Annotated in this window: 54 protein-coding genes (2 of these 54 running past the window's edge); 30 read left to right on the top strand and 24 right to left on the bottom strand. The window is 72.7% G+C overall.

Features of this window, described 5'->3' with window-relative positions:
- The 5 genes from mptB (AB0K03_RS16795) to AB0K03_RS16775 form a co-directional block, all read left to right on the top strand.
- Window positions 1–161, top strand: the final stretch of a protein-coding gene (mptB, locus tag AB0K03_RS16795; RefSeq protein ID WP_364685173.1) for a polyprenol phosphomannose-dependent alpha 1,6 mannosyltransferase MptB. 1,327 nt of this gene lie to the left of the window's left edge; 161 of the gene's 1,488 nt are visible here — the last part of the coding sequence; the start codon falls outside the window, past its left edge; the stop codon is at window positions 159–161.
- Window positions 152–1,588: a polyprenol phosphomannose-dependent alpha 1,6 mannosyltransferase MptB gene (mptB, locus tag AB0K03_RS16790; protein ID WP_364685171.1), complete on the top strand. Its 1,437-nt coding sequence runs from the start codon at window positions 152–154 to the stop codon at window positions 1,586–1,588. The genes mptB (AB0K03_RS16795) and mptB (AB0K03_RS16790) overlap by 10 nt, the downstream gene beginning before the upstream one ends.
- Window positions 1,585–2,766 carry a glycosyltransferase 87 family protein gene (locus AB0K03_RS16785; protein WP_364685169.1) on the top strand — a complete coding sequence of 394 codons (1,182 nt, stop codon included), beginning with the start codon at window positions 1,585–1,587 and terminating at the stop codon, window positions 2,764–2,766. Before mptB (AB0K03_RS16790) ends, AB0K03_RS16785 begins: the two co-directional genes overlap by 4 nt.
- A gap of 120 nt (window positions 2,767–2,886) precedes the next feature.
- Window positions 2,887–3,201 carry a hypothetical protein gene (locus AB0K03_RS16780; RefSeq protein WP_364685167.1) on the top strand — a complete coding sequence of 105 codons (315 nt, stop codon included), beginning with the start codon at window positions 2,887–2,889 and terminating at the stop codon, window positions 3,199–3,201.
- Window positions 3,198–3,632 carry an esterase-like activity of phytase family protein gene (locus tag AB0K03_RS16775; RefSeq protein WP_364685165.1) on the top strand — a complete coding sequence of 145 codons (435 nt, stop codon included), beginning with the start codon at window positions 3,198–3,200 and terminating at the stop codon, window positions 3,630–3,632. The genes AB0K03_RS16780 and AB0K03_RS16775 overlap by 4 nt, the downstream gene beginning before the upstream one ends.
- Here AB0K03_RS16775 and AB0K03_RS16770 read toward each other — a convergent pair whose 3' ends face one another.
- Window positions 3,633–4,028, bottom strand: a complete 396-nt coding sequence (locus AB0K03_RS16770; RefSeq protein ID WP_364685163.1) for an RDD family protein — start codon at window positions 4,026–4,028, stop codon at window positions 3,633–3,635.
- Window positions 4,029–4,282: 254 nt separating this feature from the next.
- Between AB0K03_RS16770 and glnA the strand changes: the two genes are divergently transcribed.
- The 3 genes from glnA to AB0K03_RS16755 all read left to right on the top strand — a co-directional run bounded on the left by glnA (window position 4,283) and on the right by AB0K03_RS16755 (window position 6,983).
- Window positions 4,283–5,707, top strand: coding sequence for a type I glutamate--ammonia ligase (glnA, locus tag AB0K03_RS16765; protein ID WP_364685161.1), 1,425 nt, complete (start codon window positions 4,283–4,285; stop codon window positions 5,705–5,707).
- Window positions 5,708–5,862: 155 nt separating this feature from the next.
- A complete protein-coding gene (locus tag AB0K03_RS16760) occupies window positions 5,863–6,384 on the top strand; it encodes a hypothetical protein (RefSeq protein WP_364685159.1) in 522 nt (173 codons plus the stop codon).
- Window positions 6,385–6,434: 50 nt separating this feature from the next.
- Window positions 6,435–6,983: a hypothetical protein gene (locus AB0K03_RS16755; protein ID WP_364685157.1), complete on the top strand. Its 549-nt coding sequence runs from the start codon at window positions 6,435–6,437 to the stop codon at window positions 6,981–6,983.
- Window positions 6,984–7,003: 20 nt separating this feature from the next.
- On the opposite strand, the gene AB0K03_RS16750 is transcribed toward AB0K03_RS16755, so the two are convergent.
- Window positions 7,004–7,321 carry a MerR family transcriptional regulator gene (locus AB0K03_RS16750; protein WP_364685155.1) on the bottom strand — a complete coding sequence of 106 codons (318 nt, stop codon included), beginning with the start codon at window positions 7,319–7,321 and terminating at the stop codon, window positions 7,004–7,006.
- Window positions 7,322–7,832: 511 nt separating this feature from the next.
- On the opposite strand from AB0K03_RS16750, the gene AB0K03_RS16745 reads away from it, so the two are divergent.
- The 3 genes from AB0K03_RS16745 (at window position 7,833) to AB0K03_RS16735 (ending at window position 10,063) form a co-directional block, all read left to right on the top strand.
- A complete protein-coding gene (locus AB0K03_RS16745) occupies window positions 7,833–8,180 on the top strand; it encodes a metalloregulator ArsR/SmtB family transcription factor (protein WP_364685153.1) in 348 nt (115 codons plus the stop codon).
- Window positions 8,177–8,659 carry an SRPBCC family protein gene (locus AB0K03_RS16740; RefSeq protein ID WP_364685151.1) on the top strand — a complete coding sequence of 161 codons (483 nt, stop codon included), beginning with the start codon at window positions 8,177–8,179 and terminating at the stop codon, window positions 8,657–8,659. The genes AB0K03_RS16745 and AB0K03_RS16740 overlap by 4 nt, the downstream gene beginning before the upstream one ends.
- Window positions 8,660–8,737: 78 nt before the next feature.
- Complete coding sequence (locus tag AB0K03_RS16735; protein WP_364685149.1) at window positions 8,738–10,063, top strand: FAD-binding monooxygenase; 1,326 nt, start codon at window positions 8,738–8,740, stop codon at window positions 10,061–10,063.
- Here the strand turns inward: AB0K03_RS16735 and AB0K03_RS16730 are convergent.
- On the bottom strand, window positions 10,053–10,904 hold the full coding sequence (locus AB0K03_RS16730; protein ID WP_364685147.1) for a helix-turn-helix transcriptional regulator: 852 nt from the start codon (window positions 10,902–10,904) through the stop codon (window positions 10,053–10,055). The genes AB0K03_RS16735 and AB0K03_RS16730 overlap by 11 nt on opposite strands.
- Before the next feature lie 87 nt (window positions 10,905–10,991).
- On the opposite strand from AB0K03_RS16730, the gene AB0K03_RS16725 reads away from it, so the two are divergent.
- Window positions 10,992–11,768 (top strand): glucose 1-dehydrogenase, encoded by a 777-nt coding sequence (locus AB0K03_RS16725; protein ID WP_364685145.1) that lies wholly within the window; start codon window positions 10,992–10,994, stop codon window positions 11,766–11,768.
- 38 nt (window positions 11,769–11,806) lie between these two features.
- Window positions 11,807–12,085 carry a hypothetical protein gene (locus AB0K03_RS16720; RefSeq protein ID WP_364685143.1) on the top strand — a complete coding sequence of 93 codons (279 nt, stop codon included), beginning with the start codon at window positions 11,807–11,809 and terminating at the stop codon, window positions 12,083–12,085.
- A 75-nt stretch (window positions 12,086–12,160) separates the two neighbouring features.
- On the opposite strand, the gene AB0K03_RS16715 is transcribed toward AB0K03_RS16720, so the two are convergent.
- Window positions 12,161–12,853 carry a DUF4191 domain-containing protein gene (locus tag AB0K03_RS16715; RefSeq protein ID WP_364685141.1) on the bottom strand — a complete coding sequence of 231 codons (693 nt, stop codon included), beginning with the start codon at window positions 12,851–12,853 and terminating at the stop codon, window positions 12,161–12,163.
- A 156-nt stretch (window positions 12,854–13,009) separates the two neighbouring features.
- Between AB0K03_RS16715 and AB0K03_RS16710 the strand changes: the two genes are divergently transcribed.
- Together AB0K03_RS16710 and AB0K03_RS16705 are read left to right on the top strand one after the other, a co-directional pair.
- Complete coding sequence (locus tag AB0K03_RS16710) at window positions 13,010–13,189, top strand: hypothetical protein (RefSeq protein WP_364685139.1); 180 nt, start codon at window positions 13,010–13,012, stop codon at window positions 13,187–13,189.
- 174 nt (window positions 13,190–13,363) lie between these two features.
- The gene (locus AB0K03_RS16705) at window positions 13,364–16,201 is read left to right on the top strand and encodes an AAA family ATPase (protein WP_364685137.1); all 2,838 of its coding nucleotides are present in this window, start codon (window positions 13,364–13,366) and stop codon (window positions 16,199–16,201) included.
- A 1,046-nt stretch (window positions 16,202–17,247) separates the two neighbouring features.
- Here the strand turns inward: AB0K03_RS16705 and lipA are convergent.
- The gene (lipA, locus tag AB0K03_RS16700) at window positions 17,248–18,144 is read right to left on the bottom strand and encodes a lipoyl synthase (protein WP_364685476.1); all 897 of its coding nucleotides are present in this window, start codon (window positions 18,142–18,144) and stop codon (window positions 17,248–17,250) included.
- Window positions 18,145–18,948: 804 nt separating this feature from the next.
- Between lipA and aspS the strand changes: the two genes are divergently transcribed.
- On the top strand, window positions 18,949–20,205 hold the full coding sequence (gene aspS / locus AB0K03_RS16695) for an aspartate--tRNA(Asn) ligase (protein ID WP_364685135.1): 1,257 nt from the start codon (window positions 18,949–18,951) through the stop codon (window positions 20,203–20,205).
- 424 nt (window positions 20,206–20,629) lie between these two features.
- Here aspS and AB0K03_RS16690 read toward each other — a convergent pair whose 3' ends face one another.
- The 7 genes from AB0K03_RS16690 to lpdA all read right to left on the bottom strand — a co-directional run bounded on the left by AB0K03_RS16690 (window position 20,630) and on the right by lpdA (window position 29,887).
- Window positions 20,630–20,797 carry a peptide ABC transporter substrate-binding protein gene (locus AB0K03_RS16690; protein ID WP_364685133.1) on the bottom strand — a complete coding sequence of 56 codons (168 nt, stop codon included), beginning with the start codon at window positions 20,795–20,797 and terminating at the stop codon, window positions 20,630–20,632.
- Window positions 20,794–21,423: a lipoyl(octanoyl) transferase LipB gene (gene lipB / locus AB0K03_RS16685; RefSeq protein ID WP_364685131.1), complete on the bottom strand. Its 630-nt coding sequence runs from the start codon at window positions 21,421–21,423 to the stop codon at window positions 20,794–20,796. Before lipB ends, AB0K03_RS16690 begins: the two co-directional genes overlap by 4 nt.
- A 214-nt stretch (window positions 21,424–21,637) precedes the next feature.
- Entirely contained in the window at window positions 21,638–23,416 is a 1,779-nt protein-coding gene (locus tag AB0K03_RS16680; protein WP_364685473.1) for a DUF2079 domain-containing protein, read from the bottom strand.
- A gap of 215 nt (window positions 23,417–23,631) precedes the next feature.
- Entirely contained in the window at window positions 23,632–25,410 is a 1,779-nt protein-coding gene (locus tag AB0K03_RS16675) for a DUF2079 domain-containing protein (protein WP_364685470.1), read from the bottom strand.
- A gap of 120 nt (window positions 25,411–25,530) precedes the next feature.
- Window positions 25,531–26,448, bottom strand: a complete 918-nt coding sequence (locus AB0K03_RS16670) for a TIGR01777 family oxidoreductase (RefSeq protein ID WP_364685129.1) — start codon at window positions 26,446–26,448, stop codon at window positions 25,531–25,533.
- Window positions 26,449–26,529: 81 nt separating this feature from the next.
- Window positions 26,530–28,458 carry a 2-oxoglutarate dehydrogenase, E2 component, dihydrolipoamide succinyltransferase gene (sucB, locus tag AB0K03_RS16665; RefSeq protein WP_364685127.1) on the bottom strand — a complete coding sequence of 643 codons (1,929 nt, stop codon included), beginning with the start codon at window positions 28,456–28,458 and terminating at the stop codon, window positions 26,530–26,532.
- A 43-nt stretch (window positions 28,459–28,501) separates the two neighbouring features.
- On the bottom strand, window positions 28,502–29,887 hold the full coding sequence (gene lpdA / locus AB0K03_RS16660; protein ID WP_364685125.1) for a dihydrolipoyl dehydrogenase: 1,386 nt from the start codon (window positions 29,885–29,887) through the stop codon (window positions 28,502–28,504).
- Window positions 29,888–30,064: 177 nt separating this feature from the next.
- Between lpdA and AB0K03_RS16655 the strand changes: the two genes are divergently transcribed.
- Complete coding sequence (locus AB0K03_RS16655; protein ID WP_364685123.1) at window positions 30,065–30,385, top strand: hypothetical protein; 321 nt, start codon at window positions 30,065–30,067, stop codon at window positions 30,383–30,385.
- A 95-nt stretch (window positions 30,386–30,480) separates the two neighbouring features.
- Here the strand turns inward: AB0K03_RS16655 and AB0K03_RS16650 are convergent, their stop codons facing one another.
- Window positions 30,481–32,031 carry a leucyl aminopeptidase gene (locus AB0K03_RS16650; RefSeq protein WP_364685121.1) on the bottom strand — a complete coding sequence of 517 codons (1,551 nt, stop codon included), beginning with the start codon at window positions 32,029–32,031 and terminating at the stop codon, window positions 30,481–30,483.
- Between the two features lie 138 nt (window positions 32,032–32,169).
- Here AB0K03_RS16650 and gcvT point away from each other — a divergent pair, with 138 nt between their 5' ends.
- The gene (gene gcvT, locus AB0K03_RS16645) at window positions 32,170–33,273 is read left to right on the top strand and encodes a glycine cleavage system aminomethyltransferase GcvT (RefSeq protein ID WP_364685119.1); all 1,104 of its coding nucleotides are present in this window, start codon (window positions 32,170–32,172) and stop codon (window positions 33,271–33,273) included.
- Between the two features lie 9 nt (window positions 33,274–33,282).
- Here the strand turns inward: gcvT and AB0K03_RS16640 are convergent, their stop codons facing one another.
- Window positions 33,283–34,005, bottom strand: coding sequence for an adenosylcobinamide-GDP ribazoletransferase (locus AB0K03_RS16640; RefSeq protein WP_364685117.1), 723 nt, complete (start codon window positions 34,003–34,005; stop codon window positions 33,283–33,285).
- Window positions 33,998–35,800 carry a bifunctional adenosylcobinamide kinase/adenosylcobinamide-phosphate guanylyltransferase gene (locus tag AB0K03_RS16635; RefSeq protein WP_364685115.1) on the bottom strand — a complete coding sequence of 601 codons (1,803 nt, stop codon included), beginning with the start codon at window positions 35,798–35,800 and terminating at the stop codon, window positions 33,998–34,000. Before AB0K03_RS16635 ends, AB0K03_RS16640 begins: the two co-directional genes overlap by 8 nt.
- Before the next feature lie 249 nt (window positions 35,801–36,049).
- Between AB0K03_RS16635 and AB0K03_RS16630 the strand changes: the two genes are divergently transcribed.
- From AB0K03_RS16630 to AB0K03_RS16610, 5 genes are all read left to right on the top strand, one after another.
- Window positions 36,050–36,247, top strand: coding sequence for a hypothetical protein (locus tag AB0K03_RS16630; RefSeq protein ID WP_364685113.1), 198 nt, complete (start codon window positions 36,050–36,052; stop codon window positions 36,245–36,247).
- Window positions 36,244–37,074 carry a site-2 protease family protein gene (locus tag AB0K03_RS16625; RefSeq protein ID WP_364685111.1) on the top strand — a complete coding sequence of 277 codons (831 nt, stop codon included), beginning with the start codon at window positions 36,244–36,246 and terminating at the stop codon, window positions 37,072–37,074. Before AB0K03_RS16630 ends, AB0K03_RS16625 begins: the two co-directional genes overlap by 4 nt.
- A 70-nt stretch (window positions 37,075–37,144) precedes the next feature.
- Window positions 37,145–37,822 (top strand): response regulator transcription factor, encoded by a 678-nt coding sequence (locus AB0K03_RS16620; protein WP_364685109.1) that lies wholly within the window; start codon window positions 37,145–37,147, stop codon window positions 37,820–37,822.
- A complete protein-coding gene (locus tag AB0K03_RS16615; RefSeq protein ID WP_364685107.1) occupies window positions 37,815–39,161 on the top strand; it encodes an ATP-binding protein in 1,347 nt (448 codons plus the stop codon). The genes AB0K03_RS16620 and AB0K03_RS16615 overlap by 8 nt, the downstream gene beginning before the upstream one ends.
- Window positions 39,162–39,470: 309 nt before the next feature.
- A complete protein-coding gene (locus AB0K03_RS16610; protein ID WP_364685105.1) occupies window positions 39,471–39,998 on the top strand; it encodes a PepSY domain-containing protein in 528 nt (175 codons plus the stop codon).
- 168 nt (window positions 39,999–40,166) lie between these two features.
- Here AB0K03_RS16610 and AB0K03_RS16605 read toward each other — a convergent pair whose 3' ends face one another.
- Complete coding sequence (locus AB0K03_RS16605) at window positions 40,167–41,165, bottom strand: aldo/keto reductase family protein (protein ID WP_364685103.1); 999 nt, start codon at window positions 41,163–41,165, stop codon at window positions 40,167–40,169.
- 22 nt (window positions 41,166–41,187) lie between these two features.
- Window positions 41,188–44,124: a WG repeat-containing protein gene (locus tag AB0K03_RS16600; RefSeq protein ID WP_364685101.1), complete on the bottom strand. Its 2,937-nt coding sequence runs from the start codon at window positions 44,122–44,124 to the stop codon at window positions 41,188–41,190.
- Between the two features lie 445 nt (window positions 44,125–44,569).
- On the opposite strand from AB0K03_RS16600, the gene AB0K03_RS16595 reads away from it, so the two are divergent.
- Window positions 44,570–44,863, top strand: coding sequence for a hypothetical protein (locus AB0K03_RS16595; protein ID WP_364685100.1), 294 nt, complete (start codon window positions 44,570–44,572; stop codon window positions 44,861–44,863).
- 2,118 nt (window positions 44,864–46,981) lie between these two features.
- On the opposite strand, the gene AB0K03_RS16590 is transcribed toward AB0K03_RS16595, so the two are convergent.
- A complete protein-coding gene (locus tag AB0K03_RS16590; RefSeq protein ID WP_364685098.1) occupies window positions 46,982–47,539 on the bottom strand; it encodes an XRE family transcriptional regulator in 558 nt (185 codons plus the stop codon).
- A gap of 65 nt (window positions 47,540–47,604) precedes the next feature.
- On the opposite strand from AB0K03_RS16590, the gene AB0K03_RS16585 reads away from it, so the two are divergent.
- Together AB0K03_RS16585 and AB0K03_RS16580 are read left to right on the top strand one after the other, a co-directional pair.
- On the top strand, window positions 47,605–48,363 hold the full coding sequence (locus AB0K03_RS16585) for an AzlC family ABC transporter permease (protein ID WP_364685096.1): 759 nt from the start codon (window positions 47,605–47,607) through the stop codon (window positions 48,361–48,363).
- Window positions 48,357–48,665, top strand: coding sequence for an AzlD domain-containing protein (locus tag AB0K03_RS16580; protein WP_364685094.1), 309 nt, complete (start codon window positions 48,357–48,359; stop codon window positions 48,663–48,665). The genes AB0K03_RS16585 and AB0K03_RS16580 overlap by 7 nt, the downstream gene beginning before the upstream one ends.
- A 23-nt stretch (window positions 48,666–48,688) precedes the next feature.
- Here AB0K03_RS16580 and AB0K03_RS16575 read toward each other — a convergent pair whose 3' ends face one another.
- From AB0K03_RS16575 to AB0K03_RS16560, 4 genes are all read right to left on the bottom strand, one after another.
- Window positions 48,689–49,318: a DUF3043 domain-containing protein gene (locus tag AB0K03_RS16575; RefSeq protein ID WP_364685092.1), complete on the bottom strand. Its 630-nt coding sequence runs from the start codon at window positions 49,316–49,318 to the stop codon at window positions 48,689–48,691.
- Between the two features lie 239 nt (window positions 49,319–49,557).
- The gene (gene murA / locus AB0K03_RS16570; RefSeq protein WP_364685090.1) at window positions 49,558–50,913 is read right to left on the bottom strand and encodes a UDP-N-acetylglucosamine 1-carboxyvinyltransferase; all 1,356 of its coding nucleotides are present in this window, start codon (window positions 50,911–50,913) and stop codon (window positions 49,558–49,560) included.
- Between the two features lie 215 nt (window positions 50,914–51,128).
- On the bottom strand, window positions 51,129–52,307 hold the full coding sequence (gene nadA, locus AB0K03_RS16565) for a quinolinate synthase NadA (RefSeq protein WP_364685088.1): 1,179 nt from the start codon (window positions 52,305–52,307) through the stop codon (window positions 51,129–51,131).
- Between the two features lie 52 nt (window positions 52,308–52,359).
- Window positions 52,360–52,509: a hypothetical protein gene (locus AB0K03_RS16560; RefSeq protein ID WP_364685086.1), complete on the bottom strand. Its 150-nt coding sequence runs from the start codon at window positions 52,507–52,509 to the stop codon at window positions 52,360–52,362.
- A 49-nt stretch (window positions 52,510–52,558) separates the two neighbouring features.
- Here AB0K03_RS16560 and AB0K03_RS16555 point away from each other — a divergent pair, with 49 nt between their 5' ends.
- The 4 genes from AB0K03_RS16555 (at window position 52,559) to AB0K03_RS16540 (ending at window position 55,851) form a co-directional block, all read left to right on the top strand.
- A complete protein-coding gene (locus AB0K03_RS16555) occupies window positions 52,559–53,671 on the top strand; it encodes a glycerate kinase (RefSeq protein WP_364685084.1) in 1,113 nt (370 codons plus the stop codon).
- Window positions 53,672–53,773: 102 nt separating this feature from the next.
- Window positions 53,774–54,148, top strand: coding sequence for an iron-sulfur cluster insertion protein ErpA (erpA, locus tag AB0K03_RS16550; protein WP_364685082.1), 375 nt, complete (start codon window positions 53,774–53,776; stop codon window positions 54,146–54,148).
- Window positions 54,149–54,367: 219 nt separating this feature from the next.
- Entirely contained in the window at window positions 54,368–55,348 is a 981-nt protein-coding gene (locus AB0K03_RS16545) for a carbohydrate kinase family protein (RefSeq protein ID WP_364685080.1), read from the top strand.
- Between the two features lie 5 nt (window positions 55,349–55,353).
- A complete protein-coding gene (locus tag AB0K03_RS16540) occupies window positions 55,354–55,851 on the top strand; it encodes an ATP-binding protein (RefSeq protein ID WP_364685079.1) in 498 nt (165 codons plus the stop codon).
- Here the strand turns inward: AB0K03_RS16540 and AB0K03_RS16535 are convergent.
- Window positions 55,844–56,056, bottom strand: coding sequence for a sulfurtransferase TusA family protein (locus tag AB0K03_RS16535; RefSeq protein WP_364685077.1), 213 nt, complete (start codon window positions 56,054–56,056; stop codon window positions 55,844–55,846). The genes AB0K03_RS16540 and AB0K03_RS16535 overlap by 8 nt on opposite strands.
- Window positions 56,053–56,254: the end of an aminotransferase class V-fold PLP-dependent enzyme gene (locus AB0K03_RS16530; protein WP_364685076.1), read on the bottom strand. Its footprint extends 947 nt past the window's final position; only the last 202 of its 1,149 coding nucleotides appear in the window; the start codon falls outside the window, past its right edge; its stop codon occupies window positions 56,053–56,055. The genes AB0K03_RS16535 and AB0K03_RS16530 overlap by 4 nt, the downstream gene beginning before the upstream one ends.

The following is a 56,254-nucleotide window of genomic DNA, read 5'->3' as shown; positions in this document are numbered from 1 at the left end:
CCTCGATGTTCCTGATCCTGCCGGACGGCGACGGCGCCTGGAAACCGCTGCAGGTCCCGTTCGCGTTCCTGGTCACGGCGGGAGTCGTCTGGGTGGCCCGGCACTCGTGGCGGTGGCTGCGCTCACCCGTGCCCGCCGCGGAGGTGCCCGCGTGCGACTGACCCCTCGGCTCGTCCGCTGGGGTGGTCTGGCGGGCAGCGCCGCCACGGCGGGCACGGCCTGGCTGGGCGGCTCCGGCTTCGCACGGGTGCCCAGCATCAACCCGCTGACCCTGCTCAGCGGCCAGCGCGGCGTCGCGCTGCCGATCCTGTGGGTGCTCGGCACGGCGGTGCTGATCACGGCGTGGTGGTTCGGCCGGCACGTGGTGCCCTCGACGCGGTGGGCGCTGGTCACGGCGGGGCTGTGGTTCCTGCCGGTGCTGCCGTTCCTGCCGCTGGGCAGCGCGGACGTCTACTCGTACGCGTGCCAGGGCTACGTCCAGTACGCCGGGGGAGACCCGTACGCCACCGGGGTCGCCGAGTTCGGCTGCCCCTGGGTGAGCTCGGTCGCGTCGTCGTGGCTGGACTCGCCGGCCCCGTACGGCCCGCTCTTCCTGCTGATCGCCGCCCGGGTGGTCGCGCTCGCCGGCGACTCGCTCGCCGGGGTGATCGCCGGGCTCCGGGTCGTGGCCGTGGCCGGGGTGGCGCTGATCGCGGTGGGGGTGCCCGCGCTGGCCCGCCGTTGCGGCATCGACCCCGCCCGCGCGACGTGGATGGTGCTGGCCTGCCCGATCGTGCTGGTCCACCTGGTGTCCGGCACGCACAACGACGCCCTGATGGTGGGGCTCATCGTCTGCGGTCTCGCGCTGGCGGTCACCGGCGCCTCCCCGGTGCGCCTGGCCGCCGCGGGAGCGGTCCTGGGCCTCGCGGTCGGCGTCAAGGCCACCGCGATCGTCGTGGTCCCGTTCGCCGTTCTCGCCGCGCTGCCGCTCACCCGCCGGGCGACCCAGCCGGCTCCCGCGTCGCGCCTTCTTCCCGCCGACCGCCGCGCGCTGCGGGACCTGTGGCGTCCGGCCGCGGCGATCGGCGGCGGGTTGCTGCTGTCCACGGCCGCTCTGGCGATCGCCTCCGGGCGCGGCGCCGGCTGGGTCGCCGGGCTGCTGCGCAGCGGTGACAGCGTGACGTGGGGGTCACCGTCGACGGCGGTCGGGCTCGCGATCGAGTTCGGTACGGGGCTGCACGCCGTACCCGTGACGCGGTTTCTCGGGGTGTTGTTCCTGGCCGTCCTGCTCGTGGCGCTGTGGTGGCGGGCGTGGCGGCACGGTGCCGCCCTCGACCATGCCGGCCTTGCGCTGGCGGCCACCGTCCTCTGCGCCCCGGTCTTCCATCCCTGGTACGCGACCTGGCCGCTCGCCGTGCTCGCCGCCACCCGCGTGGAGAACCGATGGCTGCTCGGCCTGTGCGCGTTCGCCGCGACGCTGACCACGCCGGCCGGGTACAACTGGGCGCTCTACACGCGCATCCCGGGCGCCCTCGTCGTCACGGCCGCCCTCGTGACGCTGCTCGTCGTGACTGTGCGCAGGCATCGCGCCCGTAGGGTGGTCGCGTGAACCGCCGGATCATGACCCTCGCCGCGCTGGGGGCCGTCGCCGCCGGCGCGCTCGTGTGGGCGGCGATCCTGCACTACTACTTCGACTCCGCCGTCTACGCCGGGGCAGTGCGCTACTGGTTCCGTGACGGCGGCATGGTGTACGACTACCTCAAGCGCGGCTCGCCGTACGGGTTCACGTACCCGCCGTTCGCCGCCCTCCTGATGGCGCCGATGGCATACCTGCCGCTCTGGGCCATCGCCACGCTGGCGTCGATCGCGACCGTGATCGTCACGGTCGTGGTGACCCGGTGGCTGATCGCGCCGATGATCCGCCGCGAGGGCTGGACCCCCTGGTACGCGGTCGCCGTCGCGTCCTGCCTGGCGCTGATCTTCGAACCGGTCCGCGAGACGTTCGGCTTCGGCCAGGTCAACCTGCTGCTGCTCGCCCTCGTCGCCGGCGACGTCCTGTTCGGCGTGGCCCGCGGACGGCGCTGGGCCGGCATCGGCATCGGCGTGGCCACCGCGATCAAGCTGACACCCGGCGTCTTCATCCTCTACCTGCTGGTGACCCGCCGCTGGCGCGCCGCCGGTGCCGCGGCCGGGGCGGTCGCGGCGACCACCCTGGCGGCCGCCGCGCTCTGGCCCGACGCCTCGCGTGAGTTCTGGACCGCCGCGCTGTGGGACACCAACCGGGTCGGCAACCTCGAGTACGTCTCCAACCAGTCGCTGCGCGGCATGCTGGCCCGGCTGCCGGTGGACGCGTGGGAGTCGAAGGTGTGGGTGCTGTGCGTGCTGGCCGCTCTCGCGCTCTGGGCGTGGCGCGTGCGGCGGGCGGACGCGCTCGGCGGGCTGGCACTCACCGGGATGGTCGGTTGCCTGATCAGCCCGGTGACCTGGGTGCACCACTGGGTCTGGCTGCTGCCCGCCCTGGTCCGCTGCGTGGAGGTCGCCCGGACCAACCGGCGGGTGCTCTACCTCGGCGTCGCCACGTACACGCTGCTCAGCGCCCACATCACCTTCCTGTACGAACGCGGCCCCAAACCGCCGCTCGCCGTGATCGGCGCGAACCTCTACGTGCTGTTCGGCATCGCGTTGCTGGTGTGGCTGCCCGCCGTACGGGAGGTTGCGCCGCCGGCACCCCGGGAGCAGGGGATCGGCAAGGTCGAGAAACCGGGTGTTTCCCCGGTGTCCACCTGAGCGACCGCGGAGCCCCGTAGGCAGGGACCATGCACACAGCACTCCGCGGCCCGGCAGCGCTCATCGTCCTGGCGGCCGCCGCCATCCCCGCCACCCCGGCGGCCGTGGACGGTCGGCCGGGTGGCGCTGACCGGGCTCGCCCAGATCGCGCCCGGCGACCCCGAGCCGGAGTACGTCAGCATCAACTCCCGCGACGAGGCGGTGGTCAGCCTCCAGGAGAACAACCACCTCGCCGTCGTGTCGCTGCGTGACCGCCGGGTGGTCCGGCACTTCAGCGCCGGTACGGTCACCGTCACCGGCGTGGACACCGAGGACGACGACCGCATCGACCCCTCCGGTTCGCTCACCGTCAAGCGGGAGCCCGACGGTGTCACGTGGATCTCCGACGACCTCTTCGCCACCGCCAACGGCACCCGACCCGGCTGGTGTCGGTGACCGACAGCGCGTACACCCCGACCCGGCTCCTGACCGTCGAGACCGCGACCCGGCCGGCCACCATCACCCGTGAGCTGACGGTGACCAGGGACGGCGAGCCGGTCGGCTACGACGCGGAGGGCGTCGCGGCGCTGCGGAACGGCGGATACTGGCCGGCGGTCGAGCCCTCTCTGCTCGTCCGTCTCGACGCCGCCGGCCGGGTCCGGGAGGAGGTCCCGCTGCCCGGCGACATCCGGGCGACGATCACCAGCAACGGCCTGGAAGGCATCGCCGTGTCCGGCGACGCGGTGTGGGTCGCGGTCCAGCGGCCGCTCAAGGGCGAGACCACGACCAGGATCGGACGGTACGCGCACGGCACGTGGTCCTGGCTCGCGTACCCGCTCGACGCGGCGCCGACCGGCTGGACGGGGGCTCCCGGCCGCTCTTTCTGATCAGCTCCCGGCCGCCGGCCGGGGCTGCTTGACGACGATGGAGCCGGCCGCGCGGTCGTGCAGACCGCGGCGGTCGGCGTCCATGATGACCGCCGGTACGAGTAACGCCAGCAGCACGCCGCGCAGCAGGCCCTTCGGGATGCCGATCGCGCCGCCGTCCGCCACCGACACGCAACGCAGGCGCGCGAGGGCCATGCCGGGCGTCTGTCCGAACAGACCGATGAAGAACGCGTTGACGAAGACCAGCACGACGACCGGCGGCCAGGCCACCACCCGCGGATCCGCGTAGAAGCTCGACACCAGCAGGCACAGCGCCCAGTCGATGATGAGCGCGGCGAAGCGCCGGCCGAAGTCGGAGGGTTCGAAACGGGCCGGATCGAGTGCGCGGGTCGCCACGGTTGATCAGGGTAATCGCCGGTGCACGGGCTCATCCCGGGGGCTCACCCGGGACGTGCCAGTCGGTCGAAAGCGGCCCCGGCGGCGACCGCCCGGCGCTAGGGTCGCCGAAGGTCACGCGACTCACAGGCTCCGTAACACGGCGGAAACAATAGGGATACGCCCGGGCAACGGCCGGCCCATAGCGTCGCGACCAGCCTAGCCACGTGGCGGCCCGCGCCGCCCCGCGTACAAAATCTGTGCCAGGAGGACGTGTGTTCGCCAATCCCGAGGAACTCCTGCGATACCTCAAAGACGAGGATGTCAAGTTCGTCGACGTACGGTTCTGTGATCTTCCCGGCGTGATGCAGCACTTCAACATGCCGGTGGAATCGTTCGACGACAGCGTCGTCACCGACGGCCTCGCCTTCGACGGATCCTCGATCCGCGGGTTCCAGGCCATCCACGAGTCCGACATGATGCTGCTGCCGGACGTCACCACGGCCTTCGTGGACCCGTTCCGCATCCAGAAGACCCTGGCGCTCAACTTCTTCATCCACGACCCGTTCACGCGCGAGCCGTACTCGCGTGACCCGCGCAACGTGGCGAAGAAGGCCGAGACCTACCTCGCGTCCAGCGGCATCGCGGACACGGCGTACTTCGGCGCCGAGGCGGAGTTCTACATCTTCGACTCGATCCGCCACTCCACCTCCGCGAACGAGTCGTTCTACTACATCGACTCCATCGAGGGCGCCTGGAACTCCGGCAAGGAGGAGGAGGGCGGCAACCGCGGCTACAAGACCGCGTACAAGGGCGGCTACTTCCCGGTCGCGCCGCTCGACCACTACTCCGACCTGCGTGACGCCATGGTCCGCCGCCTCATCGACGTCGGCTTCACCGTCGAGCGTTCGCACCACGAGGTCGGCACCGCGGGCCAGGCCGAGATCAACTACAAGTTCTCGACGCTGCTGCACGCCGGCGACCAGATGCAGATGTTCAAGTACATCATCAAGAACACCGCCTGGGAGCACGGCAAGACCGTCACGTTCATGCCGAAGCCGCTGTTCGGCGACAACGGCTCGGGCATGCACACCCACCAGAGCCTCTGGCTGGGCGGCGAGCCGCTGTTCTACGACGAGACCGGCTACGCCGGCCTGTCCGACACGGCCCGCTGGTACATCGGCGGCCTGCTGCACCACGCGCCGTCGCTGCTCGCGTTCACCAACCCGACCGTCAACTCGTACCGGCGCCTGGTGCCCGGCTACGAGGCCCCGGTCAACCTGGTCTACTCGCAGCGCAACCGCTCCGCCTGCACCCGCATCCCGGTCACGGGCAGCAACCCCAAGGCCAAGCGCGTCGAGTTCCGCGTCCCGGACCCGTCGTCGAACCCGTACCTGTCGTTCTCGGCCCAGATGATGGCCGGCCTCGACGGCATCAAGAACAAGATCGAGCCCCCGGCCCCGATCGACAAGGACCTGTACGACCTGCCGCCGGAGGAGTGGGGCTCGGTCAAGCAGGTCCCGGGCTCGCTGGACGCGGTCCTCAACTCCCTCGAGGGCGACCACGAGTTCCTGACCGCGGGCGGCGTCTTCACCGAGGACCTGATCTCGACCTGGATCGACTGGAAGCGCGCCAACGAGATCGACCCGGTCCGGCTCCGCCCGACCCCCCACGAGTTCGAGATGTACTACAACGTCTGACCTGCGCTGACGTCGTCAACGGCGGTCACGTCCGGCTCTCCGCCGGCGTGGCCGCCGTTTTTCGGCACCGGGAACCTGACAACTTCCGAACGTTCGGCAGCGAGGCTGACTTCCGCACCAGCCGGGACCGTCCCGGCTGACGAGGGAGGATCAGCATGCGCGGAACCCGTGCGTTGATCGTCGTGATTGCGCTCACCGCTCTGTCGGCCTGTGATGCCGCCGAAGACGACGGTTCCGGGGCGAAGGTGGCGTCGTTGGTCAGTGCCGCGCCGTCGGCGAGCGCGTCGCCTGGTTCACCGCGGCCGCGGTATCGGTTCGACATGACCGCCGAGGATGAGAAGGCGTTGTGGGTGCCGTACAACAGGTGCCTGGAGGAGCACGGTTACACCCGGGTGGACGCCAAGAAGGCGGAGGACGCGCGCGCGAGAGGTGCGTCCGGCGGTGGGAAGAAGGCCGCGGAGCTGCGGGAATGCGAGGAGAAGTACCTGCCGCTGCCCGAGTGGGAGAAAGACCCGGCCAACCCGAGGGCAGGCGACTTCGCGCGGGCCGTGGCCAAGTGTCTCAAGGCCAAGGGGATCAAAATGGAAGGCGACGAGATCGCCGACAGCGAGGATGTCGCCACGGCCCTCGACGCGTCCGGTGACTGCGAGCGCGAGGTCGCGGCTTCGAGATACTGATCTTTCGGTGGTGCAGCTATCGGTGGTGCAGAATGTGCCGGGGGTGAGCGATGGCTGCGTGGCGGTGGGGGACGGCAGCTGCGGCGGCTCTTGCCGCGGTGCTGCCCGGTGGCTGCGACGCCGACGTCGTCACGGACCGGGCGTCGCCGCCGGCTCCCGGGCAGACCCTCGGTGAGCTGCGACGGCATGCGGCTCAGCTCCTCGACCGGTACGACGAAGCCGCCGCGGCAGCCGCACCGTCCGCGGCTGTCGAGATCAGCGCGCCGCCCTGGGACGCCACGAATCCGCCACCGGGGCTGTCCATCGCAGCGGCGAAGGGTGCCCCGGGCGGCACGCGATTGACCGTGACCTTCACCGGCGCCCGTGGTCCGGCGACCGAGCCGTGTGGTGCCGACTATTTCGCGGAGGCGGTCGAGTCCGCGCGGGCGGTCGTCGTCATCCTGGTCGAGGAGTCCTATGCCGCCGGCGAGACCTGCCCTCTTCTGGGCTACGAACGTACAGCCACGGCGACCTTGGCGTGGCCGCTGGGGGATCGGGCCGTCCTGGAGGTGCGGGAAGGGCAGTCCGTGCCGGTGGAACCGGCCCTGATCATGGAGTGACGCAAGGGCCGGTCCGGCTGCTACGGCGGGGGCTGTGAGGCGGCGCGGTAGCGCTCGTTCTGGCGCAGCGCCTCTTCGAGCTGGTCCTCGAGGATGATGATCCGGCACGCGGCGGCCATGTCGGTGCCCTGGTCGCAGAGTTCCCTGGCTCGCGCCGCGAGGCGGAGCTGGTAGCGGGAGTATCGGCGGTGCCCGCCGGCTGAGCGGAACGGGTCGATCAGCCTCGCGTCGCCGAGCCGGCGGAGGAAGTCCTGGGAGACGCCGACGATCTCCGCGGCGCGGCCCATCGTGTAGGCGGGATAGTTCTCGTCGTCGAGCATGTCGTCGGGTTGGGCCATGCCACCTCCATGTCGAGGGCCCCGGCGCCAACAGCGCCGGGGCCCAGGGTTACGGGTCTGAAACACCATCTACCGGCACGTGTGCCGATGATTCTTCTCCGCACCGGCCGTTGACCACGGCTGAGGGTGCGGGGATCGCGTAAGCGTGACCGGAGACCACCTCGCAATCGAGGAGTAACTGCGGTAATCCGCCCGACCGGCGCTGCCGGCCCAGGGGGCGGGCGATCCAACGGTGTACGGCCCTCCCTTTCCTCTGCGTTCTTGATCATCTGTGCGTTGCCTCAGGTCGAGCCCTGAAACGAACATCAGCCCGGCCTGCTGGTGGTGCGGCCGGGGCCGCAAGGTGCTCGGCCCCGGCCCTTCGCCTCGTGGGGGCGGTTCGTCTGCGTCTTTGTTCCTTCGTTCTCGACTCCAGGAACGTTAGTCGACGAGGCGCAGGAAATCTAGTAGCCGAGGGCTAGTTTTTCTGCGCGCCGACGCGAAGGTGGTGGCTCGGGCCTTGACGGTAGAGATGGTAAGTCATAACTTACCGTTCGTGACTACTTACCAATCCGACGACGGGTGGAACGCGCTCGGCGATCCCACGCGCCGGGCCATCGTCGCCTGCCTCGCCGAGCGGCCCCGGGCCGTCGGCGAGCTCGCCGACGAGCTGCCCATCAGCCGTCCCGCCGTCTCCCAGCACCTCAAGGTGCTCAAGGAGGCCGGCCTGGTCACCGATCACGCGGCCGGCACCCGGCGGGTCTACCGGCTCAACCCCGCCGGCGTGGCCGCACTGCGCGACCAGCTGGACACCTTCTGGAACCGCGCGCTGGACAGCTACCGAGACGTCGCCGAACAACCGAGCGAGGAGAACCCGTGACCGAGACGACAACGCCCGTGGTGCACCGCCAGATCGTGGTGCAAGCACCGATCGAGCGGGCATTCACCGTGTTCACCGAGCGCTTCGGTGACTTCAAGCCGCCGGAACACAACCTGCTCGCGGCGCCGATCGCGGAGACCGTGTTCGAGCCGCGGGTCGGCGGCCACATCTACGACCGGGCCGTCGACGGCAGCGAGTGCCGGTGGGCGCGGGTGCTGGCGTACGAGCCGCCGGACCGCGTCGTGTTCAGCTGGGACATCGGTCCTCAGTGGCAGGTCGAGACCGACCCGGAGCTGACCAGTGAGGTGGAGGTGCGGTTCATCGCCGAGACGCCGGACCGCACCCGGGTGGAGCTCGAGCACCGCCACCTCGACCGGCACGGGCCCGGCTGGCAGTCGGTCGGCGACGGGGTCGGGCACGACCAGGGCTGGCCGCTCTACCTGCGCCGGTACGCCGCGCTCCTCGAGGCGGCGAGCTGACGATCGTGTCGCATACCGGTCGGCCGGGCTGTGTAGTTCTGCACAGACCCGGCCGCGGCGGGCTTCGATACTCGGGCGATGCCTACGTCGAACCGGAGCCACGCGCTCGTGCTCGGTGGCAGCATCGCCGGCCTGCTGGCCGCCCGGGTGCTCGCCGACCGGTACGCCACAGTGACGATCGCCGAGCGGGACCGGCTGCCGTCCGCGGCGGAACACCGCCGCGGCGTGCCGCACGGCAAGCATGCCCACGGCCTGCTGCCCCGGGGTCTGCAGATCATGGAGGAGCTGCTGCCCGGCCTGCGCGGTGACCTCGAGCGGGGCGGCGGCCTGATCGCCGACATCCTCGGCAACTGCCGCTGGTACCTCAACGGCCGCCTGCTCCGGCAGGCCGACGCCGGGTTGCCCGCCCTGGCGGCCAGCCGGCCGCTCATCGAGGGCGAGATCCGGCGGAGGGTACGGGCGCTGCCGAACGTCACGGTGCTCGACGGCCACGACATCACCGGGCTGTGCGCCTCGGCGGACGGCCGGCGGATCACCGGGGCGGCGATCAGCGGTGCTCAGCCGCGTACGGTCGAAGCGGACCTCGTGGTCGACGCGACCGGAAGGGGCACGCGGACGCCGAGATGGCTGGCGGAGCTCGGGTTCGAGCCGCCGGTGGCCGACCGCGTCTCCATCGGCCTGGCGTACACGTCGTGCGTGTACGAGGAGCCGGCCGGCCTGTTCGGCGACGACGTCTTCGTGGTCACCACGCGGTTTCCGGGGCAGCGGCGCAGCTCCGTCATGCAGCGCCTCGAAGGCGGGCGGGTGCTGGTCACGCTCGCCGGCGTGCTCGGGGAGCGCCCGCCGGAGACACCGGCCGCGATGCCGGAGTACGCCCGGACGCTCGCCGTGCCGGACACGTACGAGATGATCAGCCGGGCGACGCCGGTGAGTGAGCCCGTCCCGTTCCGTTACCCGGGCTACGTGCGGCATCGCTACGAGAACCTCACCGATCTCCCCGCCGGCCTGCTGGTCACCGGCGACGCGGTCTGCGGCTTCAACCCCGTGTACGGCCAGGGCATGAGCATCGCCGCGATGAACGCGTACGCCCTGCGCGAGGAGCTGGAGCACGGTGGCGAGCCGGACCCGTACCGCTATTTCGCGGCCGTGGCCCGGGACCTGGAGGCGCCGTGGCGCCTCGCCGTCGGCGCCGATCTGGCGCTGCCCGGCGTGACCGGGCCCGCGCTGCCCGAGTCGCCGCTGACCGGCGAGTACGTCGGCCGGCTGCAGCTCGCCGCCGCCGAGGACGCCGAGCTGGCCAAGGCGTTCATCCGGGTCACCGGTCTCGTCGACTCGCCGGCTGCCCTGCTGCGGCCGGAGATCGTGCAGCGGGTGCAGCGGGCCGGAGCCGTCGTCACCCCGTGACGTCCATGCGCTGCGTACCCAGAACCGCCAGCAGCCGCAGCGCCTCCTCCGACGGCGACCCGGGCGTCGCGGTGTAGATGACGACGTGCTGGTCGCGATCGGCGATGTCGAGCACGTCGCAGTTGACGGTGACCGGACCGACCACCGGATGCTGGAAGGTCTTGCACAGGGTCGGCTCGTCGGAGACGTCGTGCGAGGCCCACAGCCGGGCGAACTCGGCGCTGCCCGCCAGCAGCTCCTCCACCAGCTCGGTCACTTCCGGGGCATCGGGGTAACGGGCCGCCACGGCGCGCAGGCGCCGGGCCGAGTGGCGGGCGAACGTGTCCGCGTCGGACACGCCGTACAGCCGTACGCCGTCGCGGTGCGGCCCGAGGAACACCCGGCGGACCAGGTTGCGCTCGCGCCGCGGCACGGCCGAGAAGTCCTCCATCAGCGCGGCGGCGAGATCGTTCCAGGCGATGACCTCGTACGCCGCGGACATGACGATCGCCGCCGCGTGCGGTAGCCGGTGCAGCAGGTCGAGGATGCTGTGGCGTACCTCCCGGGAAGGCCCGGGCCGCGGACCCGGCGGCGCGCCGGCGAGATGGTGCAGGTGGTCGCGTTCGACGTCGGACAGGCGCAGCGCGCGGGCCAGGCCGGACAGCACCTCATGCGACGGCCGCGGGGCGCGACCCTGCTCCAACCGGGTGTAGTACTCGGTCGAGATGAACGCCAGCTGCGCCGCTTCCTCGCGGCGCAATCCGGGGGTACGGCGGCGCGTCCCGGCGGGCAGGCCCACGTCCGCGGGGGTGATCCGCTCGCGCCTGCTGCGCAGGAAGTCCGCCAGCTCTTGTCTGTCCACGCCTGAAGTGTGGCTCGGCCGTCATTCTTGTAGCCAGGTACAGCCGGTACCTGGCTCGGATCCGGGGACCGGACGCAGGCTCGAACCATGAATTCGACGATAACTCCCGGCCTGCTCGACGGCAAAGTCGCCCTCATCACCGGCGCCGGTCGCGGCATCGGCGCCGCCGCGGCCCGGCTTTTCGCCCGCGAGGGCGCCCGCGTCCTGCTGGCGGCACGGACGGAATCCGAATTGCGTACGGTCACCGAGGACATTCGTAGTGCGGGCGGCACAGCGGAGTACGTGGTGTGCGACCTGGCCGAATCCGCCGACATCCACGCCGCCGTCGACCGCGCCGTCGACCGGTACGGACGCCTCGACGTGGCCTTCAACAACGGCGCCGCCATCCAGCCGCCCGGGCCCATGGACCGCCTGGAGGAGACCGCATTCGACCAGCTCTACGCCGTGAATCTGCGAGGGCCGTGGCTGTCCATGGTCGCGGAAGTCAACGCCATGAGGGCCACCGCGGGGCTCGGCGCGATCGTCAACAACTCCAGTGTGGGCAGCCTGATGGGCAACCCCGAGCTGCCGGCGTACGGGGCCCTGAAACGAGCCGTCAACAGCCTCACGGAATCGGCCGCCATCACGTACGGGCCGGAAGGTATCCGGGTCAACGCGATCGCGCCGGGCAATACGCGTACGGAAATGATCCGGACCTGGGAACAGGCGTCGCCGGGGCTGGTCGAACGGCTCGAAGCGGCGACGCCGCTGCGGCGGTCGGCGGAGCCGGAGGAGATCGCGCAGGCCGCGGCGTGGTTGTTGAGCGACCGGTCCTCGTTCGTGACCGGGGCCGTGCTACGGGTCGACGGGGGAGCGCGGGCCTGAGATCCGCTCCGTCCGGACTGCGGCTAGATTGCTGCACCATGACGGACGACGATCTGCGGGCGCTGCGGGAGCGGGCCGCCGCCGGTGACCAGGATGCCACCGGCCGGCTCGTGGAGCTGGCCGGTGAGCGCGGCGACATGGCCGAACTGCGGCGCCTGGCCGACGCGGGCAGCGGGGATGCGGTGGATCAGTTGGTGGAGCTGGCGGGGGAGCTGGGCGACCTCGATGAGTTGCGTCGCCTGGCCGGGCTGGGGAATCGGGACGCGGCTGAGGTGCTCAGCGAGCTTCTCGAATCCGAGGATGCCGACGAGGAGTAGCCCTTCTCGCCTGCTCACCCGTCTTTCTCGGCTTACCCGGCGGCTTTGCCTGCTTACCCGGCGGGTTTCGCCGGGTTACCGGGGGCGTTGCTGGCGCATTCCCTTGCCACCCGGGCGCATGTTCTTCGGGATCGCGCCCTTGGGCATCTGCGGCCGGGCCATCAGCGCGCCCAGACGCTTGTCCAGGGCGTTGACGTCCTTGCCGGTCAGGTTGCGGGGCAGCTTCATCACCGTCGTCCGCAGCTTGCGGATCGAGAGCTCGCCCTCCTGGGATCCGATGACGTAGTCGTACATCGGGGCGTTGCCGATCACCTTCGCCAGCCGGCGCTTCTCCTGGCCCATGAGGTTGCGGACCCGCTGCGGCTGCCCCTCGCCGAGCAGGATCACGCCCGGACGGCCGATCACCACGTGCACCATGTCGAACTGCGTGGTGGAGCTCGCCGCGGGGCGTACGCGCCAGTCGCCGCGCATGTTCTCCATGATCGAGGCCGCGGCGCCGGGCTGACCCTCGGCGGCGTTCATCATGGCGGCGTTCGAGCGCAGGTTCAGCACGATCAGCGCGGCGAGCAGCGCCACCATGATGCCGATCGGGATCCAGACCCAGGCCCAGCCCAGCAGCACGGCCAGCACGGTCAGCGCCAGCGGGATCAGCACCGCGGCGGCGATCAGCGGCACGAACCACTTGTCCTGCCGTGCCGTGAACGTGAACACCTGGCCGATCTGCTTCAGGCGCTCACCGAACGACACCTTCTCCTGGGGCTTTGCCATACCCGGAAGTGTAAGGGTCGGCGTGGTGCCTTACGTGCCCAGGACCCTCAGGTAAGGCGCAGCCCGGCCGCGATATGCGGCACCTTCCCCATGCGGCGCCGGGGCCTTCGCGCGAAGAGTCGAGGACATCGGAGAACGACCCACAAGGAGACCACGATGTTCCCGTTCCAGGACCCCGGATTCCACCTCGACCTGTACCGCCAGCGCGCCACCGAATTGCAGCAGGCCGCGACCGAGAGCCGGGTGGCGCGCGAGGCCGCCGGCCGGCACCGCCAGACCTGGTGGGCCCACCCGGGTCGCCGGCCCCGCCCGGTGCGGGCGCCGGCCGCATCCTGACGGCTGGGCGGTGTGCGGGGGCGCGACCCCGCACACCGCGCTGCCCTCCGGCGGCCTGCGCTGCCACCGCCGGGAGCGCGTGCGCATCGCGGATTCAAATGAGCGGGAGGTTTGGTGGTTGTCGCACCTTTTGGGCCCGGCGGCGGAGCGGCGTTGCATGGCATGCTCGACAGCGTGACCGCGCACGCCAGCAGCGATGTCCTGGTCGGCAGGGAGGCCGATCTCGCCACCCTGCGCGACGCGCTCAAACGGACCCGCAGCGCCGAGCCGTCGACCGTGCTGGTCGGCGGTGAGGCTGGGGTCGGCAAGACCCGGCTGGTGGAGGAGTTCTGCCGTGCGGCGGTCGCCGACGGCGCTCGCGTGCTCACCGGGCAGTGCCTGGAGCTGGGCGAGGAAGGCCTGCCGTTCGCGCCCTTCGCGGCGGCCCTGCGGGAGCTCGTCCACTCCGACGGCACCGATGTCCTGGAGGGCCGGGAGCACGACTTCGCGCGGCTGCTCCCCGAGCTGGGACCCGCCGAGGCCACCGTGGAAACCCGGCGGGGCTACCTGTTCGAGCTTGTTGCGGCACTGTTCGGGCGGGTGTCCGAGCGGCAGCCGCTGGTGCTGGTGCTGGAGGACCTGCACTGGGCCGACCGCTCCACCCGCGACCTGATCGGATTCCTCGTGCGGTCCGCCCGGCTGCCGCACGTGCTTCTGCTGGCCACATACCGCACCGACGAGCTGCACCGCGGGCATCCGTTGCGACCGTTCCTGGCCGAGCTGGATCGCGTACGCGGGGTGCAGCGCACCGAGCTGGACCGGCTGGAGCGTGACGGCACCGCGGAGATGCTCACCCACCTGCTCGGGGCCGAGCCGGAGCCCGGCCTGGTCGACACCGTTCACGAGCGGGCGCAGGGAAATCCCTTCTTCATCGAGCAATTCGCGGCCTGCGGCGACCCGCAGTGCGGCGACATCCCGCACAGCCTGCGCGACCTCTTGCTGACCCGGGTCGACCTGCTGCCGGAGCAGGCCCAGCGGGTGCTGCGGGTGGCGGCGGTCGGCGGCACGAAGTTCGGCCACGACCTGCTCAGCCGGGTGGCGGGCATCGAGGAGGCGGAGCTCGAGTCGGCGCTGCGCGTCATCGTCGCGGCCCAGCTGATCGTGGTCGACGCCGACGGCGGATACGAGTTCCGGCATGCGCTGGTGCGTGAGGCCGTGCACGATGACCTGCTGCCGGGCGAGCACGCGCGGCTGCATGCGCGCTACGCGCAGGCGGTGGAGGCCGAGCCGCAGCTGGTGGCCATGGGCCGTGCGCCCGCGGAGATAGCCCATCACTGGCACGCCGCGCATGACTATCCGCGGGCACTCACGACCGCGCGGCGGGCGGCGACCGCTGCCGGCGAGCGGTATGCGTACGCGGAGCAGTCCCGCCTGCTGGAGCGGGTTCTCGAGCTGTGGGAGGTCGTCGACGCCGCCGCCGAGTTGCTCGGCGCCGGCCACATCGACCTGCTCGAGGAGAGCGCGCTGGCCGCGATCGCCGCGGGCGATCACCAGCGGGCACTCAAGCTGACGAAGGCCGCGCTGGCCGATCTCGACCCGGAAGCCGAGCCGCTGCGTGCCGCCCGCCTGCTGGTACGCCGCGCCAAACTGCTCTACAACGCGGGCACGAGCGACGGCTCGGCCGAGTCCCGGGAGGCGTACCGGCTGCTGCTGGCCGCCCCGCCGTCCTCGGAGCGGACGGTGCTGATGGCCGACGTCGCGTACCAGTTCGCCGGCATCGACGACGACCTGGCCGCCCGGGTCTCCGCCGAGGTGATGACCGCCGCGGCCGAGACCGGCGACGTCGCCACGGAGGTGTCCGCGACCATCACGTACGGACGGGTCTGCGGCGGCCGCCTCTCCGCGGAGGAGGCGCTGCCCGCGATGCAGCAGGCCGCCGCCCGGGCCCGGGAAACCGGTGACCTGCCCAACCTGGCCCGTGCGCTCGTCAACGTCTCCGACTCGCTGTTCGAGCTCGGTCGCTACGAGGAGTCGGCTGCCGCCGCGGCCGAGGGCGTCCCGTACGCGGACCGCGTCGGCGTCAGTCGCACCACCGGGGTCTTCCTGCTGGCCAACCATGCCGAGGCGCTGATGGCCCTGGGCCGCTGGGACGAGGCGGACGCCCGGCTCGAGGAGGCCGCCCGCCTCGACCCGCCCGGCACGTTGGGCCTGCCTTGGCTCCGGCTCCGCGCCCACCTGCGCCTGGCCCGTGGCCACGAGGGCGCGCAACCGCTGGTGCACCGGGCGGTGGCGTTCCTCGGCCGGCCGTACCTGCACCGCGAGAACCGGCTCTCCCTGCTCGAACTGCGTATCCGCGAGGCGCAGTGCTCCGGCGACGAGGCGGCTGCAACGGCCGCCGCCCGACTGGCGGTCGCGGAACCGACGGAACCCGACCGCGCGCGCTACCGCTGGCCCCTCCTGGCGGCGGCCGCGGCGGTTGAAGCACCCGACGTCCGAGAAGCCGTCGCCCGCGTCGCCTCCGTCATGCCCCAGCGCTACCCCGCCGACCGCGCGTACGCCGCCCAGGTACGCGCCCTGCTCGGCCAAGGCCCCGAACCATGGCGCGAGGCGGTGACCGCCTGGCGGGCCGACGGCCAGCGCTACCCCCTCGCAGTGGCCGCCCTGGGCCTGGCGACGGCAGAGGCGGCCGCAGGCAACCGCGCAGCCGCCGCCGAGGCGATCGAGGAGGCAACGGCAACGGCCGCCGCACTGGGCGCGGCCCCCCTGACGGCCCAGGCAGACACGCTGGCCCGGCGCGTCGGTCTCCGCTCGGCAACCCACCCGGCCCCCACGGGCACGGAAGTGCTCACCGACCGGGAACGCGAGGTGCTGCGGCTGGTGGCGGAGGGCCACAGCAACAGCCGGATCGCGGAACAGCTCTACATCTCCCCGAAGACGGCCAGCGTGCACGTGTCCCGAATCATCGCGAAGCTCGCGGTGACGAGCAGAGGAGAGGCAGCGGCTGTTGCCCACCGGCTGGGCTTGCTGGACTGAGCGGCAGCCGGCCGCTTGAGCCGTCTACGGCGCTGGCGTCCTCGTGACGCTGCTGCCCCGAACGGTGGCCGGTGGACCGGTGGAGTTGAGCGGTGGCCATTGGGTCCGAGCGGTGGTCGGTTGAGGGCCGGCTGTGGCCAGCCGGCTTCGGGCAGTGATCGGTGCGCTTGGGCCGTTGGTGTGTGCCAGCGGTGATCGGCTGCTCGGCGTGCGCTCCGCTGAAGCGCGCCGGCGGCCGGCCGACTTCGGCGCGACCGGGCGACTTCGGCGAGGCTGGCCGACTTGGGCAGGGTCAGCTGGATTGGGCATGGTCAGCTGGATTGGGCAGGGTCAGCTGACTTGGACAGGGTCAGCTGGATTGGGCGGGGCGCCGGCTTGGGCAGGGCCAGCTGGCTTGGCGGGGTGGCTGGCTTTGGCGGGGCGGGCCAGATCAAAGGGTGACTGACCGGCGCGCGTGGTCCGTCGCCTGGTCCTCGGGTCTGTTCAGGCGGGTTCTGTTGCAGGCCTGGCATGCGCGGGCGGGCCGGGCACTGGTGCGAACAGGAACGCGGGCCTGCCCACGGCGGTGGCCAGGCTGGAGGTGCGTCTACAGGAGTGCAGCGGTTCGCACCCCCGTCCGATGCCGCGCCCCGCGCGAGAAGGCCGGGCGCCGCGTGCGCGGCTGGGCCCGTTGCCGGATGGCGGGCGGTGTGGCTGGGCCCGTTGCCGGATGGCGGGCGGTGTGGCTGGGCCCGTTGCCGGATGGCGGGCGGTGTGGCTGGGCCCGTTGCTCGACGCCGGGTATGCGGTGCTTGGGCTGTCGCCGGTTTCAGGCATGCCCCGCTGCGCCTGCCGCTGGTTCAGGCTGGCGTCGAGCCAGCCGGTGGCCGGTCGTCGGTGGCCGGGTCCCGGTGGGCGGGTCCCGGTGGGCGGTCGCCGCTGAGGGTCGCCCAGTGGCCGGCGCGGGGCAGGGCGGGCGGGCAGAGCGGGGCGGGGCAGAGCGGGGCAGAGCAGAGCGGGGCAGAGCGGAGCGGGGCGGAGTGGAGCGGGCGGAGCGGGGCGGGTGGTCAGGCTCGGGCGGCGAGGGCTTGCTGGTACAGGCGGCCTGCGCGGTAGGACGAGCGGACCAGGGGGCCCGACATGACGCCTGCGAAGCCGATCTGCTCGGCTTCTTCGCGGAGTTCGACGAATTCCTCGGGCTTGACCCAGCGGTCGACCGGGTGGTGGCGGGGGGTGGGGCGCAGGTACTGGGTGATGGTGATGAGCTCGCAGCCCGCGGCGTGGAGGTCTCGGAGGGCCTGGGAGACCTCGGCGCGTTCCTCGCCCATGCCGAGGATGAGGTTGGACTTGGTGACGAGGCCGGCGGCGCGGGCCTGGGTGATGACGTCGAGGGAGCGTTCGTAGCGGAAGCCGGGGCGGATTCGCTTGAAGATGCGGGGGACGGTCTCGACGTTGTGAGCGAGGACCTCGGGGGCGGAGCCGAAGACCTCGGCCAGCTGCTGGGGGTCGGCGTTGAAGTCGGGGATGAGGAGCTCGACGCCGCAGCCGGGCTGGAGTTTGTGGATCTGGCGGACCGTCTCCGCGTAGAGCCAGGCGCCGCCGTCGGGGAGGTCGTCGCGGGCCACGCCGGTGACCGTCGCGTACTTCAGGCCCATCGTGGCGACCGACTCGCCGACGCGGCGGGGCTCGTCGGCGTCGAACTCGGCCGGCTTGCCCGTGTCGATCTGGCAGAAGTCGCAGCGGCGGGTGCACTGGTCGCCGCCGATGAGGAAGGTGGCCTCGCGGTCTTCCCAGCACTCATAGATGTTGGGGCACCCGGCCTCCTGGCAGACCGTGTGCAGGCCTTCCTTCTGCACGAGCCCGCGCATGTGCGTGTATTCCGGGCCCATCTTGGCTTTGACTTTGATCCACGGCGGCTTCCGCTCGATGGGAGTTTCGGCGTTGCGCGCCTCGATGCGCAGCATGCGGCGGCCCTCGGGAGCAATAGTCACAGCCCTGAGATTACGCCGATCGCAAGATCAAGCGGGCTAGGGGCGACGAGGCTCACGTGGGCGAATCTGTGAGGGCCCTCACGCCGGGCCGGAAAAGCGCGTGCGAGCACTTCTTTCCCGCTGTTAACGTCCCGGCCACGGCAGTGACGGAACCGAGTAACGCCCCGATCCCGCCGGCCGAGAGAGCCACCGGCAGCTGTGAAGGTGGACCGGCGCCGGGGCGCGAAGACACTCCTGAGCCGCGCAAGACAAGAGGCGCCCGTCGAGCACGGACACCTCCGTCGGGCCCAGGCCCGGACTCACCCGTGCGCAGCGGTCGGTCCAGCCGGTGCCTGGCCGGGACCGGCAGCGAATCGGCGGTCGGTGCGGCGGGGACCTGCGCAGACAGGCTGTGGCGGTGGTCCGGACCGAAAGCCCGGTCCATGACCAGCCGCGCGCGGCGGCATCCCGGCCGGGACCGGTTCGGGAACGGCCGCGTGGGGCGGCATCCCGGCCGGGACCGGTTCGGGAACGGCCGCGTGGGGCGGCATCCCGGCCGGGACCGGTTCGGGAACGGCCGCGCGCGGCGGTGGTCCGGCCGGGTGCCGGTTCGGTACGACCGCGTGGGCGGTGGTCCGGCCGCCGGTTCGGTACGACCGCTTGTGGCGGCCGGGGCCGGGCGGTGGGCGTACGGGGTGGCTGGGTGGACGGGTGCGAAGGTGTGGTGGTACCGCGAGGTTTCCCGCTCGCCCACACCTCCCTGGGGCCGCGTTGCACACACCAGAGGAGGTCACCGCCATGCAACGCATCCTCTCCACCGAGTTGGCCGCCCACGAGACGCAGACCGTCACGATCGCCGGGTGGGTGCATCGCCGGCGGCTGCTGAAGTCCGTGGCTTTTCTGATCGTCCGGGACGCCGCCGGGCTCAGTCAGGTCGTCGTCACCGAGCCGGGCGTACGGGCACTGCTCGAGGAGCTGCCGGAGGAGACCGTCGTCGAGGTCACCGCCACGGTCACCGCGAACGCCGCGGCTCCGGGCGGGGTTGAGCTCACTGCCCCCTCCGTACGGCGGATCAGTGGTGCTGTGGCCGTACCGTTGCCTTTCGAATTGCATCGGCCGACGCTGAGCGCGACCATGGCGACGCAGCTGGACCATGCCGCTCTGGCCCTTCGGCATCCGTCGCGAGCGACCGCGTTGCGGGTCGCGGCCGCCGCGACCGCCGGGTTCCGCGAGGCGCTGGAGCGGCGGCGGTTCGTGGAGATTCATACCCCGAAGATCGTGGGTACGGCGACCGAGTCCGGTGCGAACGTCTTCGAGCTGGACTATTTCGGGCGTTCCGCTTATCTGGCGCAGTCGCCGCAGTTCTACAAGCAGCTGATGGTCGGCGTCTTCGAGCGGGTGTACGAGGTGGGACCGGTGTTCCGGGCCGAGCCGCACGACACCGCCCGGCACCTGGCCCAGTACACGTCGCTCGACGCGGAGCTGGGATTCATCGGCGACCACCGTGACGTGATGGCCGTGCTCACCGAGGTGGTGGCGGGCATGACGGCGGCCGTCGCCGAGCGGACCGGGGTCGCGGTGCCCGCGGTGCCGGCGGAGATCCCGGCGGTGCACTTCGCGGAGGCGCTGCGGATCGCCGGGGCGCCCGCCGACGAGCCGGACCTGGCGCCGGCGCACGAGCGGGCGCTGGGGGAGTGGGCGCTGCGGGAGCACGGCTCGGAGTTCGTGTTCGTCACCGGGTACCCGATGGCGAAGCGGCCGTTCTACACGCATCCGCAGCCGTCCGACCCGAGGTGGAGCAACAGCTTCGACCTGCTGTTCCGGGGATTGGAGCTGGTGACGGGCGGGCAGCGGCTGCACCGGTACGAGGACTATCTCGTCGTTGTCCCCGAACCGGGGGCGTTGGGTGGGTATTTGGACGGTTTTCGGTATGGGATGCCGCCGCATGGGGGGTTCGCGATCGGGCTGGAGCGGTTCGTGGCGCGGCTGACGGGGGCGGGGAATGTGCGGGAGGTGACGGCCTTTCCGCGGGACTTGCATCGGGTGACGCCGTAGGTCCGCGGTGCTCGGCCGTGCCGCCGGCGTCGTGCCGGCGGCGCTGCCGCCGACGGTCACGGCCGCGGTGCCGCCTCCAAGCCCGGCGTGCCGTTGCCGTCGAGCCGGCCGTGCTGCCGCTGCCGTGCCGGCCGTGCCGGCCGTGCCGTGACTTTCGGTTCCCGGGAGCCGAGCCGCCGGCGTCGGGTCGGCGGCGGTCTCGATGAGGCGGGCCGGCGCGGCGACGTCCGTGGGCCGACGCGGCGGTGCCTGTGGGTTGACGAGGCGGCGTCCGTGGGTCGACGTGGCAGCGCCTGTGGGCTGACTCGGCGGTGCCTGTGGGCTGACTCGGCGGTGCCTGTGGGCTGTCGCGGCAGCGCCTGTGGGTTGACGCGGCGGTGCCTGTGGGTTGACGCGGTGCGGTGGTGCCGGTTGGTGAAGTGCGTCAGCCGGCGATCACCGCGATGGTCACGCCGACCACGATGACCAGCGGGATGATCGTCATCAGCACGAGGATCCACCAGGCGATCGGGTGGCCGAAGTTCAGCGAGACGCCGCCCGCCTTGTTGGGGACGAAGACGCGCTTGTCGCGGGGGTCGTTGTAGAGCTTCACAGCAGCGTCGGGAGGTGTCGTTCGACCACCGGCATGACGTCGGCGACCGTGACCGGGCGGCCCAGCTCAGCCGTCAGCGAGGTGACGCCCGCGTCGCGGATGCCGCAGGGGACGAAGCGGTCGAAGTTGGACAGGTCGCAGTCGCAGTTGATGGCGAAGCCGTGCTGGGTGACGCCGCGCGCCACGCGGATGCCGATTGCGGCGACCTTGCGGTCCGGGCCACGGTCGTCGGCCCGGACCCAGGCGCCGCTGCGGCCCTCGACGCGGTCCACGATGACGCCGAACTCGGCGCAGACGTCGATGAGCATCTGTTCGATGCGGCGGACGTACGCGACCACGTCGACCGGGTCGGTGAGCTTGACGATCGGGTACCCGACGAGCTGCCCCGGACCGTGCCACGTGATCTTGCCGCCGCGGTCGACGTCGACGACCGGGGTGCCGTCCATCGGGCGGTCCATCGGCTCGGTGCGCTTGCCGGCGGTGAAGACGCTGGGGTGCTCGAGCAACAGGATCGTGTCGGGCCGCTCGCCGGCCACCACGGCGTCGTGCAGCCGGCGCTGTTCGTCCCAGGCCTCGCGGTAGTCGACCAGGCCCGGGCGCAGGACCTGCAGCGTGGAAGTCGTCACCGGTCCAGCCTAGTCCGTCCGGCCACGGGCGCGACGGGACGCCGTGCAGCGCGCGGTGCAGCGGGGGCGCGGTGCAGCGGGGCGCGGGATCCGGCGGGGGCACGGTCCGGCGGGATCGCCGGGTGAGCGAGGTGGAATCGCCGGGGTGAGCGAGGCGGGATCGCTGGGGTGAGCGAGGCGGGATCGCTGGGAGTGAGCGAGGCCGGACCGCCGGCTAGTCGGTCGGGCGGCGCGGGCCGTCCGGGCCGTCCCCGGGCACCGGCATCGGGTCGATACCCGGCCGTACGCGCCACACCAGGACGTCCTCGACCCGTTCGCCCGGTCCGAAGAGGTCCTCCATGGTGTGTACCAGTGCCGCCCGGAACAGGATGCCGTCCTTGCCGCTGAGCCGGTCCGGGATGAAGAGGGCGTTGATCTTCCAGTACGCGAGGTCGCCGCGGACCTTGGCGCGGTCGAAGTTGTCGATGTCGTACGCATAGCCGGTGGTGGCGACGCGCAGCCACATCACGTCCGTACGTCGTTCCGGCGCTCCCACGCGGCCCGTGCCGTTGGGGCCGCCGGGGCCGAGGAAGTAGCCGTCGGGAGTGGCGAACTGGCGGCCGCCGCGGGCCATTGTGTACGCCTGCCAGCGCTGCGCGTCGGGGGTGGAGCTGGCCGCGTACGGCAAGGCGCTCATCACCCCGCCCTCCGGCACGTACCGCTCCCAGCTGCCGTCGGCGATGAAGCGGGGTTCGGGGGAGCGGTCGGTGGTGAGGACCGGCCGGGGGAAGATCGGCACGAGGGCCACGGCGAACGCGACTCCCCAGGCGACGCGCCGCCGCAGGCGCATGGGCACGGTCAGCAGGCGGTCGGTCAGCAGCGCGAGCGTCGTGCCGATCACGCACGCGACCACCAGGGCCATCCGGGCGGGCAGAGCCGCGTCGAAGATCGGCAGGTGGGCGAGGGGCGCGTACAACAGCGGGACGTCGTATTCCTTGGTGAACCAGTTGAAGCGGGGGCCGAGCGACAGCACGGTGAACAGGAGGCCGACGATCGTCAGCGCGCGCATCAGCGCCTTGCGTCTGCGGTTGCCGCGCCACCACAGCAGCGCCGTGCCGGCGACGATGAGGATCAGCAGGGGCGCGCCGAAGAAGGAGGCGCCCTCGGTCTGGTTGGAGGCCAGGTCGCCGCGTTGCACGCCGACGAAGCCGGCGAGCGACAGGAAGGGGTAGACGAGGTAGCCGGCCGCGTCTTCGACGTACTTGCGCTGGTTGAAGCCGGTGCCGTCGAATGAGCCCGGCCCCGCGAAGTGCATGTAGAGCGGGTACGCCAGCAGCGCGCCCGCCACCAGCGCGCTCACGCCCAGCGCGGCCAGGGTGGTGGGGGCCGCGGCGCGGGCCAGCGGCCAGGTGGCTCGTCCGGTGCTCCACGCGATGACGAAGATCGCCGCGGCCAGGGCGATGTAGAACAGCATCTCGGCGGCGATGGTGAAGCCGACCGCCATGAGCACGCCGAGCACGATGCCGTCGCGCAGCCAGCGGCGGGACGCGCGCAGCTTCAGCACCCACCAGAGGATCGCCGGCGCCAGCCAGCCGGCCGTCCAATTGAGATGGCCGTTGGCGTGTGCGATCCAGCCGGGCGCGAAGCCGCAGAAGAGCCCGCCCACCACAGCCGCGGAGCGGTGCCGGACGGCGTGGCCGTGGAGCAGGAAATACCAGCCGTACGCGGACGCCGCGAGGTTCAGCGTGAGGATCGTCACGTACGAGATCTGGGCCCCGGCCAGCATGGTCAGCGGTGCGAAGAGGACGGCGTACGCGGTGATGGACGTGTTCGCGGCGAGGTTGACGCCCATCGGCGCGTTGAGCAGGTCGGTGTGGAACGGGTTTGCGCCGTGGCGCAGGATCTGCACGCCGTAGCCCAGCAGCCATTCGAAGAAGGCGTGGTCGCCCTCGTTGTAGCTGACTGTGCGCCGGTACGGGTTCTCCCACAGCCCGGAGGTGACCCAGTACGCCATGCCGAGGCAGAGCAGCGCGACGCCCACGTCCCAGAGCCAGCTGGGCGACCAGTGGCTGCGCCTCGCCCGCGCCTCGGATGCCGCCGGCGGTTCGGCGGCGACGGCGGGGACGGTTGTTGCGACGGCCACGCGCCGAAGTTAGCAGCGTCCGGACAGTCGCACCGGCTGGGAGGGAGCCGGTTATCGATCTTTAAGCCTACGTTCAGCCGGGCGCGTTAATCTCCGGTGCCGCGCGTCACCGGGTCGATGCCGGGGCGGACGCGCCAGAGCAGCACGCCACCGACGCGTTCCGGCGTGCCCAGCAGGTCCGTCGCCGTGATCTCCACGGCGGAGCGGAACAGGTCGGTGTGCGAGCCGGTGATCTCGTCCGGCAGGAAGACGGCCTCGACCCCCCAGAAGGCGAAGTCGCGCCGGGCCTGGTCCCGGTCGAAGTCGTCGACCGGCACCACCGAGCCGTAGTAGGCGGCCCGGAAGAACAGCCAGTCGGTGGCCCGGGACTCCGCGCCGATCCGGCCGGTGCCGTCCGGGCCGCCCGGCCCGAGGAAGTATCCGCCGGGGATGCGGAACTGCTTACCGGCCCGGGCCATCGTGTACGCCTGCCAGCGCTGCCCGTCCGGGGTGTCCGTGGTCGCGACCGGCAGCGCGGTCAGCACGCCGTTGTCGCTGACGTAGTCGCGCCAGATGCCGTCGGCGATGAACGCGGGCTCCGGGGCGCGCGGCCGCGTCAGCACGGGCAGCGGAACCAGCGGCACCAGCGCGAGCGCGAACGCGGCGGCCCAGGTGGCGTGCGCGCGTACGGACGGCAGCGGCTCGGTGAGCAGGCGGTCGGCGAGCAGCGCCAGGACGACGCCGATCACCGCGGCCACCACGAGCGCGTACCGGGCCGGGAGGGCCGAGTCGAACAGGGGAAGGTGGCGCAGGGCCTCGTACGGAAGATTGATGGTCGTCTGGGTTTTGAAGAACTTCAGCTGCGGTCCCCACGAGAGCAGCAGGAACACCACGCCGACCGCGGAGATCGCGGCCAGCGTCGAGCGCCGGCCGGGTGCCGCGCCCCGCCACAGCACCACCAGGCCCACGACCACGAGGATCATGAGGGGTACGCCGAAGAACGACGTCTCCTCCGTCGGGTTCGGGGCGAGGTTGCTGCCCAGCCCCAGCCATCCCGCGATCGACCGGGTCGGGTACTCGAAGTAGGCACCGAGGTCCTCGGCGTAGTGCGCCTGGTTGAAGCCCGTGCCGGTGAAGGTGCGCGGACCGGCGAAGTGCATGTAGAGCGGGTACGCCAGCAGCAGCCCGGCCTGCACCGCCGCCACGCCCAGCGCGGCCAGCACGGTCGGCGCGGCGGCCCGGGCCTCCCCGCGCGTCGCCGGCACCAGGGACCAGGCCAGCACGAAGACGCCCGTGGCGAGCGCGGTGAAGAACAGGCCCTCGGCGGCGATGGAGAAGCCGATGGCGAGCAGCACACCGAGGATGACGCCGCGCAGCAGCCATCGGCCCGGCTCGCGCAGCCGCAGCACCGCCCACAGCACGACGGGCGCGACCCACCCGGCCGTCCAGTTGAGATGCCCGTTGGCGTGCGAGATGAAGCCGGGCGCGAACCCGATGAACAGCCCACCCAGCGCCGCCGCCACCGGCAGCCGTACCAGCCAGCGGCGCAGGAACAGATACCAGGCGAAGCCGGAGGCGGCGAGGTTCAGCGTCAGGATGGTCACGAAGCTGACCTGCGGGCCCGCGAGGAACGTCAGCGGGGAGAACAGCGTCGTGTAGACGGTCACGGACGTGTTCGCGGCGAGGTTGACCCCGAGCGGCGCGTTCATCATCCACGTGTAGAACGGGTCGGCGCCGTGTCCCAGCGTGTAGACGCCGTAGCCGAGGAGCCACTCGAAGAACGCCTGGTCGCCCATGTTCTCGGTGAGGCCCCGGCCGGCCGGGTCGCGCCACAGACCGCTGGTCACGTACGTGGCGAGGGCCAGCGCGACGAGCGCGACGATCAGATGCGGACGGCGCGAACCGGAGCCGCGGCCCTCCGGCGACGAAGCCGGCGGCTCTGCGGACTCGGACGGGGCTGCGGCGACGACGGACACCAGCCGCAGGTTAGCAACAAACCGCCGGGTTCAGGCGACCGCCGGCCGGTCCTCGTCCACCGCCGCGCGCAACGCGGACTCGAGATCCGGGTACGCGAAGGTGAAGCCGGCCCGCTGCAGGACGCCGGGCAGCACCCGCTGGCTGCGCAGCGCCTCGTGGGCGAACTCGCCGAGGGCCACCTGCAGCGCCAGGCCGGGGACCTGCAGCACGGCCGGGCGGTTCAGGACCTTGCCGAGCGTACGGGTGAACTCGGCGTTGGTGGCCGGCTCGGGGCCCACCAGGTTCACCGGGCCCGCCAGATCGTCGCGCTCCAGTACGAACTCCACGGCGGCGAGCCAGTCGGCGAAGGCGATCCAGGGCACCCACTGCTTGCCGCCGCCCAGCTTCGCCCCGGCGCCCGCGCGGAACAGCGGCATCTGCGGCTTCAGCAGCCCGCCGCGCGCGTCCAGGGGCAACCCGGTGCGCAGCAGCGCGACCCGGGTGCCCGCGTCCTCGGCGGGGCGGGCGGCGGCCTCCCAGACCCGGCACACGTCGGCCAAGAAGCCGGTGCCTGCCGGGGCCTCCTCGGTGACCTCGCGGTCGCCGGTGTCGCCGTACCAGCCGACGGCGGAGGACTGCAGCAGCGCGCGGGGCCGGTCGGCGGCCGGCAGCTTGCTGATCGTGCTGGCGATGGTGCCGGTGGTGTCCACGCGGCTGCTGCGGATGAGGCTCTTGTAGCGGGCGTTCCAGCGCTTGTCGCCGACGCCCGCGCCGGCGAGGTTGATCACCACGTCGGCGGCGGCCACCAGCGCCGGGTCCAGCTGGCCCGCGGAGGGCTTCCAGGCGGCCTCGCCGGGGTTCTCGGCGGGGCGGCGTACCAGCTGGGTGATCTCGTGACCGGACCGGCGCAGCCGCTCGGAGAGGGAGGTGCCCAGGAAACCCGACGCGCCGGCCATGAGGATCCGCATGGTCACCATCATTCCCGACGATGAACCCGTTCAAAACAGAAGAAGGGGCGCCGGGGCGCCCCTTCTTCCGTGATCTTTCGCTCAGGCGTGCAGGCCGAGGTCGCCCTCGAACTGGCCGGCCTCCAGCCGCTCCTTGATCGTGACCAGGAAGCGGGCGGCGTCCGCGCCGTCCACGATCCGGTGGTCGTAGCTGAGCGCCAGGTAGACCATCGACCGCGGCACGATCAGCTCGCCGAGGTTCGGGTCGTCGACGACCACGGCACGCTTGACCACCGCGCCGGTGCCGAGGATGCCGACCTGCGGCTGGTTGATGATCGGCGTGTCGAACAGCGCCCCGCGGCTGCCGGTGTTGGTCAGCGTGAAGGTGCCGCCGGACAGCTCGTCCGGGCTGATCTTGTTGTTGCGGGTGCGGTCCGCGACGTCGGCGATCCGCTTCGCCAGGCCCGCGAGGTTCAGGTCGCCGGCGTCCTTGATCACCGGGACGACCAGGCCCTTCGGGGTGTCGACCGCGATGCCCAGGTGCTCGCCGTCGTGGTACGTGACCGTGCCGGCCTCCTGGTCGATGGAGGAGTTCACGACCGGGTGCTGACGCAGCGCCTCGACGGCGGCCAGGGCGAAGAACGGCAGGAACGACAGCTTGACGCCGTTCTGGGCCACGAAGTCGGCCTTCGCGCGGTTGCGCAGCTGGGCGATCTTCGTGACGTCCACCTCGACGACCGTGGTGAGCTGCGCCGAGACCTGCAGCGACTCGACCATGCGGCGGGCGATCGTCGCGCGGATGCGGGTCAGCTTCTCGGTACGGCCGCGCAGCGGGCTCGCCGCGGGCTTCGGCGTGGGCGCCGCCGCCGGGGCCGACGCCGCGGCAGGCTGCTGCGCCGGGGCCGGCGCGGACGCGGCGGCCTTCGCGGCGGCCGCCTTGTCGGCCGCCTCGACGACGTCCTGCTTGCGGATGCGGCCGCCGACGCCGGTGCCGGTGATCGACGACAGGTCGACACCCTTCTCGGCGGCGAGCTTGCGCACCAGCGGGGTCACGTAACCGGCGTCGCCGGCTCCGTTGCCGCGGACCGTCTCGGCGGCGGGCGCGGCGGCCTGAGCCGGTGCGGGCTCGGCCGCGCGCTCGGCGGCGACCGGGTTCTCGGCCACCTCGGCCTCGGGGGCCGGCTCCGCGTACGAGGAACCGGGCTCGACCGACGGCGCCTGCTGCTGCGGGGCCGGGGCCTGCTCCTGCTTCGGGGCTTCCTGCTTCGGAGCCTCCTGCTTCGGGGCTTCCTGCTCGGGGGTCTCCTGCGCCGGGGCCGGGCTCTGCTGCGGGGCCGGCGCGGCGGCCGGGGCGCTGCCCGGGGTGCCGATGATCGCGAGGTCGGCGCCGACGTCCGCGGTCTCGTCCTCCGGGACCTTGATCTCCAGCACGGTGCCGGCCACGGGCGACGGGATCTCGGTGTCGACCTTGTCGGTGGAGACCTCGAGCAGCGGCTCGTCGACCTCCACCGTCTCGCCGACCTGCTTGAGCCAGCGGGTGACGGTGCCCTCGGTGACGCTCTCGCCGAGCGCCGGCATCTTCACGGCCGTGCCGTCGCCGCTACCGGTCGCCGCGCCGGTCTGCGGGGCGGGCGCCTCCTCCTCGACCGGCTTCTCGGTCGACGGCGTGGTCAGCGCGGCGGGCTCCGGTTCGGGCTGCTCCTCGGCGGCCGGCGGCTGCTGGACCGGGGCCTCCTGGGCGGGTGCCTCCTGCTGGGCGGCCGGCGCGGGGGCGGACGACTCCGCCTCCTCGCCGTCGCCGGCGATCACCGCGAGCTCGCTGCCGACGTCGGCCGTCTCGTCCTCGCCGACGACGATGCGCGAGAGCACACCGGCGGCCGGCGACGGGATCTCGGTGTCGACCTTGTCGGTGGAGACCTCGAGCAGCGGCTCGTCCGCCTCGACCCGCTCGCCCTCCTGCTTGAGCCAGCGAGTGACGGTGCCCTCGGTGACACTCTCACCCAGCCGCGGCATGGTGACCGATACCGGCATGTCTCAGAACTCCTTAACCGCTTGAACGGGCTGCTGGTTGGGGTCAGGCGTGTGCGTGCAGGGGCTTGCCCGCGAGCGCCAGGAAGGCCTCGCCGAGCGCCTCGTTCTGCGTCGGGTGCGCGTGTACCAGCTGGGCCACCTCCGCCGGGAAGGCCTCCCAGTTGTAGATCAGCTGCGCCTCGCCGACGAGCTCGCCCATCCGGGCGCCGACCATGTGCACGCCGACGACCGGACCGTCCTCGACCCGGACCAGCTTGACGAAGCCCTGGGTCTTGAGGATCTGGCTCTTGCCGTTGCCGCCCAGGTTGTAGTTGTACGTCGAGACCTTGTCCGCGCCGTACTGCTCCTTGGCCTTGGCCTCGGTGAGGCCGACCGAGGCGACCTCGGGGTCGGAGTAGGTGACGCGCGGGATGCCGGCCTCGTCGATGACGGCCGGGCGCAGGCCGGCGATCTCCTCGGCGACGAAGATGCCCTGCTGGAAGCCGCGGTGCGCCAGCTGCAGGCCGGGGACGATGTCGCCGACCGCGTAGATGTTGCCGACGCCGGTGTGCAGCCGCTCGTTCGTGATGACGAAGCCGCGGTCCAGGGTGACGCCCTGCTCCTCGTAGCCCAGGCCCTGGGTCGTCGGGCCGCGGCCGACGGCGACCAGAAGGATCTCCGCCTCGACGGTCTCGCCGCCGGCGATGGTGGCCCGGACGCCGTTCTCGGTGTGCTCCACCTTCTCGAACGGCTTGCCGACCTTGAAGTTGATCTTCCGCTTGCGGAACGCCCGCTCGACCGCCTTCGAGATGTCCTCGTCCTCGGCGGCGACGAGCCGGGGCAGCGCCTCCAGGATCGTCACGTCCGCGCCGAAGGACTTCCACACGCTGGCGAACTCGACGCCGATCACGCCGCCGCCGAGCACGATCGCCGAGCTGGGCACCCGGTCGAGCTTGAGCGCGTGCTCGCTGGTCAGGACGCGCTTGCCGTCGACCTCCAGGCCGGGCAGCGACCGCGAGTAGGAACCGGTGGCGAGGATGACGTTGCGGCCGGTGTAACGCTGCCCGTCCACCTCGACGGTGTCCTGCGAGACCAGCTTGCCGGCGCCCTGCACCACGGTGATCTTGTCCTGCTTGAGCAGGCCCTGCAGGCCCTTGTACAGGCGGCCGACGACGCCGTCCTTGTACGCGTTGACGCCGGCCATGTCGATGCCGACGAGGTCCGCCTTGACACCGAACTGCTCGCTCTCACGGGTCTGGTCGGCCAGCTCCGCGGCGTGCAGTAGCGCCTTGGTGGGGATGCAGCCCCGGTGCAGGCAGGTGCCGCCCAGCTCCGCCTTGTCGATCAGCGCCACCGAGAGGTTCAGCTCGGCCGCGCGCAGGGCGGCCGCGTACCCGCCGCTGCCGGCGCCGAGGATCACGATGTCGAAGGTTCCGCCAGGCTGGCTCACGTCTACTCCCGGATCGCTGCCGTCGGTGATCTGCCGTTACCCCACGGGTCACATGGTGGAAACGGTCACAGCTGTCCAGCTCATCTTGTCACTTGACGAACCGACGGACGCAGTCAGGTGCCCAACGACACGTGCTCAACACGTACCCTTGCGGCAGTCGACTGCTGAGGAGGGTTCGTGGCCTGGTTCCGGCGGCGCAAGGAGCCCACCCGCACCAGTGGACGACCTGCGGATCGCGCCGATCTCGAGTATCTTGCCGAGTTCGTCCGGTCGCGTCGCGGTGTGGAGGCGTTCATCGAGCCCCGCACCACGGTGACCGAGACCACGATCCTGCTCATCGCGCACGACGGCGAGTGGACCCGCCGGCGCATCGAGTCGCCCGAGGCGGCCCGGCGCTTCGCCCACCAGCTGGCGATGCCGATCTACGACATCCGGCTGATGGGCTACCCGCAGCGGATGCGCGACTACAACGCCCGCCAGAAGCGCCGCCCGGCCTGAGCACCGACCCGGCCGGCGGCTGCGCGGCGAGGCCGGGACGGCAGCAGGCGCGGCGTGTGTCACGCGCGCCTGCTGTGCCCGTACCTGTGAAGGTCTTATCCGTTGGCGGCGACGTCGTCGATGAGCGCGAGGAACGTGCGGACCGGGACGCCCGTGCCGCCCTTCGTCCAGTAACCCGTCGGCTCGCCGGTGTGGTAGGACGGCCCGGCGATGTCGATGTGCGCCCACGGCACGCCCTCCGCGACGAACTCGCGGAGGAACACGCCGCCCTGCAGCATGTGGCCGGCGCGGTCCATGCTCGCGTTGACCTGGCTGATGTCGGCGATCTCCGACTCCATGCCCTTGCGCACGTCGTCCGGCAGCGGCATCGGCCAGGCCGGCTCGCCGACCGACTCGCCGGCGGCCTTGACCCGCTCGCAGGTCTCCGGGTCGCCCATGACGCCCGCGATGCGCTTGCCGAGCGCGACGACCTGGCCGCCGGTCAGCGTGGAGGTCTCGAAGACGTAGTCGGTGCCGTCGGCGCAGGCGCGGGCGATGGCGTCGCCCAGCACCATGCGGCCTTCGGCGTCGGTGTTGAGCACCTCGACGCGCTTGCCGTTGAACATCGTGATGACGTCGCCCGGCCGGTACGCGGTGCCCGACGGCATGTTCTCCGCCATGGCGAGGTAGCCGGTGACCGCGACGGCCGGCTTGAGCGCGGCGACGGCGAGCATCGTGGCGCCGACCGCGGCGGCCCCGGCCATGTCGGACTTCATCTCCCACATGCCGGCGGTGGGCTTGATGCTGATGCCGCCGGTGTCGAAGGTGATGCCCTTGCCGACGAGCGCGACCCGCTTGGGGTTCTCCACGCCCTCGGGGGTGTAGCTGAGCTTGACCAGCCGCGGCGGCGCCTCGGAGCCCTGGCCGACCGCGACGATGCCGCCGTAGCCGCCCGCCTTCAGCTGCTCGAAGTCCAGCACCTCGACCTCGAGGCCGGTGCCGTCGGCGGCCGCCACGACCGCGTCGGCGAACGCCGGGGGCCGCAGGTTGTTGGGGGCGGTGTTGACCCAGTCGCGCGTCAGGCGCACGGCCCGGGAGACCGCCTCGGCGCGGGTGACCTCGGCGCCCGCGGCGGCGTCGGCCGCATCCGCGACGACCACCTGCAGCGCGGCGACCGGCTCGCGGCGGCCCGGCTGCGGCTTGGTCTTGTAACCGGCGAACCGGTACGACCCCAGCAGCGCGCCTTCGAGGATCGCGCGCAGCACGCCGGGCGCGTCGGCGTCGTCGGGCACCGGCAGGGCGAGCGCCACGGTGCCGCTGCCGGCGAGCGCCCGGACGGCCGCGCCCGTGCCGCGGCGCAGCGTCTCCGGGGCCGGCGCCGAACCGGACGGCTCGTCGCCGAGGCCGACCGCGACGATCAGCGGAGCGGTGACCGTGCCCAGCGTGGCGAGCTTGGTCACCTCGCCGGGCGCGCCGGTCGCGCCCAGCAGGGCCAGGGTCGCGGTGAGCCGGCCGTCGAAGGCGGCGGCGATGCTCTCCGCGCCGGCCGCGGGCAGCAGCGCACCGGCCTCGTCCGGCTGGCTGTGCAGGCCGATGACCAGCGCATCGACGGCCAGCTCGGCGGGGTCGCTGTCGACCAGGCTCAATGAGGGGGCGGGGTGGGTCACTCGGGCTCTCCGCGGGCGACTGGGGCCGGAGCTCCCTCGTGGGCGGCTCCAGCGGATGGTCCGTCCGGTGCGGGTCGCCCGGACGGCGGTGTCCCGCCGATGCTAACCACATGCAAGGTCACGGGTAAGTTGCCACTCATGTCCACCGACGCCACGCCTCTGCTCCGTTCGCCCCTGCACGAGCGCCACAGCGCTCTGGGCGCCAAGTTCGCCGCGTTCGGCGGCTGGGAGATGCCGCTGGAGTACGCCGGCGGTGGTGTGCTGCGCGAGCACGCCGCCGTCCGCGAGGCCGTCGGCGTCTTCGACGTGTCCCATCTGGGCAAGGCGCGGGTGTCCGGGCCGGGCGCGGCGGAGTTCGTCAACGCCTGCCTCACCAACGACCTGGGCCGCATCCGGCCGGGCAAGGCGCAGTACACGCTCTGCTGCGACGACGCGACCGGCGGGGTGGTCGACGACCTCATCGCGTACCTGGTCGGGCCGGACGAGGTGTTCCTCATCCCGAACGCGGCCAACACCGCCGAGGTCGTGCGCCGGCTGAGTGCCGCCGCTCCCGCGGGCATTCTGGTACGCGACGAGCACCGCGATCACGCCGTCCTCGCGGTGCAGGGCCCGCAGTCGCCGGACACCGTCAAGGCGCTCGGGCTGCCGGTCGAGCACGAGTACATGTCGTTCTCCACCGGCCGCGTCGACGGCGTCGAGCTGATCGTGTGCCGCACGGGGTACACCGGCGAGGTGGGCTACGAGCTCGTCGTGCCGTGGGACGACGCGACCAGGGTGTGGGACGCTCTGGTGCGGGCCGGCGTACGGCCCTGCGGTCTGGGCGCGCGGGACACGCTGCGTACCGAGATGGGCTATCCGCTGCACGGCCAGGAGCTGTCGCTGGAGATCACCCCGGTGCAGGCCCGCTCCGGCTGGGCGGTCGGCTGGTCCAAGCCCGCGTTCTGGGGCCGCGACGCGCTGCTGGCCGAGAAGGAGCGGGGACCCCGGCGGTCGCTGCGCGGCCTGGAGCTGACGGGCCGCGGCGTCCCGCGGGGACACATGCAGGTGTACGCGGGCAGCACGCTCGTCGGCGAGACCACCAGCGGCACGTTCTCGCCCACGAAGAAGGCCGGGATCGCGCTGGCGCTGCTCGACACGGCGGCCGGGCTGGCCGAGGGCGACGAGGTCGAGATCGACATCCGGGGCCGCCGGACCGGTGCGCGGATCGTGAAGCCGCCGTTCGTGCAGACCTCGGTGCGCTGACCCCGGCTTCTACGCCAGCACGAGGCCGCACAGGGCCAGCGTCGTCCCGAGCTCCGTGAGCGCGCCGAGGACGTCGCCGGTGATGCCGCCGAAGCGGCGTACGGCGTGCCGCAGGAGCAGCAGCACGACCACCACGACGACGGCGACGACTGCCGGGCCTGCCCAGGGCCGGTCCGGCACCGCCCACACCCCGGCCGCCGCGACGGCGACGCCGATGGCCGCCGCCAGGGGGGTGGGCACGGTGGAGGCGACCAGCGCACCGAGGCCCTCGGGACGCGCGGCCGGGACGCCCCGGCGGCAGGCCAGCACGATGCCCAGCCGCCCGGCGGCCCACGCGGCGACGATCGCCCACGGACCTGCCTCGGTGAGGGCGGCGGCCTGGATGAGCAGCGTCAGGGCGATCGCCGCGACACCGAACGGGCCGATGTCCGGCTTCTTCATGATCTCCAGCGCCGCGTCGCCGGTCCGGTACGACCCCAGCGCGTCCACAGTGTCGGCGAGCCCGTCCAGGTGCAGCCCCCGGGTGAGCAGCACGCCCACGGCCACTGTCACGGTGGCGCCCAGCGCCCCGGCCGGCAGGGCCGCGTGCACACCGGCCAGCGCGAGACCGAGCAACGCGCCCACCACCGGGGCGAGGCTCATCGCGCGGGCCGCCACCTGCCGGTCGATCCGTCCGGCGCGGACCGGCAGGACCGTCAGGGTGGTCAGTGCCAGGCGGGGACCGTCAAGCACGGGCCGGGCCGGGACCGCCCGGCTCGGGCTCGGCGAACTCGGCGTCGTCGTCGCTCAGCCCGTCGTCGCCGGGGGTCGTGAGCAGGGCCGGGTGCACCGGCAGTGAGCCGGCCAGGGCGATCGCCGACCGCAGCAGCGGCAGGGTGGCCAGCGCGTTCGCGCCTTCACCCAGGTCGAGGCCGAGGTCCAGCACCGGGGTCAGGCCCAGCACGTCGGCGCCCTGGCGGACCAGCTCCAGCCGGCCCGCGTCGGCGAGCAGCAGCCAGAGCCGGCTCTGCGAGGAGATGTCCCGGGCGACGAGCCCCGCCGCGATGCCCACCGGGCCGTCCACCAGCACCGGCATCCGGTGGGCCGCCGCGCCGAGCACAGCGCCCGCGGCCACGGCGAGGTCCGCGCCGCCGAGCTGGGCCAGCACGTCCTTGGCGCCGCGCGGCTCCTGCCGGATGCGGTGCATCGCGTCGCGGACCGCGGCGCAGCGGCGCATCCACGCCTCGTCGTCGTAGCGTCCGCCCGGCACGAGCACCCTGGGCAGCACGGCGACCGGCTCCGCCCCGGTGGTCGCCGCGACCACGGCGGTGGCGGCCGCATCCGTCCCGGTGCCGCACGAGCCGATGACGAGGGCGTCGCGTCCCTCGCCGGCGGCCGCGGCGGCCAGTTCCCAGCCCTGACGCAGGGCCGCGTCCACAGACGCCTCGTCCAGCACGGGGCCGTCCTCCATCGCGCCGGACGCGGGCACCCGGACCACGGTGACGTCGGCGTCGGCGGTGGCCGCCAGCCGGGCGAGCGCGCCCTCGCCGGTCTCCGCCTCGGCGGCCCGCCGGTCCGAGTCCCGCGGGTCGGCGCCCGCGGCCGCGCCGCCGTCGTGCCGGCCGTCGACCAGCAGCACGCGTACCCGGCCCCACGGCCGCGGGGTGGCGGTGCCCTGTGTGCCGGCGGCGAACTCGACCGCCTCGATCAGCGCGCCGATCCCCGCGCCGGGCAGGTCGACGCGTTCCAGACGGTCGCGGGAGTCCGGGCCGGCGTCGCCGTCGGGCAGCGGCAGGTCCATCCCGACCTCGATGACCCCGTTGTGTTCGACGGCGAATTCAGGTCTATCCGTTTTCTCCGCCGTGCCGAGCGGCTTGGCGGGTGCCGCGGTGGCGACTGCGGCCAGCCGTGCGGGCGGGGTCGCCGCGGCCATCGCGTCGTGCGCGGGAATCTCTGCAGCGCCGTCCTCAGCCTGCACGTCGGTCACGATGCCCGGCTCGGCGGCGCCCGTCTTCAGCCACGTCGGGCGGCCCGCCACCACGAACGCCACCCGGTCGCAGGCGTCGGCCAGGGCCTGGTTCGCCGTACCCAGCGCGTCCGCGAAGGCGCGCCCCACGGCGGTCGCCGGCACCAGCGAGAGGCCGACCTCGGGGCTCACCACGACCACCCGGGCGGCGGAGGTCCGCACGGCCTCGGCCAGCGCCGTCACGGTCGCCACGTCGTCGTTGGGCTGGTTCGCCGGGTCGAGCAACGCCGCCACCCAGCCGCCCAGGTCGTCGACGAGCAGCGTCTCGTCGGGCTTCGCCTCGGCCAGCAGCGTGGCCAGGCGTGCCGGGTCGGCGCCGGTCTCCTCGGTGGTCCACGCCTGCGGCCGGCGCCGCTGGTGCGCCTCGATGCGTCCCCGCCACTCGGGATCGTCCTCGCCGCCCACGGCAGTGGCGACGTAACGCACCGAGGGGGCGGCCGCCACCAGCGACTCGGCGAACGCGGACTTGCCGGATCGGATCCCGCCGAGCACCAGGACCGAACTCCACCCGTCAGCAGACATGCCCCGTACCTTAGATCCGTCCGCCGCCATCATGCGGCCCGACCCTTCCCTGTCCTGCCGTGGCCCTTCCCCTGTCCTGCCGCGGCCCTTCACCTGTCCTGCCGTGGCCCTCCACCTGTCCTGCCGCGGCCCTTCTTCGTCGTGGGCGGGCCGGGCCGGACCGGTCCGTGCGCGCCCGGGCGGGCGCGGCGGCGGGTACACCGTAGGGTGGGATGCAAGCACACCCCGCCACATGAGGAGGACGACCGCATGCCGTGGAGTTGGCGGTACGAGGGCGTCGACGGGCAGCCCGTGGCCGGCCCGGCCGAGACGTTCAGCAGCCAGGCCGACGCCGAGTCGTGGATCGGCCAGGCGTGGCGCGAGCTGGCCGCCGCCGGGGTCACCCAGGTCATCCTGGTCGAGGACGACCGGGTCGACTACAAGATGAGTCTGCTGCCGGCCGAGTGAGCAGCTTCCAGCTCAGCCGGGGGACGCCGCGCAGCGCCTTCCTGCCCAGCCCGGTCTTCGTCGGCATCGTCGCGCTGGTCGCGGTGAGCGCGTGGATGGCCTGGACCGGGTACGGCAACGTCCGCGTCGACGTGTTCCTGCTGGTCATCTCCGGCTGGGTGCTGTCGCTGTGCCTGCACGAGTACGCGCACGCGCTGATCGCGTACTTCTCCGGCGACCGGGGCGTGGCCGAGCGCGGCTACCTGCGCCTCAACCCGCTCAAGTACACGCACCCGGTGCTGTCGATCGTGCTGCCGCTGGTCGCCGTCGTGCTCGGCGGCATCGGCCTGCCCGGCGGCGCGGTCTGGGTGGACCACGCGTACGTCCGCAGCAAGGCGAAGCAGTCGCTGATCAGCGCGGCCGGCCCGGCGACGAACGTGGTGTTCGCACTGCTGCTCGCGGCCCCGTTCGCGTTCGGCGCCGGCCGCGACATCGACCTGTACCGCGACGCGAGCGGCGAGATCGTCGTCGGCGGCTCGCACGGCGCCTTCTGGCTCGGGCTCGCGGCGCTGGCGTTCCTGCAGGTGACGGCGAGCGTGCTGAACCTGCTGCCGGTGCCCGGGCTGGACGGCGGCAACATCCTGCACCCGTGGCTGAGCCCGCCGTACCAGCGCGCGTACAACCTCTTCGCGCCGTACGGGTTCATCCTGCTGTTCGTGCTGCTCTGGCAGTCACGCATCAACGTGTGGTTCTTCACACTGGTGGGCTGGATCGCGGGGGCGCTGGGGTTGCCCGACGGGCTGGGCGAGATCGGGCTCTTCTTCATGCGCTTCTGGTCGGACCTGTAGGACCCGGCTTTCAGGGGACGTTCAGCCGGCGTGGGCGACGATGGACGTCCCCGACGGCACGGAGGTCCCCATGCGCGTACTCGTCGTCGACGACGAGCGGCGGCTGGCCGATTCCCTGCGGGCCGGGCTGGAGGCGGAGGGCTTCGCCGTCGACCTGGCGCACGACGGCGTCGACGGGCTGTGGCTGGCCAGGGAGAACGAGTACGACGCGATCGTGCTCGACCTGATGCTGCCGCAGATCAACGGCTATCGCGTGTGCGCCACGCTGCGGGCGGAGAAGGACTGGACGCCGATCCTCATGCTCACCGCCAAGGACGGCGAGTGGGACCAGGTCGAGGGGCTCGACACCGGTGCCGACGACTACCTGACCAAGCCGTTCTCGTTCCCCGTCCTGGTGGCCCGGTTGCGGGCGGTCGCCCGGCGGGGAGCACGCGAGCGCCCCACCCAGCTCGAGGTCGGTGACATCCGGCTCGACCCGTCGGCTCGGCGCGTCTGGCGTGGTGCCGCCGAGCTCGAGCTCACCGCGCGGGAGTTCTCCTTGCTGCTCTTCCTGGCCCGGCATCGCGGCGACGTGCTGTCGAAGCGGCAGATCCTCGACGCGGTGTGGGGCGGCGACTTCGAGGGCGACCCCAACATCGTCGAGGTGTACGTCCGCCACCTGCGCAACAAGATCGACCGCCCGTACGGCCGCGAGGCGATCCAGACCCTGCGCGGCGCCGGCTACCGGCTGGCCAGCGACGGTGGCTGAATCCCGGTGGAGCCGCGCCTCGGTGCGGGTGCGGACGACGGTCGCGGCCGTGGTGGTCGTGGCGGTCGCCCTGCTCGCCGGCGCGGCGGCGCTGGTCGCGCTGGTCCGCCACTCGCTGCGCGACGGCCTCGAGGGCAACGCCGAGCAGCGGTTGTCCGCGCTGGTCACGCAGATCGAGAGCACCGGCCTGCCGGCGCCGGAGCCGGGCGACGCCGAGGACGACGACGAGCCGGACGAGCTGGTGTGGCAGGTGCTCGCGGCCGGCGGCACCGTCGTGCGTTCCTCCCAGCCCCTGGCAGCGTCCCTGCCGGACCACGACACCGGGGACGCCCGGCTCCCCGGTGCCGAGCATCCGTACGTCGTGGTGACCGACGACGCCGAGACCGGTGGGCGGGCGTACCGGGTCGCGGTCGCGGTGTCGCTGGAGGAGGTCGCCAACTCGACCACCGCGCTGATCACTCCGCTGCTCCTCGGGCTGCCGCTGGTCCTGGTGCTCGTCGCCGGTACGACGTGGACGGTGGTCATCGGGGCTCTCGCCCCGGTCGAACGCATCCGCCGCGAGGCCGAGGAGATCACCGGCGACCGGCTCGACCGGCGGGTGCCGGAACCGCCGACGCGCGACGAGATCCACCTCATGGCGCGAACCATGAACCGGATGCTCGGGCGGCTGCAGGAGTCCCGCGACCGGCAGCGGCAGTTCGTCGCGGACGCCTCGCACGAGCTGCGCTCCCCGCTGGCCGGCATCCGGCAGGCGGCCGAGGTGGCGAGCACCCACCCCGGCGCGATGCCCGAGGGCCGGCTCGCCGCGACGGTGCTGGAGGAGGCGGCCCGCATGCAACGGGTCGTCGAGCAGCTGCTCGTGCTCACCCGGGCCGACGCCGGGGCGGTCGCCCGTACCCGCCAGGACGTCGACCTCGACGACCTGCTGCTGGCGGAGGCCGGCCGCGTCACCCGGTCCGGGCTCACTGCGGAGACGTCCGGGATCGGCGGCGGACGCGTACGCGGCGACCCGGCCTCGCTCGCCCAGGTGGTGCGCAACCTCGTGGACAACGCCGCCCGGCACGCCGGCGCGCGGATCGCCGTCGCCGTACGCCGGACCGGCGACACGGTCGAGCTGACCGTCGACGACGACGGCTCCGGGATCGCCGAGGAGCACCGGCAGCGCGTCTTCGAACGGTTCGTCCGGCTCGACGAGGCGCGCGCCCGCGACGCCGGCGGCAGCGGGCTGGGCCTCGCGATCGTCCGCGAGATCGTCGCCGCGCACGAGGGCACCGTCGAGATCTCGGACTCCCCGCTGGGCGGCGCCCGGTTCACCGCCCGGCTGCCCGCCGGCGACTGACAAGGCCGCCCTCGGCGGCGGCTGATCCGGCTCTGCCGGGCGGCGGTTGACGCGGCTGGCCGGCGGGGATCGGCGGGGATTGGCGCGGCTGGCGGGGATTGGCGGGGTTGGCGCGGCTGGCGGGGGTCGGCGCGGCTGGCCGGCGGTTGGTGCGGCTGGCCGGCGGGGGTCGGCGTTGTTGCCGGACCGCGGTTGATGCGGCCGCCCGGCGGTCGCTGAAAGGACCTTCAGGTGCGTTCAGGCTGGCTTCAGCGACGGCCCGGCAGGGTGTTTCCCGACAGCCCGCACAGTCGAGAAAGGCCACCAACGATGAAGAACGCCATGTTCCGCGGCAAGCGCGCCGTCATCGCTACCGCCGCCACCGTCGTCGCTCTCGGCGCCGGCGGCGCGGTCTGGACCTCCGCGGCGCAGGCCGACGGCACCGTGGACGGCAGCGAGCGTGATCGCGTCGGCGCCGCAGCGGTCCAGGCCGTCGGCGGCGGCACGGTGATCGACGTGGAGACCAGCGACGACACGGGCGAGGCGTATGAGGCGGAGGTCCGCAAGGACGACGGCACCGAGGTGGACGTCGCGCTGGACAAGGACCTCAAGGTGCTCGCCCAGGAGTCCGAGGGTGCTGAGGGTGACACCGCCGAGCGTCAGCTGACCCCCGCCGAGCGCAGGTCGGCCGAGGCCGCGGCCCGCACGGCCGTCCCCGGCGGCACGATCACCGATGTGGAGGCCGGCGACGACGGCGGCGCCGCGTGGGAGGTCGAGGTTCGCGCCACCGACAACACCGAGTGGGACGTCGAGCTGGACGCCGCGTTCAAGGTGCTCACCAAGACCCAGGACAAGTAAGGCGAGACGGGGACACGTGAGGCAAGACCGGGGACACGTGAGGCAAGACCGGGGACGCGTGAGGCCGGACCAGGGACACGTGCGGCCGGACCAGGGACACGTGAGGAGAGACCGATGGCACGTGAGGCAAGCGAGGCCCTGTCCGCCGGACAGGGCCCCGCGAGGCCGTCAGGGTCGGCGCTCCGGGCTCACCGTCTTCGCCGGGTCCCGCTCGGCCACGACGCCGATGACATCGTCGATCGCCGCCATCAGCTCCGGTTCCAGCCGTACGCCGGAGGCCTTGGCGTTGTCGTACACCTGCTCTGGCCGGGACGCACCGATGATCGCGGCGGACACGTTGCTGTTCTGCAGCACCCAGGCGACCGCCAGCTGCGCCATCGACAGGCCGGCCTGTTCGGCGAGCGGCCGGAGCTTCTGCACGGTGGTCAGCACCTCGTCGGTCATCAGGCGCTGGATGAACTGGGCGCCCGACTTGTCGTCGGTGGCGCGCGAACCCGCCGGCGGCTGCTTGCCCGGCTCGTACTTGCCGGTCAGCACGCCCTGCGCGATCGGCGAGAACACGACCTGGCCCAGGCCGAGCTCCTCACAGGTAGGCACCACTTCGGCCTCGATGACCCGCCACAGCATCGAGTACTGCGGCTGGTTCGAGACGAGCTGGAACTTCAGCTCCTGCGCCAGCCGGTGGCCCGCGCGGATCTGCTCCGCCGTCCACTCCGAGACGCCGATGTAGAGCGCCTTGCCGGAGTGCACGATGTCGGCGAACGTCTGCATCGTCTCCTCGAGCGGCGTCGAGTTGTCGAAGCGGTGCGCCTGGTAGACGTCGACGTAGTCCATCTGCAGCCGCCGCAGCGACCCGTGGATCGACTCCATGACGTGCTTGCGGGACAGGCTGCGGTCGTTCGGCCCGGGACCGGTGGGCCAGTAGACCTTCGTGAGGACCTCCAGGCCCTCGCGGCGCTCGCCCTTCAGCGCCCGGCCCAGCACCTCCTCGGCGGCGGTGCCGGCGTACGCGTCAGCGGTGTCGAAGGTGGTGATGCCCACGTCGAGGGCGGCCCGCACGCACGCGGCGGCGGCCTCCTCCTCGACCTGGGAACCGTGGGTGATCCAGTTGCCGTACGCGATCTCGCTGATCATGAGACCGGAACGGCCGAGGTGACGGAACTCCATGACCGCCGACCCTACCCGCTCCTTACAGAACCGGCCTGTTGTCCGAGACCTTCCGCTCGATCTCCTGCACCACCTCGGCGGGGTCGCGGTGCGTGACGTCGACCATCGGCTCCCCGTCTCGGTCCAGGGCGCCCCAGCGGCCCTCCCAGTCGCCGACGATGTATGCGGCCGGGTGCACGATCAGCCGGGCGTGTACCGGCGGCACCCGCAGCTGACCCGTACGGTCCACGACGCCGTACCGGTCACCGGCGTCCACCACCGCCAGGCCCTCCTCGGTGAACCCGTCCACCGGCCCGCCGGCGCTCAGCTCGGTGGCGAACGCCCGGTACTTCGGCTGCACCATGATCCGCCCGTGCCGGTCGATCGCACCCCAGCCGCCGCGCAGCACCGGCGCCACACCCCGCCGGAACGGCCGCACGTCGTCGAACCCGCCCGGCACGATCACCCGGTTGTGCCAGTCCACCGCGAACCACCCGCCGACCGGATCCCGCGACACCCACGCCAGGCCGTCCGAGAACGGCAAGGCCTGCAGGTACGCCGACGACTCGTCGATCAGCAGCGCCCCGGTCTCGTCGATCAGCTCCCAGGCGGCGGCGTGCGGACGGCGTACCCACGCGGCGCCCTCACGGAACGGCTGGGCGTCGGCGAACGACTCCGGGATGACCACGTCGCCGTTGCCGTCGGCGTACCCGACGAGCCCGGTCTCGTAGTCGGAAGCCGGCTGCGGCGGACGGCTCTGCTGCAGGATCTCCTCCCGCGAACGCGGGTAAGGACCCCACCCGGCCTCCTGAACCCGCGCCATCACCGCGTCCAGCGCCGCCTCGGTCCGCGCCACCAGGTCCGGATCCTCGACCCGCCGCAGCTCCAGAGCGAGCTCGAAATGGTTGCACGCCTCCAGGTACCGCCCCTGCTCGTAACAGGACTTCCCGGCATTCACGTGCATCTCGGCCCGCAGCCGCCCGGGCAACTCGACGGAATTCGCCTCCTCGTACAACCGGTCGGCCTCCGCGAAGTCCCCCCGCCACTGCTGCACTTGAGCCAGCCGCGCCTGCACGACGGCGATCTGCCGCAAGTCCCCGGTCGCCTCGGCATGCCGCAGCGACTCCCGCCCGTCGGCGAGCGCGCGGCCGTACTCCCCGAGCAGCCGGCTCACCACCGCCCGCAGGCTCAGCAACCAGGCCCGGACGGAATCCCGCTCGGCGTACTCCAACCGGTCGGTCAACCGATCCCGGAGCGCCCGCAAGCGGTCCGGCTCGGCCACCGTCTCGCGCAAGGTGACGGGATCAACTTCCCGGGCGTACGCGGCCAGCAGCTGCTCCGGGTCCGGCAGCGCGGGTACGGGCTCGAGCTCCGGCTCCGGCGGGGGAGGCACGGACAGGGTGGGCAGCTGCATGCTGGGCGCGCGGACGGCCCGCTCCGCCTCGCTTTCAACAGCCTCCGTCTCGGGGGCCGGGGTTTCTGCGGCGGCCGTCTCGGAGGGCTGCGTTCCCGTGGTCTCGGTCTCCGCGGGCCGTTCTTCCGGCGTCTCGGCCTCCAGCGTGTCCGTCTCGGGTGTCCGGGTCTCGGGTGTCTCCGTCTCGGGCGTTTCGGTCTCGGCCGGTTCGTCCGTCGTCTCGCGCGGGGTCACGATCTGGTTCTCCGCCGAGGGGGAGAACCAGTCCGTCCGGACCGGGGCGGCGCTGACCGGCTCGGGCACGGGCGCGGCGCTGACCGGCGTCACGGCGGGCGAGACCGGGATCGAATCCGGATCGGCGGTCACGGCGCCGAGCCCGCTCATCGACAGCAACCACCCGAGGCCGCCACCCGCGGGCTCATCCGCCGCGCCTTCACCCGCGGCCGTCTCTGTGGGGCTTTCGTCCGCGGCCGTCTCTGCGGAGCTTTCGTCCGCGGCCGTCTCTGCTGGGCGCTGGTCCGCGGCCGGCTCCGGCGGCTGTTGGGTGCTTCGGTCGTCGGCCTGCGCGCTTTCGTCCTCGTCGGCCTGCTGCGCGCCTTCGTCCGCAGGCGCGGCCTGCGGTTCAGCTGGGGGTTCGGCTGGCGGTTCGGCCTGCGGTTCGGCTGGTCCGGGAGCGCTCTCCTGGAGGTGGGGCACGTCCTGATGCGCGGCGTCCTCTTGCGAGCCGGGCACCTCCTCGACCGCGGCACCCTCGATGATCTCCGCATTGACCGGTGGCTCGGCGGCCACGGGCACATGCGCGTCGGCTGGGGCGACCTCGACGGCGACCGGCTCGTCGACGTCGGCGTCCACGACGTCAGGCTCGACGACTTCGGCTTCGACGACCTCGCCCTCGGCATCCACGACAGCGACCGGCACGTCGACGACGACCTCGACCGGTCCCTCGTCCTCGCCGGCCCGGTCGCCCGGCCCGGTCGGCGTCTCACCCTCGGGCGCTTCGTCGGCGGGCCGCTCGACCATCGCCACCCTGTCCGCGGCGGTGGCTACGTCCCGGCGTACCGCGTCATCCGAGGCCGGCGCAGTGCTCCGGTCAGCTTCTGCCGCCTGCGTGTCGGCGGTCGCCGCCATGGGCCGGGATGGCGTCTCGGCCTCCGCTTCCGGCTGTACCTCGTCGGCCACCGGCACATCGGTGCTGGACGGCTCGTCATTCCCGTCCGCGGCCGTTGCGGTCGATTCAGCGGCCTCCGCCGAGGTCACATCCGTCGCAGCCGGCGCCGGCGTGGCGACGTCCGCTTCGGGTGTGGTCGAGGTGGCCGCCACTTCGGCCGGCGCGTCCTCGTCGCGGCCGGCGGGCGCGAGTTCTGCGGCAGCCGGTGCCGTGCCGGCCCCGTCGAGGGCTGCCGGGGTGACCGCTGTGACGGGGGCCGGCGGGGTGACCACTGCATCCGGGGATGCGGAGCTGATCGCTGTTTCCGAGGACGACGGGGCGACCGGTGCTTCCGGCGCCGGTGAGGCGCCCTCGGCTTCCACCGACGTCGGCGTCTGCGAGGTGGCGATGGGCGCCACGTTCGGCGTCGTACCCGGTGCCAGGGCGGGGGTTGGCGTCGGCGTGGCAGTCGGTCCTTCGGCCGCTGTCGGTGCCGGAGCGGGTGGTACCGCAGCCGGTGCCGGTGCCGGTGCCGGTGCCGATACGGGGGGCGCCGCTGCCGGTGCCGGAGGCACTGGCGAGACCTGTGGCGCTGGTGTCGGGGTTGCTTCGGGGCGTCCCTGCGGAACCTCCGCCGGCCGCGGAGCCTGCTGCGGCTGCGGCTCGTATGGCGGCGTCGCAGGTGCGGGGCGATAGGCCGCCGGCGCTCCCGAGACGGGCCGCGCCACCGGCGGCGCCGGCTGGGCCGACACCGGCCGCACGACCGGCGCCTGGGGCTGCCGCGCCGCGAGCGGCGGCGCAGCCGGCGACACCGGCGGGCTGGTCGGGGCAGGCGTCGCCGCCGGCGACACGGGCGGGGTCGGCGTGGGCGTGGCGATGGGTGGCACCGGCCGGGTCGGCGCGGGCGTCGCGGCCGGTGGCGCGGCTGGGGTCGGTGCGAGCGGCGCAGTCGGCGGCACGGGCGGGGTGGTCGGCGCAGGCGTCGCGGCGGGCGCGACCGGCGGGGATATTGGGCGCGTCGTCGGGACCGGGCGCACCTCGGCCGGGGCGCCGGCGGATGCTGCCGCCGGTAGACCGGCCGCCGGCATGATCGGCTGGGTCGTCTCCGGTCCGGCCGGTTCGGTCCCGTGCCAGGCCGAGGCCGGTTCCGGGGTGTGATGTGGAGGCGGTGTCCGCAGCGGTGCCGGAAAGCGGGGGTCTGTCGGCGGTTCCAGGCTGTGGGCTCCCCGCCGCGGCACGGCGGGGGAGCCGTACGGCGTGGCAGGCCGCTGCACCGGCTCGCCCGGGCGGCGCTGATCAGCCGCGGTCGCGTGACGCGGGTCTGCTGACGGCGCGTGGCGCGGATCCGCCGGCGGCGCATAGGGCGCATCGGCCTGCGGAGCGTACGGGTCCGCCCGGCGCGCGACATACGGCGACGCCTCCCGCGCGGCGTACGGGGAAGTGTCGTGGGCGGGATAGGGCGCGGCCTGCCGAGGGTCGGTAGGGGGACCGTACGCCGCCGCCTGCCGCCCCTCGTGCGGCGAAGCCAGGCGCGGGTCCTGGCCCCGACGCTCGGGAGCGTGCTGGCCAAGCGGGGGTTCGACCGGAACCGGGCGCGCGGCCGCCGGCGGTCCCGAGCGCGGCGGCGACCACGAGCCGGACGCCGGAGGCGCGGACCGCGGCCGTGACCAGCCCTCCGCCGCGGAAGGTGCTGCGGGAGGCACTGCGGGAGGTGCTGCGGGAGGTGCCGAGGCAGGCCGTGACCAGCCGTCCACCGAAGGCGGCGCGGACCCGGGACGCGCGGACCCGGAATGCGCGGACCCGGAATGCGCGGGCCCGGAATGCGCGGGCCCGGAATGCGCGGGCCCGGAATGCGCGGGCCCAGGATGCGCGGACTCAGGAGGCAGGGAAGGCGGGGGCGCGCCAACGGCCGGCTCGGACGACGGAGGGCGGGAGCGCGCGGCCGGAGCCGCCTGCGGTGGTGACCACGTCTCCGGTGCCGGTGACGGCGGCGCCGATCGGGGCGGTGACCACGGTTCGGGGGTGCCCGGGCGAGGGTCGACCGGCGGCGCCCAGCGCGGGTCGGGCGGCACCAGGCGCGGCGCGGGGTGGCGGGTGTCCGGCGGCGCGGGGTGCGGGGCCGGGTGCGGGGGTGGCGCCGACCGGTGGGGCGCCTGGCGGGGTCCGTAGAACGGGTCGTCGGCCGCCGTCGGCCGCGGTGCCGTTGACTCGCGTCCGGAGTGCTGATGCATACCGTCCGGAGGAACCGCCGGGCGGCGCAGGTTCGCGGGCTGCCGGGACTGCCGCTGGTCACCCTCGGGCAGCCGGTCCGGCAGCGGCACCGGCCGATTCCACGACGGCTCCACCCGATGAGACGACGGCTCGGCCCGGTGAGGAGACGGGTCGGTCCGGTAGGACGACGGCTCGGCCCGGTAGGACGACGGCTCAGCCCGGTGAGACGACGGCTCGGCCCGGTGAGGAGACGGGTCGGTCCGGTAGGACGACGGCTCCGGCCGGTGCGGCGCCTCCGGGGGAAGCGCCGAAGCGTGATGGGTGGACGCGGGGGAGTCCGCCGGACCGTTCCAGGACGGTGGCGGCTGCGGGGGACGGCCGACCGTCGCGCGGCCCGCCGCCGGGGAGATCGGGCGCGCGGGCGGGGCCGAGGCCTGCGCGATGGTACGGAAGTCCGCGTCCCAGGCCGCTGCCGCCTCGGCCGCGGCGGAGGCGTCGTACACGGGTTGGTGGACGGCCCGCCGGCGGCCCGGGTCGCCGGGGTAGCGCTGGCCCGGCAGCGGCTCCCATTCCCAGGTGATCTCGTACACCCAGGCGGGCTCGTCGTCCCAGCCGCCCGCACCGAGCTGTGAGCTCCAGCCGTTCATCGGCCGGATGCCTGGCTACGGTGCGTCACGACGATCCACCTTGTCGGAAATTGCTCGGTGGCAGGGCAGGCCTCCGGGTCCAGTCGCCCGGCTCCGCTGCGGGGGTTGTGGAAGGAGATTAGCGGCGTGCACGGCCTCGACGCCAGGGTGCCCGGGATCTCTCCCGGTCGTCCGTTCCGGGGCCCGGGCGCTACGTTCGGTGCGCTTGCATGGCCGGGTTTCCGGAGGTACACGACCTACCGGCGGGCGACCATAGCCGGATCGTTCACGGACACCGCCTTCGGGTTCCCGCAGTGTCACGCGTCTCGGCCGGGTCGGCCCCGGCCGGGTACGACGGCCGAGAAGCTCGCGCGTTCGTCTGGTTGGGGCAGTGGTTGCTCACCGTAGCGTCACCGTCCGCCGGTCGAGCCGCTCGCCCTCAGCGGTGTTCCATGACGAGAACCGCCCACGTGCCCGGCTCGAGGGCTTCGTAATGGTGCGGCACGTCGCCGGGGAAGCCCACGTAGTCGCCGGGCCCCAGGTCGACGTAGTCGCCGGCCGGCCCCACGCGCAGGCGTCCGGCGGCGACGACCACGTGCTCCACGCTGCCCGGGATGTGCGCCTCGGCGTCGCGCGGCTGGCCCGGTTCGAGCTCCATCACGTACAGGTCGCGCCGCGTGTGCGGAGATCCGGCGGAGAGCAAGCTGGCGGCGAAGTCGGCCTGGTCGGCCTGCAGCCGGGGGATGTCGCCGACCCGGATGACGCGTACGGCCGGAGCGGGCGGCTCGACGAGCCGGCTGAACGGTACGCCGAGCGCGACCCCGAGTGACCAGAGCGTCTCGATGCTGGGATTCCCGGTGCCGTTCTCCAGCTGCGACAACGTCGACTTGGCCAGCCCGGCCCGGCGTGCCAGTTCGGCGAGCGAGATCCCGGCGCGTTCCCGTTCCCGGCGCAGGGCGGCGGCGATCGTGGCGAGCGGGGGAGCGGGCTGCGACATGTTCACTCCGTCGGTCGGTTCGTTCGGTTTGACGAACGCACGGCTGGCGTTCATTATTGTGAACCATGCGTACGCCAAAACGAACGGTGGACCGCGCGCTCCTGCGCGACGCGGCCGCGATCGCCGCGGCGATGATCGCGGTGGGCGCATCGTTCGGGGCCATCGCGATCGCGTACGGCCTCCCGACCTGGGTTCCGTTCGCCATGTCGACCGTGGTGTTCGCCGGCGGCGCCCAGTTCCTCGCGGTCGGCCTGATCGCGGCCGGCAACCCGGTCGCCGCCGTCGTCGCGGGCCTGCTGCTCAACGCCCGGCACCTGCCGTTCGGCCTGGCCGTCGCCAGGACCGTCGGTGAGCGGTGGCGGGACCGGCTCGTCGGAAGCCACCTCATGACCGACGAGGTCGTCGCCTTCACCCTGCGCGAACCCGACCCCGCCCGCCGCCGCCGTACGTACTGGCTGATCGGCATCACGCTCTTCACATCCTGGAACGCGGGTACGGCGCTCGGCGTCCTGCTCGGCGGCGCCACCGGCGACCCGGCCGCGCTGGGGCTGGACGCGGCGTTCCCGGCCGGCTTGATCGCGCTGATCCTGCCGTCGCTGCGCGACCGCGCGACCCGGGCTGCGGCGCTCGCGGGGGCGGCGGTGGCGGTGCTGGCCACGCCGGTCCTGCCGGCGGGGCTGCCGGTCTTGTGCGCACTGCTCGGGCTGGCGGTGCTGTTCGTCCCGAGCCTCCGCACGCCGGGGTCTGCGCCGGCGGTCACGGTGACATCTGACCCGTCCGCGGCTGCGCGCCCGGACCGTCGCCCGTCGGAGGCGTCATGCTGATCGCGTCGATCGTCGTGCTCGGCATCGGCACCTACACGCTGCGGCTCAGCGGCGTCGTGCTCCGCGACCGGCTCGTCCTCTCCGACCCGCTGCAGCGGCTGCTGCCCATGGCGGCGACGACCCTGCTGGCCGCCCTGGCGATGACGGCCGCGCTGACGGAGGGCGCGGCATTCGCCGGGGTGGCGCGGCCGGCCGGCGTCGCGGTGGGTGCGTTACTGGCCTGGCGGCGGGCGCCGTTCGTGCTGGTCGTCGTCGCGGCCGCAGCGACCGCCGCGCTGCTCCGGCTGGCCGGCGTCGCCTGACCCGGCCGCCGGGGCGCGGTGGGTCAGATCTTGGTGCCGAGCGCCACCTGCGGCTTCGGCACCCGCATCCGCCGAAACGTCAGCGCTCGCATGATGCCGTACAGATAGAGCGAGCCCATCCGCTGCGTCGTGTTCGGGAATTTCTCCGTGATGCGCTTCTTGATGCGGCGCGAGATCAGGATGCTGTCGATGACCACGCTGAGGGCCAGGATCGCCCAGAGCAGGTTGGCCGCGAGCTGGATCTGGTACGGCATCGCGCCGGTGGAGCCGATGAAGACGATGATCGCGCCGACGAAGAACCAGGTGCCGGCCGTGCGGCGGGAGTCGACGATGTCGCGGACCAGGCGGCGTTCCGGGCCGCGGTCGCGGGCGAGCAGGTAGCGCTCGTCGCCGGCGCGCATGCCCTCCGAGGCCTCGGCGCGTTCGGCGCGCTGGCGTTCGCGCATCTGCTTGTACGCCTCGCGGCGGTTGGCCGGGGCCTTCACCGCCTCGCGCCGGCGCTGGGAGCTCTGCCGTTTCGGCGTCTCCCTGCCGAGCTCCTTCTTCGACGGCGTGTAGCCCTTGGGGCGCGGCGTGGTATCCGGCTCGGGCGTCACCGTGGCGGTGGCGTCGGCGACCAGATCGGGGGACTTGCGGCGAAACAGCGAGGACACCCCAGCAGCGTAGCCAAGAGCCGCACCAAACCTGAAACCGCGCCGCCGATCCCTGTGGACGAGCGACGCGCCGCCGGTAAGAGAGCCGCCGGACAGAAGAGACGCGCCGCCGGTAAGAGAGCCGCCGGACAGAAGAAGGGACAGAAGATTCAGCGGCGCGGCCGGGAGGAACCCGCCGCGCCGCTGACCGAGATGCGCGCTGAGCAAAAGGAGCGCGAAGAAGACCGCTGGGAAAGCGATCAGAGGCGTTCGACGTGCGCCCCCAGCGCGGCGAGCTTGCCCTCGAAGTCCTCGTAGCCGCGGTTGATCAGGTCGACCCCGTAGACGCGGGACGTGCCCTCGGCTGCCAGCGCCGCGATGAGGTGGCTGAAACCGGCGCGCAGGTCGGGGATGACCAGGTCGGCGGCGTGCAGCTTGCTCGGGCCGGCGATGACCGCGGAGTGCTTGAAGTTGCGGCGGCCGAAGCGGCAGGGGGTGCCGCCGAGGCAGTCACGGTAGACCTGGATCGTGGCGCCCATGGAGTTGAGCGCCTCGGTGTAGCCCAGGCGCTGCTCGTACACCGTCTCGTGCATGATCGACAGGCCGCGGGCCTGGGTCAGGGCGACGACCAGCGGCTGCTGCCAGTCGGTCATGAAGCCGGGGTGCACGTCCGTCTCGAGCGCGACGGCCTGCAGCTCGCCGCCGGGGTGCCAGAACTTGATGCCGCCCTCGACGCCGGTGACGCCGGCGCGGGAGATCCGCGCGTCGGTGACCTCGAACTGGCCGCCGATCGAGCGGAAGACGTTGAGGAACGTCATCATGTCGGCCTGCTGGGCGCCGAGCACCTCGATCTCGCCGCGGGTGGCGAGCGCGGCGGCGGCCCAGCTGGCGGCCTCGATGCGGTCCGGGATCGGCTTGTGGTTGTAGCCGTGCAGGCGGGGCACACCGAGGACCTCGATGACCCGGTCGGTGTGCACGGTGATGATCGCGCCCATCTTCTGCAGCACGCAGATGAGGTCGATGATCTCCGGCTCGATCGCCGCGTTGCGCAGCTCGGTGACGCCCTCGGCGCGGACCGCCGTGAGCAGCACCTGCTCGGTGGCGCCGACGCTCGGGTACGGCAGCTCGAGCTTCGTGCCGTGCAGCCCGTTGGGCGCGGTCAGGTGCATGCCCTCGGGCGTCTTGTCGACGATCGCCCCGAACTGGCGCAGCGCCTGGATGTGGAAGTCGATCGGGCGCGGGCCGATGTGGCAGCCGCCGAGGTCCGGGATGAACGCGTGCCCGAGCCGGTGCAGCAGCGGTCCGCAGAACAGGATCGGGATCCGCGACGAGCCGGCGTGCACGTTGATCTGGTCGCTGCTGGCGCTCTCCACGTTGGTGGGGTCCATGACCAGTTCGCCCTCGTCGGCGCCGTCGGACACCTTCACGCCGTGCAGGCCGAGCAGCCCGCGGACGACCTCCACGTCGCGGATGCGCGGCACGTCGAAGAGGCGGCTCGGTGTCTCGCCCAGCAGGGCGGCCACCATGGCCTTGGAAACCAGGTTCTTGGCGCCACGGACCCGGATCTGCCCGTGCAGCGGCGTACCGCCGTGTACGGCCAGGACGTCGTCGGTCAACGCAACCTCCGAAAGGGGCGCATCGACGCGCCCGAGCGAGTAGGGGTGCTGCCTCGCGGGTGGGGGAACCCACGGCAGCCGCCCGGGCAGCATAGCCCTGAGTGACCGTTGCAGAAATCACCAGATCGCCCAACGCGGCACGAATCCCTGATGATTAAGGCAACAAAAAGGTGCGGCGGAGCGCAGGGCTCATCGCCGGTCACTCACAGTGATTTCTACGGCAGGGCGAGCATCTGGTCGAGGGCTACCCGGGCGTACTTCGCGGTGTCCGCGTCGACGGTGATCTGGTTCGGTACCCGACCCGCCACCAGCTCCTCCAGCGCCCACACGAGGTGCGGCAGATCGATGCGGTTCATCGTGGAGCAGTAGCAGACCGTCCGGTCGAGGAACATGATCTGCTTGTCCGGGTGGGCGAGCGCGAGTCGGCGTACCAGATTGAGCTCCGTGCCGATCGCCCAGGCGGACCCGGCGGGCGCGTTGTCCAGGGCCTTGATGATGTATTCCGTCGAGCCGACCTGGTCGGCGGCGCGCACGACCTCGTGCCGGCACTCCGGGTGGACCAGGACCGTGACGCCGGGGACCCGCTCGCGCACCTCGCGGACGCTGTCGAGCGTGAAGCGGCCGTGCACCGAGCAGTGCCCGCGCCACAGGATCATCTTCGCGTCGCGCAGCTGCTCGGGGGTGAGCCCGCCGTGCGGCTTGTGCGGGTCGTAGAGCACGCAGTCGTCGAGCGAGAAGCCCATCTCGAGCACCGCGGTGTTGCGGCCCAGGTGCTGGTCGGGCAGGAAGAACACCTTCTGCCCCTGCTCGAACGCCCAGGTCAGCGCCCGCTTGGCGTTGGAGGAGGTGCAGACCACGCCGCCGTTGCGCCCGACGAAGCCCTTGATGTCGGCGGAGCTGTTCATGTACGTCACCGGGACGACGTCGCCGGCGATGCCGAGGTCGGTGAACTCGTCCCAGGCGGCCTCGACCTGGCCCAGCACGGCCATGTCGGCCATCGAGCAGCCGGCCGCCAGGTCGGGCAGCACGACCTTCTGCTCCGGGCCGGTCAGGATGTCGGCGCTCTCGGCCATGAAGTGCACGCCGCAGAAGACGATGAACTCGGCGTCCGGACGGGCCGCGGCCTCGCGGGCGAGCTTGAAGGAGTCGCCGGTGACGTCGGCGAACTGGATGACCTCGTCGCGCTGGTAGTGGTGGCCCAGCACGAAGACGCGGTCGCCGAGGGCGGCCTTGGCGGCGGCCGCGCGGGCCACCAGATCGGGGTCGCTGGGCGCGGGCAGGTCGCCCGGGCAGTCGACGCCGCGCTCACTGGCCGGGTCGGTGCCCTGGCCGAGCAGCAGCAGCGCGAGCGGCGTGTTCTCGGGTTCCGTCCACGTCGAGGTCACGGCACCCATGTTTCCACAAGGTTGCCGCTGCCAAGAGCGTCGATGCGGTGTTCTAAACCACTCAGCGGCGGCGGCTCTGGATCCGGGTCGCCAGCCTGCGCAGCCGCGCCTGGTTCTCCGGCTTGGCCAGCTGGCGCCGGCCTTGGTCGACGAGCCGCTGTCCCTGAGGGCTGCGGAGGAACTTCTGCACGCGCTGCATGAGGGTCGGCATGCCCTCAACGTTGCCAGGCGCGCCTGAGTGAAACCTGTACTTTCTCCTCGTGCGCGTACTGATCTGTCCGGACAAGTTCGCCGGAACGCTGACCGCCTCCGAGGTCGCCGCGGCGATCGCCGAAGGCTGGCACGAGACCGCCCCGGGCGACGAGTGCGTGCTGCGCCCGCTCTCCGACGGCGGCCCCGGTTTCGTGGAGGTGCTGGCGGCGGCGCTGGACGGACGCCGGATCCCGGTCGCCACCGTCGACCCGCTCGGCCGGCCCGCGCGCGGTGAGGTGCTGCTGGCCGGCTCGACCGCGTACGTCGAAAGCGCCCAGGCCTGCGGCCTGCACCTGCTCACCCAGGAGGAGCGCGACCCCAACGTCGCGACCTCGTACGGGCTCGGCCTGCTGCTGGCCGCGGCGGTCGAGGCGGGCGCGACCGAGGTCGTGGTCGGGCTGGGCGGCTCCGCCGTCAACGACGCCGGCGCCGGCATGCTGGCCGCGCTGGGTGCCGGGCCGGTCGACGAGAGCGGGTACGCCCTGCCGTACGGCGGCGCGGTCCTCGGCACGGCGGCCCGCCTCGAGGGACCGCCCCAGCTGCGCCAGGTCAGCCTCGTCGCCGCCACGGACGTGGACAACCCGCTGCTCGGGCTGCACGGCGCCAGCAACGTGTACGGCCCGCAGAAGGGCGCCACCCGGGAGGACGTCCTCCGCCTCGACGCCGCTCTGGAGCACTTCTCCGGCGTACTGGAGAAGGCCTTCGGGGTGGAGAACCTCGCCGCGACGCCCGGCGCGGGAGCGGCCGGCGGCCTCGGCGCGGCGTTGCTGGCGCTCGGCGGCCGGGTGGTCTCGGGCATCGGCCTGGTCACCCGGCTCATCGGCCTGGAGGCGCAGCTCGACCGCGCCGACCTCGTCATCACGGGGGAGGGTTCCTTCGACCACCAGTCGCTGCGCGGCAAGGTGGCCGCGGGGATCGCCGGCGGCGCCCGGGACCGCGGCCTGCCCTGCGTGGTGGTCGCGGGACGCAACGAGACGGGCTACCGGGAGGCGGCCGCCGCCGGCGTCACGGAGACGTACGCCCTGGTGGAGCACTTCGGCTCGGAGGAGCGGGCGCTGGCCGAGCCGGCCCGCGGCCTGCGTGAGGTCGCGGCGCGGCTGGCCCGGCAGTGGAGCCGATGAGGCCCGTGTCGGACATCTCGGCCGCCCGGATTGGGAATACGGCCACGGAGAGCTAGCGTTGGCCGGTACGGCACATCACCGGACCGGCAGGGAGAACCGCACGTGTCTACTGAAGCGCACACCGAGTCGACCGAGGCCACCACGGCCGCGCCGACCGGCGTCATTTTGACCGACGTCGCGGCGACCAAGGTCAAGGCCCTGATCGAGCAGGAAGGCCGCGACGACCTGCGCCTGCGCATCGCCGTGCAGCCCGGCGGCTGCTCCGGCCTGCGGTATCAGCTGTTCTTCGACGAGCGCTCGCTCGACGGTGACATCGTCAGCGACTTCGGCGGTGTCGAGGTCGTCGTCGACCGGATGAGCTCGCCGTATCTGGCGGGCGCGACGATCGACTTCGCGGACCGCATCGACGCGCAGGGCTTCACCATCGACAACCCGAACGCGCAGAACTCCTGCGCCTGCGGCGACTCCTTCCACTGAGCCGCGCGGTTTCCCTCGCGCCACGCCAGGGGCGCGCTGGAGAACCACTGTGTCTTCCATCGAGGCCGTCCGTTCCGTCCGGAACGGGCGGCCTCCCCTTTCCAACCACCCCACCGCCACCCACAAACGGACTGAAGGCTCGCGTGTGACGCGGAGGTGGCGCCGGTGGGAACGGCCGGTAGGCTCCGGGGGTAATCGCACCCGACCCCGAGGGCCGACATGAAGATCGCCGTCACCGGCTCGATCGCCACCGACCACCTGATGCACTTCCCCGGCAAGTTCGCCGAACAGCTCATCGCCGACCAGTTGCACAAGGTCTCGCTGTCCTTCCTCGTCGACGACCTGGTCGTGCGGCGCGGCGGCGTGGCGTCGAACATCGCGTACGGGATGGGCAAGCTGGGATTGCGCCCGATCCTGGTCGGCGCCGTCGGCGTGGACTTCGCCGACTACCGCTCCTGGCTGGAGCGCCACGGGGTCGACTGCGACTCGGTGCACGTCAGCGAGGTCGCGCACACCGCGCGCTTCGTCTGCACCACCGACGACGACCTCAACCAGATCGCGTCGTTCTACGCCGGCGCGATGGCCGAGGCCCGCAACATCGAGCTCGAGCCGGTCGCCACGCGCGCCGGCGGCCTGGACCTCGTGCTGATCAGCGCCAACGACCCGGCCGCGATGATCCGCCACTCACAGGAGTGCCGCTCCCGCGGGTACGCGTTCGCCGCCGATCCGTCGCAGCAGCTCGCCCGCATGGACGGCAGCGACGTGATGTCGCTGATCGAGGGCGCGGAGTACCTGCTGACCAACGATTACGAGCGGTCCCTGCTGGAGACCAAGGCCGGCCTCGGCGCCGACCAGGTCCTCGAGCACGTCCGCATCCGGGTCACCACGCTGGGCAAGGACGGCGTGGAGATCACCGGCCGCGACATCGAGCGGATCCACGTGCCGGTCGCGCGCGACGTCGTGCCCGACGACCCCACCGGCGTCGGCGACGGTTTCCGGGCCGGCTTCTTCGCCGCGATCAGCTGGGGTCTCGGCCTCGAGCGGGCCGCGCAGGTGGGCTCGCTGATCGCCGCGCTGGTCCTGGAGACCGTCGGCCCGCAGGAGTACGACGTCAAGGCGGACTTCTTCCTCAAGCGCCTCGCCGACTCGTACGGCGACCAGGCCGCCGCGGACGTCCAGCCGTACCTGCCCGTCGCGTAACCGTGGTGCTCGCCGTCTTCGCCGGCCTGCCGGGCGTGGGTAAGAGCACGCTCGCCGCGCGGGTGGGGGCGGTGCTGCCCGCCGCGGTGCTCGCCGTGGACACCGTCGACTTCACGCTGCAGGCGTACGACGTCACCGAGCCCCGTCCCGGCTACGCCGCGTACGGGGTGGTGGCGGCGCTCGCCGAGACGCAGCTCACCATGGGGCACAGCGTGATCATCGACGCGGTGAACCCGGTGAAGGCGGCCCGGCAGCTCTGGACCGACCTGGCCGACCGCCTCGGCGTACCCCTGCGGGTCGTCGAGGTGGTCTGCGGCGACGACGCCGAGCACCGCCGCCGGGTCGAGGCCCGGTACGCCGCCCGCTCCCACGACGGCATCCCGGACTGGGTGCGGGTGCTGGAGCGGCAGGGCGAGTACGAGCCGTACCTGGGCCCGCGCCTGGTGGTCGACACGTACCTGGCGAAGGACCCGGTGGGCCCGGTCGTGGACTACCTCAGCTGAGCCGGCGCACGTCGTAAAGGCCCTCCGCCGGGCTGCCCACGTACTCCTGGCCCTTCATCCGGCACCACGCCGGGATGTCGTTCGCGGCCGCGGGATCGTCGGCCAGCACCCGGACCACCTCGCCGACCGGCACGCTCGGCATCCGCCGGGCGAGGTCGATGATCGGCAGCGGGCAGCGCCGGCCGCGGGAGTCCACCTCGATCACATTCCCGCCTCCTTCCGGAGGTCCGCCACCACGCCCGGCAGGACCGCCAGGAAACGGTCCACGTCGGCCTCCGTCGTGCCGCGGTGCAGCGACACCCGGACGTTGCCGTGGCTGAGCACACCCATCGCCTCCAGCACGTGACTGGGCCGCAGCGTCGACGCGGTGCACGACGATCCCGACGACACCGCGAAGCCGTGC

Origin of the sequence: Actinoplanes sp. NPDC049316, assembly GCF_040677315.1 — a bacterium.
Lineage (GTDB): Bacteria > Actinomycetota > Actinomycetes > Mycobacteriales > Micromonosporaceae > Actinoplanes.
The sequence above is the reverse complement of the archived record's forward strand: the minus strand, read 5'-3'. Positions and strand labels throughout refer to the sequence as shown.

Bases quoted from the DNA above. Each gene is read 5' to 3' on its own strand.
- AB0K03_RS16760 (WP_364685159.1), top strand. From the start codon at position 5,863: ATGCGCGGAACCCGTGCGTTGATCGTCGTGATTGCGCTCACCGCTCTG.
- AB0K03_RS16755 (WP_364685157.1), top strand. From the start codon at position 6,435: ATGGCTGCGTGGCGGTGGGGGACGGCAGCTGCGGCGGCTCTTGCCGCG.
- AB0K03_RS16750 (WP_364685155.1), bottom strand. From the start codon at position 7,321: ATGGCCCAACCCGACGACATGCTCGACGACGAGAACTATCCCGCCTAC.
- AB0K03_RS16745 (WP_364685153.1), top strand. From the start codon at position 7,833: ATGGTAAGTCATAACTTACCGTTCGTGACTACTTACCAATCCGACGAC.
- AB0K03_RS16735 (WP_364685149.1), top strand. From the start codon at position 8,738: ATGCCTACGTCGAACCGGAGCCACGCGCTCGTGCTCGGTGGCAGCATC.
- AB0K03_RS16725 (WP_364685145.1), top strand. From the start codon at position 10,992: ATGAATTCGACGATAACTCCCGGCCTGCTCGACGGCAAAGTCGCCCTC.
- AB0K03_RS16720 (WP_364685143.1), top strand. From the start codon at position 11,807: ATGACGGACGACGATCTGCGGGCGCTGCGGGAGCGGGCCGCCGCCGGT.
- AB0K03_RS16715 (WP_364685141.1), bottom strand. From the start codon at position 12,853: ATGGCAAAGCCCCAGGAGAAGGTGTCGTTCGGTGAGCGCCTGAAGCAG.
- AB0K03_RS16710 (WP_364685139.1), top strand. From the start codon at position 13,010: ATGTTCCCGTTCCAGGACCCCGGATTCCACCTCGACCTGTACCGCCAG.
- lipA (WP_364685476.1), bottom strand. From the start codon at position 18,144: ATGCTGCGCATCGAGGCGCGCAACGCCGAAACTCCCATCGAGCGGAAG.
- aspS (WP_364685135.1), top strand. From the start codon at position 18,949: ATGCAACGCATCCTCTCCACCGAGTTGGCCGCCCACGAGACGCAGACC.
- AB0K03_RS16680 (WP_364685473.1), bottom strand. From the start codon at position 23,416: ATGGCGTACTGGGTCACCTCCGGGCTGTGGGAGAACCCGTACCGGCGC.
- AB0K03_RS16670 (WP_364685129.1), bottom strand. From the start codon at position 26,448: ATGCGGATCCTCATGGCCGGCGCGTCGGGTTTCCTGGGCACCTCCCTC.
- sucB (WP_364685127.1), bottom strand. From the start codon at position 28,458: ATGCCGGTATCGGTCACCATGCCGCGGCTGGGTGAGAGTGTCACCGAG.
- gcvT (WP_364685119.1), top strand. From the start codon at position 32,170: ATGTCCACCGACGCCACGCCTCTGCTCCGTTCGCCCCTGCACGAGCGC.
- AB0K03_RS16635 (WP_364685115.1), bottom strand. From the start codon at position 35,800: ATGTCTGCTGACGGGTGGAGTTCGGTCCTGGTGCTCGGCGGGATCCGA.
- AB0K03_RS16630 (WP_364685113.1), top strand. From the start codon at position 36,050: ATGCCGTGGAGTTGGCGGTACGAGGGCGTCGACGGGCAGCCCGTGGCC.
- AB0K03_RS16620 (WP_364685109.1), top strand. From the start codon at position 37,145: ATGCGCGTACTCGTCGTCGACGACGAGCGGCGGCTGGCCGATTCCCTG.
- AB0K03_RS16610 (WP_364685105.1), top strand. From the start codon at position 39,471: ATGAAGAACGCCATGTTCCGCGGCAAGCGCGCCGTCATCGCTACCGCC.
- AB0K03_RS16605 (WP_364685103.1), bottom strand. From the start codon at position 41,165: ATGGAGTTCCGTCACCTCGGCCGTTCCGGTCTCATGATCAGCGAGATC.
- AB0K03_RS16590 (WP_364685098.1), bottom strand. From the start codon at position 47,539: ATGTCGCAGCCCGCTCCCCCGCTCGCCACGATCGCCGCCGCCCTGCGC.
- AB0K03_RS16585 (WP_364685096.1), top strand. From the start codon at position 47,605: ATGCGTACGCCAAAACGAACGGTGGACCGCGCGCTCCTGCGCGACGCG.
- AB0K03_RS16580 (WP_364685094.1), top strand. From the start codon at position 48,357: ATGCTGATCGCGTCGATCGTCGTGCTCGGCATCGGCACCTACACGCTG.
- nadA (WP_364685088.1), bottom strand. From the start codon at position 52,307: ATGGGTGCCGTGACCTCGACGTGGACGGAACCCGAGAACACGCCGCTC.
- AB0K03_RS16560 (WP_364685086.1), bottom strand. From the start codon at position 52,509: ATGCCGACCCTCATGCAGCGCGTGCAGAAGTTCCTCCGCAGCCCTCAG.
- AB0K03_RS16545 (WP_364685080.1), top strand. From the start codon at position 54,368: ATGAAGATCGCCGTCACCGGCTCGATCGCCACCGACCACCTGATGCAC.